Origin of the sequence: Sphingomonas sp. Leaf38 (assembly GCF_001421825.1) — a bacterium.
In the GTDB taxonomy this organism is placed as follows: Bacteria; Pseudomonadota; Alphaproteobacteria; order Sphingomonadales; family Sphingomonadaceae; genus Sphingomonas.
Genome location: NZ_LMLD01000009.1, coordinates 299,828 through 357,498 on the forward strand (window position 1 = coordinate 299,828; position 57,671 = coordinate 357,498).

Here is a 57,671-nt window from a genome sequence, read left to right on the forward strand (position 1 = left end):
TCGCCGCGACGATCTCGAAGTCGTTATAGGCGGTATGCGTGAACGCGCCGCGGCCGTTGCAGTCGCCGAGCGCCCAGACACCCGGCACGTCGGTCTGGAGCAGGTCGTCGACGAGGACGTACCCCTTTGCGTCGGTGGTGATGCCCGCGAGGTCGAGTCCGAGATCGTCGGTGTTCGGCCGCCGTCCGACCGCGAGCAGCACATGGCTTCCGACCACGACCGGATCGCCTGCCGCGCAATCGACCGATACCGCGACGCCGGCTTCGTGCGCGGCGAAAGCGATGCAGTTCGCCCCCGTCCGCACCACGACTCCTTCGTCCTCCAGGATCTTGCGCACCGCGTCGGACACGTCGGCGTCCTCGAGTGCGATCAGCCGCTCACCGCGCTCGACCACGGTGACGGCGGCGCCGAACCGGCGATACATCTGCGCGAATTCGAGCCCGACATAGCTCCCCCCGACGACGACGAGATGCTCGGGCACCGTATCCATCGCGACCATGTCGGTATTGTCGAGATGCGGTACGTCGCCGACGCCGGTCATGTCGGGGATGCTCGCGCGCCCACCGACGTTGAGGAAGATGCGCGGCGCGGTCAGAATCTCATCATCGACCGCGATCGTCCCGGGACCGGTAAACCGCGCGTGGCCACGCAGAAGAGTGAGCCCCGCCATCCCCTCCAGCCAGGTTTCGTTGCCAGTCCGCGCGTCCGTGACCACCTTGCGCGCACGCGCGGCGACGGCGGGCATGTCGACGACGACATCGCCGGTCCGTATGCCGAACTCAGTCGCACGCCGCGCGAGATGCGCCGCATAGGCGCTGGCGACGAGCGTCTTGGTCGGCATGCACCCGGTATTGACGCAGGTCCCCCCGATCAGCTTGCGCTCGATCAGCGCCACGCTCATGCCGGCGGCCGTCAGCCGCCCGGCCAGCGGTGGTCCCGCCTGCCCTGCCCCGACGATGATCGCATCAAACCGCCGCATCACAGCAGGGCCACGACCAGCGTGGCGAGCGCGATCGCCGACAGGTCCTCAATCACCGCGGCGGGTCGATCGCGACCGAACGTCGCCGCGAGCCTCGTCCGCAATCTTGCTCCCCCCAAAGTTCCGAGCACCGCTCCGATCCCACCGAGTGCCAACCCGACCAGCGGCGAACCCAGCGGATAGCGGACCGCGGCGCCGGAAATGCCGCCGGTCACGATCCGGACCCCGAACTGCGGTGGCACCAGGCGGCTCGGTGTCGATGGCAATTGGTCGGTGACGAGTTCGCCCGCCGCGAGCGCCGACAAGATCCAAGGTGTGAACCGCCACCCAAGAACAGCCAGCCACGTCCCCTGCAACGGCACGATGCCAATCGCGGCGGCCCAGGCGATCGCGGCAGGCGCCATCATCGCCCGCATCCCTGCGACGATGCCGATGACGAGCGCGAGAACAAGCATGGCCGTCTCCTGCATTCAGTGTCTGAAGGACGCTTTCACGCGCGCGCTACCCGGTCAATCCGCGATCGCGCCCACCTGACGGGGCCGGTCGACCATCAGAGGAGCCCGCCGCCGGGTTGCCGCCAGCGCAGCTACGGACAAGTCGTTGCGCGCGTGGCACATCTCGCACGCCCGCAAGCTCGTGAATCAGGGTTCGAAATCGTCGCAGTCCACTTCCGGCGCGTCACACGATCACCCAGGAGATCGATCCATTGCGGATCCGTAACGGTATCCGAAGAAGTTTGATGGTCGCTCCACGTCGGCGATTCGGTCCAGTTTACGCATCGAGCGCCAGCAACGCGAACGTCGCCAGCCAATGTTCGCCCATATAGTCGTCGGCGAGATGCGGCAGCGCTTCCGCCAGATGCGCATCGGCGATTGCGTGCGCCCGCGCCGGATCCGGCAGCGCTTCGGCGATCGACCGCCAACCCCACGCGCGAGACAGGTTTACCCCATCGAGATGCGCGAGCCGCCCGTCCGAACGATCGCTGACGATCGCCGGTGCATGCAGACACGCGGTCGCCGGCCCGAAAGGCTCGGGCAGGAACGCGCTCAGCCACCCGTCGAACGAAGCCCCCAGCACGTCGCGCATCAATACCGCCTCGCACAGGGTCGCCGACAGGAAATCCTCGCCGCTCGGCTCCCATGGCCGGCAATCGCGATCCGCCCCGAACCAGGCGCGCGCGCGCGCCTCGATCAGCATCGCCAGCGCGGTGTCGTGCGTGCGCGCCCAGCGCAGCGCATGAACCAGCGCGAACGCGGTACAGTCATGCTTGCCGCTCCGGACCGGATAGACGAGCTTCGGCAGATAGTCGGCGAACCGCGCCGCGAACGCGCGCGCGAGCGGCTCGATCGCCGCCGCCCAGCCGCGATCGGGTCGCAACGCCAGCTCGTCGTGCAGCGCCAGCAGCCAGCCCCACCCATAAGGGCGCTCGAAGCTCCCCGTCGTCGGCCGTGCCAGATAGGCGAGCTCGCCTGCCGCGCGGTCCGCCACCAGCATCCGGTCCGCCAACGCCTCGACCGCGGCCACCTCGGGCATCGCGGGGTACAGCCGGGCCAGCCGCATCACCTGCCACCAGCCATGCACGCAGCTATGCCAGTCATAGCTGCCATGAAAGATCGGATGCAGCGTCCTGGGCAGCGCAAGATCATCCGGCCCGCCCAACGTCTGGTCGAGCTTGTACGGCCACTCGCGCGTGAGATGCCCCAGCGTCAGCGCGGCGAACCGCCCCGCGGTCGCCTGATCCAGTGCGTGCGTCATTCGACTCCCCCAAACCCGCCGCCGCCGGGTGTCTCGATCACGAACACGTCGCCCGCGTGCATGTCGACGCGCGCGGTCGAGCCGAGCCGTTCGACGCTGCCATCGGCCCGCTCGACGCTCGCCGAGCCCAGCCCGCCGCGCTCGCCGCCGGCCATGCCGAACGGCGCGATGCGGCGGCGGTTGGCGAGGATACAGGCCGTCATGTCACCAAGGAAGCGGACGCGTCGCGTACCGCCGTCGCCGCCATGGTGCGCGCCTGCTCCACCCGAGCCGCTGCGGATCGAGAATTCCTCGAGCAGCACGGGGAAGCGCGTCTCGAAGATTTCGGGGTCGGTCAGCCGGCTGTTGGTCATGTGCGTCTGGATCACCGCCGCGCCGTCGAAGCCGGGGCCTGCGCCCGCGCCGCCGGCGATCGTCTCGTAATATTGGTGCACGGCGTTGCCGAAGGTGAAGTTGTTCATCGTCCCCTGGCTCGCCGCCATCGCGCCGAGCGCGCCGAACAGCGCGTCGCTGACGACCTGGCTCGTCTCGACATTCCCGGCGACGACCGCGGCCGGGTAGCGTGGGTTGAGCATCGAGCCCTCGGGCACGCGGATCGTGACGCCGCGCAGGCAGCCGTCGTTGAGCGGCACGGCCTCGTCGATCAGCGCGCGGACGACGTAGAGCACCGCGGCGCGGACGATCGAGACGGGCGCATTGAAGTTGGTCGGGCGCTGCTCGCTGGTGCCGGCGAAGTCGACCTCCATCGTCGCGGCGGCGCGATCAACGCGGACCGCAACGCGGACGACCGCGCCGTCGTCCATCTCGTACGCGAACGCGCCGTCGTCGAGCGTTGCGATCAGGCGGCGGACGGCGGCGTCGGCATTGGCCTGGACATGCTCCATATACGCCGCGACGACGTCGGCGCCGTATTCGTCGGCCAGCCGTGCGAGCCCGGTCGCGCCGCGGGTGCAGGCGGCGAGCTGCGCGGACAGGTCGGCGATGTTCTGGTCGATGTTGCGGGCGGGATACGCGCCCGACGCGAACACGGCGCGCAGTTCGCTTTCGAGGAAGCGCCCTTCGTCGACCACCAGCACGTCGTCGAGCAGAACGCCTTCTTCCTCGACCGAGCGGCTTTCGGGCGGCATCGATCCGGGGGTGATCCCGCCGACGTCGGCGTGATGGCCGCGCGCGGCGATGAAGAACGCGGGCACGTCGCCGTCCTCCGCGAACACCGGCATGATGACGGTGATGTCGGGCAGATGCGTGCCGCCGCGATAGGGCGCGTTGAGCGCATAGGCGTCGCCGCGACGGATCCCGCGACCGTCTGCGCCGCCGCCGCGCGCGTCGATGATCGTGCGGATACTTTCGCCCATCGAGCCCAGATGGACCGGGATATGCGGCGCGTTGGCGACGAGGTTGCCCTGCGCGTCGAACAGCGCGCAGCTGAAGTCGAGCCGTTCGCGGATGTTGACCGAGGCGGCGGAGCGCTGGAGGGCCGCACCCATTTCCTCGGCGATGCTCATGAACAAGCCGGCGAAGATCGCGAGCCGGACGGGATCGGACTCGGTGCCGATGCTCGCACCAACGCGCGGTGCGATACGGTCGAGGATGAGGTTGCCGATCGGATCGACGCGCGCGCGCCAGCCGGGCTCGACGATCGTGGTCGAGACGCTGTCGAGGATCAGCGCGGGGCCGTCGACGCCGTACCCGACGGGGAGGCCTTCGCGCGCGAGGACCGGCGTGTTGTGCCACGCGCCTGCCATGTAGACGGGCGGGGTCGCGAGGGGGGCCGCGGGTGCGTCCGGGAATGTGACCAGCGCGGCGTCGATAGGCGGGCTATCGGCGATCGCTTCCGCGACGATCCGGTCGGCGATCAGCGGCGCGTCGCTGGCGAACCCGAACTGCGCGACGTGCGCGGCATCGAACGCGGCGATCATCGCGGCGGGGTCGTCGAGATCGAGCTCGATCGTGTGATCGGTCTGGCCTCGCCGCAGATGCACGCGGCGCTCGATCCGCACCGTGTCCGCCGCAACGCCCTGCGCCACGAGGGCATCGCGTGCCGCCTCCGCCAAGCCATCGAGCGCCTGTGTGATCGCGGCATAGTCCGCAAACGCCGCGCCCGAGGTCGCCTCGCGCAGGACGCGGCGATCGGCGAGCCCCATGCCATAGGCCGACAGCACGCCGGCGAGCGGGTGGATCATCACCCGGTCCATCGCCAGCGCATCGGCGACCAGGCATGCATGCTGCCCCCCCGCCCCGCCGAAGCACGCCAGCGTGTAGCGCGTCACGTCATGCCCACGCGCGACAGAGATCGTGCGGATCGCATTCACCATGTTCGCGACCGCGACCGCGACGAACCCTTCCGCCGCCGCCTGCGGATCAAGCGGCAATTCCGCAAACCGCGCGGCGACCGCCTCGGCATCGAGCGGCGCATCGCCAGTCGGTCCGAACAGCGCGGGGAAGAATTCGGGGCGCACTTTCCCCAGCATCACGTTGCAGTCGGTCACCGTCAGCGGCCCGCCGCGGCGATAGCAGGCGGGCCCCGGCACCGCGCCCGCGCTCTCCGGGCCGACGATCAGCCTTTCCCCGTCATACCGGCAGATCGATCCGCCGCCTGCCGCCACCGTGTGGATCCGCAGCATCGGCGCGCGGATGCGGGCGCCCGCGATCAGCGTTTCAGTGTCGCGTTCATAGGTGCCGGCATAATGCGACACGTCGGTCGAGGTGCCGCCCATATCGAAGCCGATTACGTGCGCGAACCCGGCCTCGAGTGCGGTCGCAGCCATGCCGACGATGCCGCCCGCTGGCCCCGACAGGATCGCGTCCTTGCCGCGAAAGCCTGCGCCGTCGACCAGCCCGCCCGACGACTGCATGAACAGCGCCCCCTGTCCCAGCGCGTCGCTCAACCCCGCGACATAGCGATCGACGACCGGCGACAGATATGCGTCGACGACGGTAGTATCGCCGCGCCCGATCAGCTTGATCAGCGGCGTGACCCGGTGGCTGACCGAAATCTGCGTGAAGCCGATGTCGGCGGCGATCTCCGCCAGCGCCTCCTCGTGCGCAGTGAAGCGATAGCCGTGCATTAGGACAATCGCGACGGCGCGAAGCCCTCTATCGAATGCCCCCTGTAACCCTGCCCGGGCCGAGTCGACGTCGAGCGGACGGAGCAAATCGCCCGCCGCCCCGACCCGCTCGTCGATCTCGACGACCTGCGCGAACAGCGCCGGCGGGCGATTCACGTCGCGCGCGAAGATATCGGACCGTTCCTGGTGGCCGATCAGCAGCGCATCGCCGAACCCGCGCGTGATCGCGAGGGCGGTCGGCTCGCCCTTGCGCTCGAGCAGCGCGTTGGTCGCGACCGTCGTCCCGATCCGCAGTTCGAGGGGCACGTCCGCCCCGTCAGTCAGCCGCCGAATCGCCTCGACGGCCGCGTCACTATAGCGTTCGGGATCCTCCGACAGCAGCTTGGCCGTGACGATCCGCCCGTCCGGTTGCCGCGCCACGACGTCGGTGAACGTACCGCCGCGATCGATCCAGAACTGCCATGCGGTCATCGGTCAATCAGCCCAGAAAAGCGGTCATCCGTGCGGCGGCATCGGTCCACGCCACCTGGCGCTCGTCGAGCCACGCATCGTCGTAATAGGTACAGCCATAGCGCTCGCCGCCGTCGCACAGCAACGTGACGATGCTGCCGGTCTCGCCCGCCGCGGCCATTTCCGCGATCAGTTGCGCACACGCCCACAGGTTGGTGCCGGTAGACCCGCCGACGCGCCGCCCGAGCCGGTCCGACAGCGCGCGCATCGCGCCGATGCTGTCGGCATCCTCGACCGCGATCATCCGGTCGATCACCGACGGTACGAAGCTCGGCTCGACGCGCGGCCGCCCGATCCCCTCGATCCGCGACGCGCACCCCTCGGGCAAAGCGGTGACCGAACGATCCGCGAAATGGCGGTGGAACACCGAATGCACCGGGTCCGCGACGCACAACCGCGTGTCGTGCCGGCAATAGCGGATGAAGCGCCCGATCGTGGCCGACGTGCCCCCGGTCCCCGCGCCGCACACGATCCAGGACGGGCACGGATGCTCCTCCTCGCCCATCTGCGCGAAGATGCTCTCGGCGATGTTGTTGTTGCCCCGCCAGTCGGTTGCGCGCTCGGCATAGGTGAACTGGTCGAGATAATGCCCGCCGGTCTCCGCGGCGAGGCGGTGCGAGACCGCGTAGACGGTGCGCGGATCGTCGACCATGTGGATCTCGCCACCGTGGAAGCGGATCGTGTCGAGCTTCGGCGCTGCGGTCGTCGCGGGCACCACGGCGATGAAGCGCAGGCCCAGCATCTTGGCGAAATACGCATCCGACACCGCGGTCGACCCGGACGAGGATTCGATCACCGTCGTCTCAGGGCCGATCCATTCGTTGCACAGCGCGTACAGGAACAGCGAGCGCGCGAGCCGGTGCTTGAGGCTGCCGGTCGGGTGCGAACTCTCGTCCTTCAGGTACAGCACGATGCCGGGATAACGCGGCAGGTCGACGCGGATCAGATGCGTGTCGGCGGACCGGTTATAGTCCGCCTCGATCCGCCGCACCGCGTCCGACAACCAGCGCCGGTCGACGCGCTTCGGCATTACTGGAGCCCGTGCCGGATCAGCATCGCGGTCGGCTCGGGATCGCGCCCGCGGAAGGCGCGGAAGCTGTCCGCCGCGGGCCGCGTTGCGCCGCGCGCGAGCACTTCCGAACGGAACCGGTCGCCGGTCGCGCGGTCGACGAGCCCCGCCTCGGCAAACGCCTCGAACCCATCGGCCGCGAGCAGTTCGGCGTAGAGATAGCTGTAATAGCCCGAGGCATAGCCGCCGGCGAAGATATGGCTGAACGCGTGCGGGAAGCGGTGCCAGGCGGGCGGGCGGATCACCGCGACCTCGTCGCGCACCGCCTCGATCACCTCGATCGGATCGCTGCCCATCGTGCCGAGATGCAGCAACAGGTCGAACAGCGCGAATTCGACCTGGCGCAGGATGAACATCCCCGCCTGGAAATGCCGCGCCTTCACCATCCGCTCGAACAGGTCGGCGGGGAGCGTCTCACCCGTCTTGTAGTGCCCGGACATGCCGGTCAGCACGCCCTTGTCCCAGGCGAAATCCTCCATCAGCTGGCTCGGCAGCTCGATCGCATCCCATTCGAACCCGTTGGTGCCCGCGATGCTCGGCCGGTTCACCTTGGTGAACAGCAGGTGGATGCAGTGGCCGGTCTCGTGGAGCAGCGTCGTGACGTCGTTATGGCTCAGCAGCGACGGCGTCTCGCCGCCATCGGGTGCGAAGTTGCAGACGAGATACGCGACCGGCACCGCGATCGTGTTGCCGTCGTGCAACCGCGGCCGCGCCTGCGCCATCCACGCGCCGCCGCGCTTGCCCGTGCGCGCGTGGAGATCGAGATACAGCCCGGCGAACACCGCCCCGCTCTCGTCCACCACGTCGAAGAAGCGTGCGTCGTCGTGGTAGAGCGACACGTCGTCGCGCTCGACGAGCGTGATGCCGAACAGCCGCTGCATCAGCGTCTGCCAGCCCTCCATCACGCGTTCGACGGGGAAATACGCCTTCACCACCTGCGCATCGACCGCATAGCGATCCTGCCGCAACCGGTTCGAGACGAACCCCGCATCCCACGGCTCGAAATCGGCGATCCCGAGCTGCTCGGCCGCGAACGTCTTCAATTCGGCGAGATCGCGCTCTGCCGCGGGCTTGGCGCGCCGCGCGAGGTCGCGCAGGAACGCGATCACCTCGGCGCCGTTGGGGGCCATCTTGGTCTCGAGCGACCACGCGACCGGGTCCGCGAACCCGAGCAGCTTGGCGCCCTCATGCCGCAGTTCGAGAATGCGTGCGATCCGGGCGCTGTTGTCGAACTCGCCCGCGTTCGGCCCCTGGTCCGACGCGCGCGTCGCGAACGCGCGGTACATCCGCGCGCGCAGGTCGCGGTTCTCGGCAAAGGTCAGCACCGCGTTGACGCTGGGCTGCTGCAGCGTGACGAGCCAGCCGGCCTCCCCCTTCGCCTTGGCGGCATCCGCGAACATCGCCTTGTCCGCGTCCGAGATCCCGGCAAGATCCGCCTCGTCCGTCACCAGTTCGGACCAAGCATCGGTCGCATCCAGCACCGCGCTGCCGAACTCGTTCGACAACCCCGACAGCTCGACCGAAATCTCGCTGAACCGATCACGTGCCTCGGGTTCCAGCGCGACGCCCGACAGCGTGAAATCGCGGATCGCATGCTCCACCGCGACCCGGTCGGCGTCGGGCAAGTCCGCGAACGCGGGCGAGACGCTGAGCGCGACGAACACCTCGTACAGATCGCGGTTCTGCCCGACCTTCATGTCGTTCTCGACGAGCCGCTTCTGCCCTTCCGAATAGGCCGCGCGCAGTTCGGGCGTGTCCGCCACGCCGTGCAGATGCGACACCGCCGACCAGATCGCGCCGATCTCGGTATTGGCGCGTTCATAGGGCAGCCATGCGCCCGCGAAATCGGTCGGCCGCGCGGTCGTCAGCGCCTCTACCATCGCCTCGTGCCGCGCGATCGCCTCGTCGAGCGCGGGGGCGATCTGGTCGGGGGCGAGCGCGGCGAAGCGGGGCAGCGACAGCGTATCGAGAAGCGGGTTCGTCGGGGCAGTCATCGGATATCCTTCAGCATTCGACGACGTTGACGGCCAGGCCCCCAAGCGACGTCTCCTTATATTGCGAGCGCATGTCCTCACCGGTCTGGCGCATCGTCTCGATCACCGCATCGAGGCTGACGATATGGCGACCGTCCCCCCGCAGCGCCAGATACGCCGCGTTGATCGCCTTGATCGCCCCCATCGTGTTGCGCTCGATGCACGGGATCTGGACCAGCCCGCCGATCGGATCGCAGGTGAGGCCGAGATTATGCTCCATGCCGATCTCGGCGGCGTTCTCGATCTGCGCATTGGTGCCGCCGAGCGCGGCGACCAGCGCCCCCGCCGCCATCGAGCACGCCACGCCGACCTCGCCCTGGCAGCCCATCTCGGCGGCCGAGATCGACGCGCGCTTCTTGTAGAGAAAGCCGATCGCCGCGGCGGTCAGCAGGAAGTCGTGCGCGCCCTTCGGCGTCGGGTCCTTGGTGAACGTCTCGTAGAAGCGCAGCACCGCCGGCAGCACGCCCGCCGCGCCATTGGTCGGCGCGGTCACGACGCGGCCGCCTGCGGCATTCTCCTCGTTCACCGCCAGCGCGTACAGGCTCACCCATTCGAACACCGCGGACGGATCGGCCGCAGTATCGCGCGCCTGCAACCCCTCGAACAACGCCTTCGCCCGCCGTGGCACCTTGAGGCCGCCCGGGAGGATACCCCCCTGCCGACAGCCGCGATCGATCGACGCGAACATCGCGGCGCGCACCGCGTCGAGGAACGCATCGGTCTCGCTGTCGGGCCGCCACGCGATCTCGTTCTCGCGGACGATCTCGGCGATCGTCATGCCTGTCGCCTCGCCGGTCGCGAGCAGTTCCGCCCCCGACGAGAACGGCCGCGGCAACAGGATGTTCGCCTTGACCGGCCCCGACCCCGCCTCGACGATCGCACCGCCACCGATCGAGAAATAGGTTCGCTCGACGCTGCGTCCGTCGACGAACGTCGCGGTGAAGGTCACCGCGTTCGGATGCCCTGGCAAGAAGGTCTGCGCGTGGAACAGCAGATGCTGGCTTTCCTCAAAGCCGATCTCGACCCGCTCGGCGAGCATCAGCCGCCCGCTCGACCGGATCGCGGCCAAGCGCACCGGGATCAGGTCGGGATCGATCGTCTCGGGCTGCGCACCGCTGAGCCCCAGCATCACCGCGCTGTCGGTCGCATGCCCCCGCCCGGTCAGCGCCAGCGACCCGTACAGATCGACTCGCACCGCGACGGGCGTCTCGTCCGCGACCAGATCCGCGAACAGCCACGCCGCGCGCATCGGCCCGACCGTGTGCGAACTCGACGGCCCGATCCCGATCGTGAACAGATCGAGGATAGAGATAGCCTGGTGGCAATCCGGGCGTGCGCGGGTCTGCTCGTCTTGGCGATCGCGAATGAGTGGCTCCATCCACCGGCCCCTATCGCCTCGACCGAACGGAGGAAAGCGCGGACGTCGACCGCACCGGCCTGCAGCCCTGTCCGGCACCGTATCGCGCGGGTTTGCGCACGCGTTTCGCCGACAGCACCGATCCGATTGCACCCCCCGCACCCTTCGCCTATAGGCGCGGGCTATTCCGGCCTCGGCTTCGCGACGCATGTCACGTAGGCTGGGGCCGCTCGATTTTCACCGCTCGATTTCCAGGGGACCGCGCATGGCTCGCCGCCGCCAGATCTACGAAGGCAAGGCCAAGATCCTCTACGAGGGTCCGGAGCCCGGCACGCTGATCCAGTATTTCAAGGATGACGCGACCGCGTTCAATGCCCAGAAGAAGGGCACGATCAACGGCAAGGGCGTGCTCAACAACCGGATTTCCGAGCACATCTTCACGCTGCTCGATCATATCGGCGTGCCGACGCACTTCATCCGCCGGCTCAACATGCGCGAGCAGCTGATCCGCCAGGTCGAGATCGTCCCGATCGAAGTCGTCGTGCGCAACGTCGCCGCCGGCTCGATCTCGACGCGGCTCGGGATCGAGGAGGGCACCAAGCTGCCCCGCACGATCATCGAATATTACTATAAGGACGATGCGCTCGGCGATCCGATGATCTCCGACGAACACATCGCCGCGTTCGGCTGGGCGAGCCAGGAGGAGATGCACGACATCGCCGACCTCGCGATCCGCGTGAACGATTTCCTGTGCGGGCTGTTCGCCGGCGTCGGCATCCGCCTCGTCGACTTCAAGCTCGAATTCGGTCGCATCTTCGACAACGACTTTGGCCGCATCATCCTCGCGGACGAGATCAGCCCCGACGGCTGCCGTCTGTGGGACATGGAAACCAACGAGAAGATGGACAAGGACCGCTTCCGTCGCGATCTCGGCGGCGAAGTCGAGGCCTATCAGGAGGTTGCACGCCGTCTTGGCCTGCTGCCCGAAGGTGGCGACAATTCGGTCCTCGACCTCGAAAAGCATCGCAAGAACCGGGGCAAGTAAATGAAACTGAAGGTTTTCGTGACACTCAAGCCCGGCGTGCTCGATCCGCAGGGCCGCGCCATCCATCATGCACTCGGCAGCCTCGGCTTCGACGGCGTGCAGGACGTCCGCCAGGGCAAGCTGATCGAACTCGAGGTCGCCGACGATACCGACGACGCGACGATCGACGGCATGTGCCGCAAGCTCCTCGCCAACACGGTGATCGAGAACTACCGGGTCGAAAAGGCATGAAGGTGGTATTGTCATGAAGACTGCGGTCATCGTGTTCCCCGGCTCCAACTGCGACCGCGACATCGCCGTCGCGCTGGAGGCGGTGACCGGCGTCAAGCCGCGCATGGTCTGGCATGGCGATGCGGATCTGCCCGCGGATGTCGGGCTGGTCGCGGTGCCCGGTGGCTTCTCCTACGGCGATTACCTGCGCTCGGGCGCGATCGCCGCACGCTCGCCGATCATGCGCGCGGTCGTCGAGCAGGCGGGCAAGGGCCTGCCCGTGCTCGGCATCTGCAATGGCTTCCAGGTGTTGACCGAGGCGGGACTGCTCCCCGGCGCGCTGATGCGCAACGAGGGGCTCAACTTCGTCTGCCGCGACGTCGCGCTGACCGTCGAGACCGCACAGTCGACCTTCACCTCGGGTTACAAGGCCGGCGAGCGCGTGTCCTTCCCGGTCGCGCATCACGACGGCAATTATTTCGCCGACACCGAGACGCTCGACCGCCTCGAAGGCGAAGGCCGCGTCGCGTTCCGTTATGCGGAGAGCGTCAACGGCTCGGCACGCAACATCGCGGGCCTGCTCAACAACAAGGGCAACGTACTCGGCATGATGCCGCACCCCGAACGCCGCATCGAAGCTGCGCACGGCGGCACCGATGGTCGGCGCCTGTTCGAAGGCCTGATGGAAGCGGTCAGCGCCTAAATCGTAACCGTTTTCCCGCGAAAGCGGGGGCCCAGGATACCACCCCCAGCGCCCGGAACCCTGGACTCCCGCGTTCGCGGGAGAACGGACTGCGCGAGGCTCAAACCCGCGTTCGGAACGGCGAAAAGTCCGTCCCCTCGTCATACACGTCGACGCCCTCGGCGCGCTTGAGCCACCCCACGACCAGATAGGTCAGCGGCGTCAGCAGCACCTCCCACGACACCTTCAGCAGGAACTGGCTGACCATCACCATCAGCATCGCCTCGACCGGCCAGTCGGGCGCGCCGTAAAAGGCGAGCGGATAGAAGATCAGGCTGTCGAACGCCTGCCCCACCACGGTGCTGCCGATCGTGCGCGTCCACAGCATGCGGCCCCTGGTCCAGATCTTCATCCGCGCCAGCACGAAGCTGTTGGCGAACTCCCCCACCCAGAACGCGCAGATCGACGCGAGCACGATCCGCGGCACCTGCCCGAACACGGACTCGTATGCCGCCTGCCCGGTCCAGCCCTGGTCGGGCGGCAACGCGACGACGACCGCGGACATGAACACCATGAACAGCATCGCGCCGAACCCCGCCCAGATGCAGCGCCGCGCGCGCGCATAGCCATACACCTCGGTCAGGATGTCGCCGATCACATAGCTGACGGGGAAGAACAGGATCCCCGCGCCGAACGGCCATGCACCGATGAACGGCAGGTCGATCACCGCGCGCTTGCCCGCGCCGATCACGTTCGACAGCAACAGGATCGTGACGAACGCCGCCATCACGAAGTCGAAATAGCGAAACTGCTCTCCGCGCACCGCACTCGCGGTGACCGGTTCGAGGCCCTGCCACTGATCCGTTCCGAATTTCATCCGCGCGTTATGATCGAGGTTCCAAGCCCGCACAATCCGCGCTAGTCCTCGCCGCAGCGCGCGCCCGTAGCTCAGCTGGATAGAGCAAGGAGCTTCTACCTCCTCGGTCGGGGGTTCGAACCCCTCCGGGCGCGCCAACCGCCTTTCGCAGGCGAGACACCGCCTGCGCGCACTGTCCAAAACACCCTATGTCCTAGTCCTTCCCGATCATGCGCATCGCGTCCGATGACGTATAGATGCGCGAAAATCGAGATGGGTGCGAACCGTGACGCAAGACGAAACCAACTACACGCAGGCTACTGGCGAGGCGGACAGGCCCTATTTCATCAGCCGCGCGCAGTGGCATGAAAATCGTGCGCAGCACGCGACCGACGATAGCATGCGATCGCTCCATCTGCGTTTCGCCAAGCTGTATCACGCGCGCGCGCTGGCCTGAACTGGTACATTCCGCTCAGGAAATTCGTTAGAAATACCAGGAACCTAGTAGCTAAAGCGGGGTTTATCCGTCCACACCGGCCGTATCGCAACGCCGGTCCTGGCAAGGTTGACGAAGCTTTATCAGCAGTCCGTCATCGGCCCGCGGCGCATCGGTTGCGGCGGGACCGATGGTGTGTGTCGATACGAGCTCAAACAGAGGTAATGACCGTGAACAAGGACGAATTCCAAGGCGGCGCACGCTACGTTGGCGGCAAGGTCGAAAAGGGTGTGGGCGATGTCGTCGGCAGCCGCGATTGGCAGGTCGACGGCGTCGTCGATCAGGTCGCGGGCGGCGCGCAGAATCTGTACGGTCGTGCCAAGTCGGCGGTCGGTGACATCGTCGACGGCGCCCCCGAGCTTGCAGACAAGCTGAGCCATGAGGCACGGGACGTGGCGGATCGCGCTTCCGAGGCCGCACGCCGCGGGGCCCGGACCGCGCAGGATTCGGCAAAGGACACGCCAGTCCTCTGGGCGCTTGGCGCAGCAGCGGTCGGTTACGGCCTTGCGTGGTTCGTCCACGGTTCGCGCGACTGAGGCGTTGGCGACCCGGACCGCCTTGAAGTCGCTGCGCGACTCTGCCGATCTGATGCATCTGCGTCAGATCATTGCAGGGCTCGATGAGGGCGTCATCCTGATCGATCCCGATCAGAGCATCCTGTGGGCGAACACCGCCGCCCTGGAGATGCACGGCGTCGAATCGATGGCCGATCTTGGGGAAACCGTCGATGCGTACCGCGCGCGGTTCCAGCTACGCTACCGCAACAACCATCACCTCGACACCGCCGATTATCCGATCGAGCGGGTTGTCTCGGGAGAGGCTTTTTCGGAAGTCGTCGTCGAGGTGGCGGTTGCGGGCGAGGCTGAACCGCGTTGGGTTCATCAGGTTCGCAGTCTGGTCCTGACCGACGACAATGACGAGCCCGAATGTCTGGTGATGATCATCCAGGATGTCTCGGCACGGTTCGAAGCCGAAGATCGTTTCGAGCAATCGTTCAATGCCAACCCCGCACCCGCCGTAATCTGCCGGCTATGCGATCTTCGGTTCGTGAAGGTGAACCAGGGGTTCGTCGACATGACCGGTCACGCGCGCGACGTGGTTCTTGCGCGGACGGTCTATGACATCGACGTGCTCGAACGCGCGGAGCGACGCGATCTGGCGAAGGAGCGCCTCGCAGAAGGGCGTACGATTCCCCAGATGGAGGCGGAGCTGGCGCTGCCGGACGGGACCTCGAAGCTGGTCATCGTCGCCGGTCAGCCCATCGATATGGGCAACCAGCCCTGCATGCTGTTCACCTTCGCCGATCTCGAGCCGCGCCGAAAAGCCGAGACCGCGTTACGCCAAAGCGAAGAACGCTTCATGCGGACCTTTTCGCTGGCTCCGGTCGCGCTGGCGATCGGCACGCTCGACGGCCATCGCCTGTGCGACGTCAATGCGGCGTTTGCCGAGCTGACCGGCTATGCCGCATCGGACATCACCGACAGGCCGCTCGGCGAGGTCGAGCTGTGGGAAACCGCGGCGCAGCGCCATGAACTCGAGGACGAGATCGCTACGGGTCGCCCGATCCGCGACCGCGAGGTGCGGATCAAGCTGAAGGACGGCACGGTCATCGACGGCATCGTCTCGACCGAGCCGATCATGCTTGAGAACGAGAAATGCGTGCTTTGGGCGATGCGCGATATCACCACGCGGAAAACGTCCGAACGCGAGCTCGTCAACGCGATCGAGGCGGTGATGCAGGATACCAGCTGGCTCAGCCGCTCGATCATGGAGAAGCTTGCACGTATTCGCGCGCCACAGGTCGAGACGACGGGGGTCGGCCTAAGTGAGCTGACGCAGCGGGAGCGCGAGGTTCTGGCGCTGATCTGTCGCGGGTTGGACGACAAGTCGATCGCACGGACCCTGGATGTCTCGGCCAACACGGTCCGAAATCATGTTGCGCGGATTTATTCCAAGATCGGCGTGAACCGCCGCAACGCCGCCGCCGCCTGGGCTCGCGCACGCGGGTTCGATGGGGATTCGGTCGTCATTTCCAGTATGAAGGAGGCTGCGGCGTGACCGGCGACACCGACAAAAGCCGCGTCCGTCAAGCCAGGGGCTCGGTGCAGGAGGCGATCGGCAAACTGATCGGCGACGCCCATGTCGAGCAGTGCGGCGCTGATGAAAGCGAGGCCGGTGCGCGCGAAGCCGACGCGGCGGATACAAAGGCGAAACCCCCGCGCAGCACATCATCCGCTCAGTCGAGACCCGGTTCCGGTCCGAGGTTAGGCGGCGCGCGCGGCGGTCGAAAGAACCGTGAACGCTGACGCCGATTGAGAGATTTCCGTTCAACAGGAGTGTTTATGATCAACAATACCAATAGCGGCTACGTGCCGGCGGACGACGTTCGCTATCCGAAGACCGTCACGCGCGTATCGTGGGGCGCGATCTTCGCAGGCGTCGTCATCGCGATCGCCGTGCAACTCGTGCTCGGCATCCTCGGCACCGGCATCGGCCTCAGCATGGTCGATCCGGTCGAGGGCACGACGCCGGGGGCGGCCGGGTTCGGTATTGGCGCGGGCATCTACTGGCTGATTACCACGGTTATCGCGCTCGGCGCGGGCGGCTACGCCGCAGCGCGTGTCGCCGGTGTCCATGATCGGTTCGATGGCCTGGTCCATGGCTTGGTCGTCTGGGGCGTGACGCTGATCCTGACGCTGTACCTGCTCACCTCGGCAGTCGGCGGTATCGTCGGTGGCGCCTTCCGCACTGTCGGTTCGGTCGCATCGGCAGCCGGTACCGGCATCGGTGCAGCCGCTCCCAAGGTCGCGGACGTAGCCGGTGTCGACGTCAGCGACGTGCGCAACGAAGCCGCGCAGTATTTCTCGACGGCGCCGTCTGATCCCGCGCAGATGACGTCGGAGCAGGCGCAGAAGGAAATCGCCCAGGAACTGCCAGCGCTCGCCGCCGGTGGACAGGACGGTGCACGTGCCGAGAACCGGATCGTCGACATCATCGCCGCCCAGCGCAAGATCAGCCGTCCTGAAGCCCAGGCCCAGGTGAGCCGCGCCAAGGCGCAGTTCATCCAGAGCAAGAACAAGGCGATCGAAACCGCCAAGTCGGCAACCGACACGGCCGCCGGTGCCGCTGCAGGGACGTCCTTCACGGTCGTGATTGCACTCCTGATCGGTGCAGCCGCTGCCGCATTCGGCGCAACCGCGGCAACCCGTCGCCGCGTGTGAGCTCGCTCGGACGCGGCTGAACATCAGCCGCGTCCGACATGAGAAAGGGCGCTGCCGGGTGGACCCGGCAGCGCCCTTTTTTTTGTGCGGTTCAGCAAACCGCCAGCATGGTCGATCGGTCGAACGCCGAGCCCCGCTGCCAATCGGCGGACGCTGTCCAGTCCTCCCCCGCGACGGGGGGGCGGACATTTGCCGGACGGAAGCCGCGGAATGGACACTTGCCTGGTCCGCGTGCTTCGCTTTCGTCAGCTTCGGCGACACCTCCCGATGCCGAGAGAGGATCGTCAGATCGCGACCGTCATCGCGATCACGGCTTTACAGCGCCAGGTCGGGGCTCCGGTCCACCTTCACGCGCGTCGCTGCCGGCTTCGGTTGGGTCGTGACGAAGACCGCGGGCGACGCCACCGTCAGTTGCAGCGTCTCGGCGGTTGACGCCCAAGTCTGCGCGATCGCCTCGGGGTTGTCGTTCAGCGTGGTACCATAGCTCGGCACGATCTCGCGAATCTTGCCCTGCCATGCCGCCGTCGCGAGATGGTTCGGAAACACCTTCTTCAACAGGTCGAGCATGATCGACGGCGCGGTCGACGCACCCGGCGACGCGCCCAGCAGTGCCGCGATCGAGCCGTCCTTAGATGCGACGATCTCGGTCCCCAGCTTCAGCACACCACCCTTCTCGGGATCGCGCTTGATGATCTGGACACGCTGGCCTGCCTGCCACAAGCGCCAGTCGCCGTCCTTCGCGCCGGGGAAATATTCGCGCAGCGCGGTCATCCGGTCGGCATCCGACATGATGAGCTGACCTGCGAGATACTCGACCAGATCGAAATCATCCCAGCCGACTGCGATCATCGGCCGGAAATTGTCGAGCGTCACTGACGCCGGCAGATCGAAGTACGACCCTTCCTTGAGGAATTTGGTCGAGAAGGTCGCGAACGGGCCGAACAGCAGCGCCTGCTTGCCGTCGAGGTAGCGCGTGTCGAGATGGGGCACCGACATTGGCGGCGAACCGACGGCAGCCTTGCCGTAGACCTTGGCGAGGTGCGCCTGCGCGACTGCGGGCTTCTCGGAGACCAGGAACGAGCCGCCGACCGGGAAACCGGCATAATCGTCGGCCTCGGGGATCCCCGACTTCTGCAGGATCGGCAACGCGCCGCCACCCGCGCCCGCAAACACGAAGCGCGCGTTGATGATCTGCTTCTCGTCGCTCTTCATGTCGCGGGCGGTCACCCGCCAGCGTTTGTCGGCACTGCGTTCGAGCGACCGCACCTCGTGCCCGGTCGTCAGCGTGAAGCCGGGCTGCGCGGTCATCGTCGTGATATACTGGCGCGTCACTTCGCCCCAGTTGCAATCGGTGCCGAGCGGCGAGCGCGTCGCGGCGAGCTTCATCGCCGGGTCGCGGCCCTGCATCATCAGCGGCACCCACTGTGCGATCTGCTTGGGATCGGTCGAGAATTCCATCCCCGAGAACAGCGGACTCGCCTGCAGCGCGGCATGACGCTTGCGCAGGAACTCGACGTTGGCGTCGCCCCACACCAAGTTCATGTGCGGCGTCGAGTTGATGAACGAGCGCGGATTGGCGAGCATACCGGCGTTGACCTGATGGCTCAGGAACTGGCGCGTCACCTGGAACTGCTCGTTAATCTCGATCGCCTTCTTGATCTCGACCAGACCGTCCGCCGCGTTGACCGGCGTGTAGTTCAGCTCGCATAGCGCCGAATGGCCGGTGCCGGCGTTGTTCCAGCCGTTCGAGCTCTCCTCGGCGACCTTGTCGAGGCGTTCCACCAGTTCGATCGTCCAGGTCGGTTCGAGCTGGTGAAGCAGCACCGCGAGCGTCGCGCTCATGATGCCGCCGCCCACGAGCAGCACGTCGACGTTGCGCTCGGCGGGGGCGGCATCGGCTTGCGCCATCGGCAGCATCGAGGCGCCGCCGACGACGCCCGCGCCGATCGCGGAGCCGAGCACGCCACGCCGGGTCACGCCCGTGCGTGTTTCGGAAAGGATATTGTCGTTCGAATCGCGGGGCACCGTCATACCTTCTCGTTGCGGTCTGGCGTCGCGCGCGTCCGACCATCGCAGATGGTTGGAGGGCGACGATCCATCACCGGATTATCGTTGCGAGTGCGCGCTGCATTCGGACCGACGCGGCGCGCCCACGACCGAGCGCAACCGCTGCTCAAAGTCCTCGCCTAATCCGTTGGGATTTTTGGGACGTCGCCATGCCATTGATAAACTGCGACTGTCCAACCTCTACATGACAGTCTTGCCAAGCTAACGCAAGGTTACGCCGGGCTCGCGCTCCAGTCGAAGCGCTGGTGCCGGATTTCGTTGCCACTAAAATGCTGCCGCAAAAAGCCGGAAGGCGCAATGTTTTTGTGGCCGATCCGCGAGGAGTATGATTTTATTAGTCGGACATGAAACGTCTCGCGGGAGTGCAGGACATGAACTGGGCTGCAATAGTCGCATCGACACTTGCCATGACGGTTGCCGGGCGTAGCGCGCCTACGCAGACCGCGGCGATGAGCGATCCCTATGCCGCGGATCGCGTTGGAATCGTCGCCGATCCCTGCCCGATCCACCCCAAGCCGGCGACCGGATTGGCCTGGGAAACATGGCGGCTGCACATGCTCACGCGGGATTTCGGCCAGCTTTGTCGGTACGCCGCGCAGAATGCCGAACTGGCCGCGACAGGCGCGCGTGTGCGCGTCGTGTTCATGGGCGATTCGATCACCGACAACTGGATCGATGCGGACGCCGCGCTGTTCACCAACGGGCTCGTCGATCGCGGGATCGGCGGACAGACCACGCCGCAGATGCTGGTCCGCTTCCGCGCCGACGTGCTCGCACTGCACCCGCAGGCGGTGCACATCATGGCCGGAACCAACGACATCGCCGGCAATACCGGCGCCGCGACGATGGCAACCGTGCAGGGCAACATCGCGACGATGACCGATCTCGCCCGCGCGCACGGCATCAAGGTGATCCTCGCCTCGATTCCGCCCGCCGCCGCGTTCCCGTGGAGCCCAAAGATGAAGCCGGCGCCGCAGATCATCGCGCTCAACGCGTGGCTGCGTGGCTATGCCGCGAGGAACGGCTTCACCTATGTCGACTATCACGCCACGCTCGCCGGCCCGGATGGCGGGATGAAGCCGGGCTATGCCAGTGACGGCGTCCACCCGACGCCGCAGGGCTATGCGGCGATGAAACCGCTCGCGCTGGCCGCGATCACGAACACTCTAGGCCGGTAAGGACAGATCATGGATTTCAACAGACGGTCGGTTTTGGCCGGCATGGCGGCGCTCGGCACGGCCCGCGGAGCGGTGGCGCAAAGCCCAATGGGGCTTAGCGCAGGCCCGGTGCAGCCGACCTGGCCATCGCTGGTCGCGAACTACCGCTATCCCGACTGGTTTCGCGACGCGAAGCTCGGGCTGTGGTCGCATTGGGGGCCGCAGGCGGTGCCCGAGCAGGGCGACTGGTACGGCCGGCTGATGTATATCCAGGGCCATTCGGTCTATGATCATCACGTCAAGACCTACGGCCACCCGACCAAGACCGGGATGATCGACATCCAGAACCGCTGGACCGCGGACCGCTGGGATCCCGACGCGCTGATCGCCCGCTACAAGAAGGCTGGCGCCAAATACTTCGTGTCGCTCGCCTGCCATCACGACAATCTGGACTGCTACGACAGCCGCTACCACGCATGGAACTCGCTGCGCGTCGGCCCGAAGCGCGACGTCGTCGGCACATGGGCGAAGGCGGCGCGGAAGGCCGGGCTCAAGTTCGGCGTCTCGAACCATGCCGCGCATGCCTGGCACTGGTTTCAGACCGCCTATGGCTATGACGCCGAGGGTCCGCTGAAGGGGATCCGCTACGACGCGGCAACGCTGCGCAAGGCGGACGGCAAGGGCAAATGGTGGGATGGCCTCGATCCACAGGAGCTCTATACCGGCGCGCACATCGTCGCGCCGGAGGGTATCGAGACGATGGCCGCGCTGCACAAGTGGCACGACGTCCATGACGGCGAATGGGTCGAGAACGGCCCGCCCAACGATCCGGCCTATGTCACGAAATGGCTGTTGCGCCAGACCGACCTGATCGACAAGTACAAGCCCGACCTGCTGTATTTCGACGATACCGAGCTGCCGTTCGGTCCGGTCGGGCTGGAGGCCGCGGCGGATTACTATAATCGCTCGATCGCGTGGCACGGCAAGATCGACGTCGTCCTGAACGCGAAGAAGATCGAGCCGGGGCATCGCCTCGGGCTGGTCGAGGACGTCGAGCGCGGTTTCACCGACCATCTCTGGGCCGAACCATGGCAGACCGACACGTGCCTCGGCGACTGGTTCTACAACATCGCCCGCCTCCGCGACAAAAGCTACAAGAGCGCGCCCGAGGTGATCCAGCGGTTGGCAGACGTGGTGTCGAAGAACGGCAACCTGCTGCTGTCGGTACCGCAACCGGGCGACGGCTCGATCGACAGCGAGGTCGAGCATATCCTCGACGGGATGACCGACTGGGTCGCGATCAACGGCGAGGCAATCTTCGGTTCGCGCCCATGGCGACGCTATGGCGAGGGGCCGACGATCGTGCCGACGGGGATGATGAACGAAGCGATGAAGCCGTTCACCGCGCGGGATGTTCGGTTCACGACGAACCGGGGGGCACTGTATGCGCTGTTCCTGGGCTGGCCCGAGGCGGCGGCAACGATCGGATCGCTGGCGCGGACGGTCAATGGCGGCGTGGTCGAGCGCGTGACGCTGCTGGGTGGCGGGATGATCGATCACCGGCAGGATGCGAAGGGACTGCACGTGACGATGCCCGCGAACACGCACGGCAGGTTCGTGCCTGTACTGAAGCTCGAAGGGCGTGGGTTGGTATAAGTTTGTCTTGGGACACGAGCCGGCGCTAGCAGCAATCCACCGTACGCTTGCCCGGCACCGCTCCCACCATCAGCCAAAGCGCATTGCGAGCGCGTATCCCGTTCTGCGCCACGCGCCTCCCTTACCACCCCGGCAAAGGCCGGGGCCAAACGGGTGACGTTGCTGGGGAGCGCGGCCGTGCATCATTGCCGCCTCTCCATTTGGGCGCCGGTCCGCACCGGGGTAGAAACCGGATCGCGCTGGGGGAATATGCGATCTGATTCCCAACCGCCAAAACGCGTATTCATTGACAGCTAGGCACCGCATACCCACTAGTCCGGCATGACCACCGCAGTTCCGTCGCCAGTGTCGTCGGCCACCTCGTCGCGCACCATTTCCCTGCCATCCGACTTGGCCGGCTATATCGACGATCTCGCGACCGCCGGACACGGCGACGCCACCGCGATCCTGCGCACTGCGCTTGAACGGATGCGTGACGGCGCCGCGACGGCGACGAACGCCCCCACGAGCGGGGCCCTGATCGGGGGCGGCGAATGCGGCATGCTGGTCCGCCAGCGCGACTGGAGCACGACGTCGCTCGGGCCAATTGACTCATGGCCTGCCGAACTCCGCGTCACGCTTGCCAACATCCTCAACTCGCCGGTGGCGAAGGTCGTGATGTGGGGGCCCGAGCACATCATGCTCTACAACGACAGCTATCGCGCCGTCGCCGGCGACCGCCACCCCGCCGCGCTCGGCAGCCCGGTCGCGACCGCATTCCCCGAAGTGTGGGACTGGAACCGCACCGTCCTTGAGGCGGGCTTCCGCGGCGAGACCATCGCCTATCGCGACCAGCCAATCCTGTTCGAGCGCCCGACCGGTCCAGAGACGCTGACGCTCGACCTATTCTACACGCCCGTCTACCGGTCGCACGCCGGCGTCGGCGGCGTCCTTTGCACGATGGTCGACAATAGCGGTCGGGTCGAAGCCGAGCACCGCCTCGCCGCCAGCGAAGCCGAACTGCGCCGCGTTACCGACGCCGTGCCGATGCTGATTGCGTATGTCGACCGCGATCACGTCTATCGCCTCGCCAACGCGCAATATGAGGAATGGCTCGGCGCCGACCCAGCGGCGATGATTGGCAAACCCGTCCGCGAGGTGCTCGGCGACTCGGCCTATGCGGATCGCCGCCCGTCGTTCGATCGCGCCTTTGCCGGCGAGAGCTTCACGTCGCAGGCGATCTTTCCCCATCACGACGGTCGCTACCGCCGGTCCGAGTTCCGCTACGTTCCACATGTCGCGGCCGACGGATCGATCCCCGGCATCTATATCCTCGGCATCGATGTCGAGGAGCGCGCCGAGCGCGAGGCGGCGCTCGGCATCAGCAATGGCCGCTTCCGCACGGCGATGGACGCCGTCCACGGCGTGCTCTGGACCAACAGTCCGGATGGCCGGATGATCGGCGAGCAACCTGGCTGGGCGGCACTGACCGGCCAGTCGATCGACGAATATCAGAATTTCGGCTGGGCCGACGCGATCCACCCCGACGACGTCGCGTCAACGATCAAGGCTTGGACCGCCGCTGTCCTCAGCAAGTCTATGTTCGTCTTCGAACACCGCGTCCGCCGTTATTGCGGCACGTGGCGCACGTTCGCGGTGCGCGGCCTGCCGATGTTCGACGACGCCGGCGAAGTGATCGAATGGGTCGGCGTCCACACCGACATCACGCATCAGCGCGCCGCCGAAGCCGCCTTGCGCGAACAGGCCGAGGCACTCGCGCGGCAAGTCCGTCACCGCGAGCGCGCCGAAGACCAGCTTCGCCAACTCAACGAGACGCTCGAAGCTCGCGTCATCCGCGAGATCGACGAACGTCGTCAGGCCGAAGCCAAGCTCGCCCAGTCGCAGAAGATGGAGACCGTCGGCAAGCTCACCGGCGGCGTCGCGCATGACTTTAACAACCTGCTGCAGGTCGTGTCGGGCAATCTCCAGTTGCTCGGCAAGAACCTCGCCGGCAACGCACGCGCCGAACGCTGGGTCGAGAATGCGATGGCGGGCGTCTCGCGCGGATCGAAGCTCGCCGCACAGCTGCTCGCGTTCGGGCGTCGCCAGGCGCTCGAGCCAAAGGTCGTCAACGTCACGCGGTTCGTGCGCGGGATGGACGACATGCTGCGCCGCGCGATCGGCGAAGGCATCGAGATCGAGACCGTGGTCGGCGGTGGCCTCTGGAACACCTTCATCGACCCCGCGCAGATCGAGAACGCGCTCCTGAATCTCGCGATCAACGCACGCGACGCGATGGAGGGCCAGGGCAAGCTGACGATCGAACTCGGCAACGCGCATCTCGACGACGCCTATGCACAGGGCCATGACGAGGTCGAGGCCGGGCAATATGTGATGCTCGCCGTGTCCGACACCGGCACCGGCATGACCCCGGAGATCATCGAAAAGGTCTTCGAACCGTTCTTCTCGACCAAGAGCGAAGGCAAGGGCTCGGGGCTGGGCCTGTCGATGGTCTATGGCTTCGTCAAACAATCCGGCGGCCATGTGAAGATCTATTCCGAGGTCGGCGAAGGCACCACGATCAAGCTCTATCTGCCACGCGCGATGGAGAGCGAGGACGTCGAGGTCGTCGCCGATGCCAGCCCGATCTGCGGCGGCACCGAGACCGTGCTGGTCGTCGAGGACGACGACGAGGTGCGCGGCACTGTCGTCGAGCTGCTTACCGATCTTGGCTATAGCGTGCTGAAAGCTGTCGACGCGGCGAGCGCACTGAACGTCGTCGAGAGCGGCGTGCCGATCGATATCTTGTTCACCGACGTCGTGATGCCCGGCACGCTGAAAAGCCCCGAACTTGCGCGAAAAGCCAAGGAGCGCCTCCCCGATCTCGCGGTGCTGTTCACCTCTGGCTATACCGAGAATTCGATCGTCCATGGCGGCAAGCTCGATGCGGGGCTCGATCTGCTGTCGAAGCCATACACGCGCGAAGCTCTCGCGCGGAAATTCCGCCAGGTCCTCGCCAATCGCCAGCGTTCGGGCGGCCCCGCCGCCAAGGCCGCGCGAGATGCGCGGATCGAGGCCGATCGCCGGCTCGACACGCCTGCCCGCCGCACCGTGCTTCTGGTCGAGGACGACGCGCTGATCCGCGCCAATACCGCCGAGATGCTGCAGGGCAGCGGCTTCGTCGTGGTCGACGCGGCGAGTGCGGAGGATGCGATGACCGCGCTCCAGACCGTCCCGATCGACGCGCTGGTGACCGATGTGAACCTGCCGGGCATATCCGGCCCCGACTTCGCGCGGACGGCGCGCACGTTGCGGCCTGGCGTCGGCATCGTCTTCGCGACCGGGGATGCCGCATCGGTGGCGGATCAGACCGACGCGATCATGGTGGAGAAGCCGTACGGGCTCGACGCGCTGGCCGCCGCGGTACTGGCGTCGCTCGGCGAAACCGCGCTTGCCGATCCGCTTCAGGCGACGATCCCCGCGAACCGCCTGACGGACGTCGAGTAGCGCATCCACGCGATATCCCCGACTGGGATAAGGTCAAGAACACAGCCTGGAGAAGGCATGGGCCGATAAAACCGCCTTCGCGTGTCGGCGCTGTCTTGCCTGGCGGAGCGGGATCGAGACTGCACGTCGGCGGGCCGATTGATCGCCAGCGCGTCCGCCCCATATCCGAGCCGAAGGTTGCGCTCCCGCGACCAGAGGATCTGATTTGACCGATGATCGCGGCCCCAAGGCCAGCGCAGGACGCGCGATCCCCAGCGGCAGGCTTGCCCGACTTGGCGTCTTCGGACGTCTCGCCGGCGGTGTAGCGGGTGGCGTCGTTGCCGAAGGTGCGCGGCGTCTTGCCAGCGGTGAACGCCCCAGCATGGGCGACCTGCTCATGACGCCCGCCAATGCCACGCGGGTCGCGGATCAGCTCTCTCACCTGCGTGGCGCGGCGATGAAGCTCGGCCAGATGATCTCGATGGATGCAGGCGACATGCTCCCGCCCGAGCTCGCGACGATCCTCGCCAAGTTGCGTAACAACGCCCACCACATGCCACCGCAGCAGCTCGACCGGCTGCTTGGCACCGAATGGGGCAAGGACTGGCGGCGACGGTTCGCACATTTCCAGGCACACCCCGTCGCCGCCGCGTCGATCGGCCAGGTCCACCGTGCACGCCTCCCCGATGGGTCGGAGCTGGCGATCAAGGTCCAATATCCTGGCGTGAAGGACAGTATCGACGCTGATGTCGACAACGTCGCAACGCTGTTGCGTGTTTCGGGTTTGTTGCCCAAGTCGCTCGACGTCACACCGCTGCTCAACGAGGCAAAGCGCCAACTGCACGAGGAAGCCGACTATCTGCGTGAGGCGACGATGCTCGTCCGCTACGGCGCACTGCTGGCCGGTGAGAGCGCGTTCGTCGTGCCGTCGCTGGTCGCCGATCTGACGACGCCGCGCGTGCTGGCGATGAGCTTCGTTACCGGCGTTCCCGTCGAGACGCTTGAAACCGCGCCGCAAGAGATTTGCGACCATGTGATGCACGACCTGATATCGTTGGTCCTGCGCGAGCTGTTCGACTGGCGGTTGATGCAGACCGATCCGAATTTCGCCAATTACCGCTGGCAGCCCGACACAAAGAAACTCGTCCTGCTCGATTTTGGCGCGGCGCGCCCCCTACCCGCCGCAACCGGCGAAGGCTATCGTCGCCTGCTCACCGCGGCGCTCGCGGGCGACCGAGATGCAGTTCGCGAGGCGGCCATCGCCGCGGGCTTCCTTGGCGAGGCCGCGGTTGTCCGACACCGCGCGCTGATCGACCGGATGATCGACGTCATCCTAGGCGAGCTTGCCAAACCCGGCCCGTTCGACTTCGGCGACCGTGCGTTCGTCGGCGTTCTTCGCGAACAGGGGACCGAAATCGCACGCGATCGCGAGACGTGGCATCTCCCACCGATCGACACGCTGTTCGTGCAGCGCAAGATCAGCGGGACCGCCCTGCTCGCCGCCCGGCTGAAGGCACGCGTCGATATCCGAACGATGATCGCCACCTATTGCGCCGCGCCGGCAGCACGCTGACTCCGTCGGCCTGTGATGCCGAACCCGTGATGGCCGCGAGCATATGTGGCCATCAGCCCGGATAAAGAGCTGGCAAGTTCGGGCCGAATGCCTCTCAGCGGCGTTGGGGGGGGCTTCTGCACTGCAGCGGTTGATCGCCTGGTAGCCAAATGCTTGCTATTGCGGTCACCCCACGTCAGGCCATTATCTCCGGGGGGCTTGGTCGGTCACCGACGACGATATGACGGTAACCATCGACCAATATCTGCGGGCTGATCGCACGGCCGTTATAGGTCGAGGCCATCGCAGCGCCATATGCGCCGATCGTATGGATACCGCGAGGTCGCCGCGGACGACCGCGTCGATGTCGCGGCCAAGACCGGACGTGTCGCCGGTTTCGCACACCGGTCCGGCGATGTCTGCACGGATGCGCTCTCCCCGCGGCACGACCGGCTCGCAGCGGTGATAGGCATCGTACATCTCCGGTCGAGCGAGATCGTCCATCGCCGCGTCGACGATCGCGAACGGATGCGTTGTGCCCGGCTTGACCCAAATTACGCGGGTTAGCAGCACGACTGCGGCGCTAACGATCACCCGCCCCCGGTTCGAACGTCAGGCCGACGTCCCAATCGACAGTTACGCGCGCGACCATGGTCGCATACGCGGCAACCGATGGCGCGATCTCACCAGGTGCATAGCCGATACCCAGTCCGCCGCCGGGGTCGACCCGCGAGACCGTGTGACCACGTGCACGCAGCGTAGCGATCAGAGCGCCGATCCGGCAATACGCCTGTTCCAGCGGGGCAAGATCGCGCAGCTGGCTGCCAATGTGGACCGCAAGCCCGTACAATTCCAGACCGTCAAGCACCGACAGACGATCGTAGATGTCAGGCACGTCGGCGATCGCGACGCCGAATTTGTTTTCCTGCTTGCCGGTCGAGATTTTGGCATGCGTGCCGACATCGATATCGGGTTCACCCGCAATACGGCCGGTGCGGCCATCTCGGCATCGGTCTTGCCGACACCCGAAAACACGATGTCCTCGGACCGCATCCCGGCGAGCAGTGCGCGGCGTAACTCGCCGCCCGACACGATATCGGCGCCTAACCGCGATTAACGAGCAGAGTCAGGACGGCGGTGTTGGCATTGGCTTTCACCGCGAAGGCGATTCTCGCCCCATGGAAACCAGATACGGCTGTGCGAAGGTGTCTGCAGCATGCCGCAAAGCCTCTGCCGAATAGACATGGACCGGGGTGCCGACGTCGTCGGCGATATCGACAAGCGATTAACTGATTCGGCGGCGGTGACGACGGAGGCGCTCGGCATGGATCACCTCTGCCGTATGCCAGTGACCGCGACGTTCGGCCTGGAAGGCGATCGCGACGCGTTTGCCGTTGATCATCAGCGTCAGCCCGATGAGAACAAGGGGCAGCAGCAAGACGACCAATGAAGAATCCTCGACCGTTATCGCGGTGACGCCCGCGGCTAGCCCGAGCATGACCCCGGCGCTGCGCCATACAAAATCGCGCTTCGTCATGAGAGGCCCGTTTCGCCGCGCTTCGATCGCGGGGGCGCTGTACACGGGCTTGGGATGACGCGATCGCCCGCGCGCGACAACGCCGCAGCGACGTCTCCGTGCCACCGGCCGTTCCAGATGATCAGATCCGCGGGCAGATCATGTTCGTCACGCAGCGCGTCCGTAACGTCCGCGCTGTCGAAAATCACCCCGATCGCCGGATCACGCAGCGCTTTGGCAGCTGCTCTGGCCCGGACAATTAATGCCGGTGAACGATCGATCCCGCGCCCTTCGATCGCCGTGAAGCCCAATCTCCGCGCATGCTGCACCGCATGGAGTAACAACGATCCCGCGCCGCAATCGGCCTCGACGATGCGGACGGCGAAGCGCCCCCGTTCACGCAGATCCGCCAAAGCCGCTGCTATGGCGGGCCATCGTGCATCGTGACGCGCTGCGCGGCTCCCGGGCTGCGTGGTTGGCAAGGCTCGGATCATCGATCGCGAGCCTGGCGATCGAAGCGTTGCAACTGTAACGGAAGCGCGCGCGCGCTGGATATGGTGTCTCATCGCGACCCCCTCAAGCAGCACGCGCCATTGCCGTTTCGTACCCTGCAGCTGGGACGAACGACACGAGCGGGATCAGGGGTGCAATGGCGACCTCAACGGCCGCGTGGTAGAGATCCCGCTGGGCCCACGCATTGCTCATCGCCGCGGCAAACGAGACAAACCGTCCTTCGAGACGGCTGGCATTATCCTGAACGAGCCAATGCCCGGCCTTGTCCTGGCCGACATAGATGATGATGGCCGGTTGATCGCATTCCGGATCGGTGCCGACGGCATGTCTAGTGTATCCTCGCAATCGATACGAGCGGTGTTGCCCGTAGCGACGATCTATGCCGCACCGAATAGCGTTTCGAGATCCATCCCGGCATTCCGCATAGTGATACCATAGCTCGCGCAGCGCCCCGATCGGGTCACTCTCGCCCGCGCGGCTGCCGTCATCCGGTTCGCAACCATTGACGGAGGACCGCCGTGACCTCGCCGGGACGTTCCATCGGTGCAAGGTGGCCACAGCCGCGGACCAAGTGGAAGCGCGCGCCTGGGATACGCAGGCTCAATGACAGCGCATCGTCGGGCGTGCAGATCCGGTCGCGATCGCCGACTGCAACCAGTGTGGGCACGTGGATCGCGGCGATCGCCTCGCTGATGTCGGGACGGGCGAGCAGCGCGCGCTGCTGGCGTTCGAACACGACCGGCCCGACGCGGTCCGCCATCGCCTGCGCGGGGCCGCTGACGTTCGCGGACAGATGCGGGTCGGCGTGCGGCGCGGTGGCGAGCATCCCCTGCCCCGCGACGGTGCGCGGGCGGACGTCCATCGATCCGCGCGTACCGAACAACGCGATGCGCTCGATCCGTTCGGGCGCCTGGCGGACCATCTCCATCGCGACGTAGCCGCCCAGGCTGACGCCTGCGACCGCGAACCGCGGCGGTGCGTCGGCGAGCACACGCGCCGCCATGGCCGACAGCGTATCGTCCTGCGACAGGTCGCCGAACTCGACCTGCGCGAGACCGCCGAGATCGACGATCTGCCGCGCCCAGAGCTGCCCGTCGCAGCCCATCGCGGGGAGAAGCATCAGCGGCGTACGCGATCGAACCATGCGAAATCTCCGGGAACGGCGGGTTGCGGGGATGCTCACCTCAGGCGACGAACGGGAAGGCGAGTGCGATCATGCCGACCAGCGTCATGACGACGCAGACGGCAATCGCGGGGACGAGCGTGAAGCGCTGGTGATCGGCCAGATCGATCCCGACCAGGCTGACCAGCAGGTAGGTGGACGGCACCAGCGGGCTGAGCAGATGGACCGGCTGGCCCATCAGCGACGCGCGCGCGATCGCCTCGGGTGCGACGCCGTAATGCGCGCCGGCCTCGGCGAGGATCGGCAGCATCCCGAAATAGAACGCGTCGTTCGAGATGAAGAAGGTGAACGGCATGCTGAGCAGCGCGGTGATCGGCGCCATATAGGGCCCCAGCACAGGCGGGATCACGCCGACGACGGCCTTGCTCATCGCCTCGACCATGCCGGTGCCCCCCAAAATGCCGGTGAAGATGCCCGCCGCGAAGATCAGCGAGACGACCGCCAGCACGTTGCCGGCATGCGCGGAGATACGCTCCTTCTGGTCGGCGACGCCGGGATAGTTGACGATCATCGCGATCGCGAACGCCAGCATCATCAGCACCGACAGCGGCAGGATGCCCCAGACGAGCAAGGTCAGCAGCGTGACGACGAGCGCCGCATTGAACCAGATCAGCTTGGGGCGGCGAGCCTCGGGATATTGCGAGACCGCCATGCCGGTGAACTCGGTGTCCGCAGTGATCCCCGCGTCACCCATCCGCACGCGCTCCTTGCGACCGAAATACACGGCAAGCCCGATCAGGAACGCAAGGCCGGCGATCATGCCAGGGATAAGCGGCAGGAACAACGTCGCCGGATCGATCTTCAGCGCACTCGCGGCGCGCGCCGTCGGCCCGCCCCACGGCGTCAGGTTCATGATCCCGCTCGTCGTCATCAACAGGCAGACGAGGTAAAGCCGGTTCATGTTGAAGCGCTTGTAGAGCGGCAACAGCGCGGCGATCGTGATGATGTAGGTGGTCGACCCGTCGCCATCGAGGCTGACGAGCGCGCACAGCACGACCGTCCCGATCAGGATCCGCATCGGATCGCCGTGGACCATCCGGATCAATCGCCCGACCAGCGGATCAAACAGCCCTGTGTCGGTCATCGTCGAGAAGAACAGGATCGCGAACAGCAGCATGACGCCGGTCGGCGCGAGATTCTTGATGCCGTCGATCATCATCGGGCCGAGACCGGCGGCCTCGCCCGCGAACACGCCGAAGATCGACGGAATCACGATGAGCGCGACTAGCGGCGTCATCTTCTTGGTCATGATCAAGGTCATGAACGTGGCCACCATCAGGAAGCCGAGCAGGGCAAGGTTCATCGCATCGTCCTAGGAAAGGGCGTGAAAGAGAAGGTTGGAGTGTCCGCAACGGAACGGTGGAATGAGCCACCTCGCACTCCAGCCAGCATCAGAACGTAACACCGACGCGGGCACTGAGCGTTTGGCCGCTGTCGTTGCCGACATAGTCGCCGGCGCGGTTGTCGGTATTCCACTGGATCGCGTTCACCTGGAAGCGGGTGAAGGAATTGAGGTACCAGTTGACGCCGACGGTTGCCGCCCAGCCGTCGCCGCCGGTCAGCAGATTGTCGAAGTCGAGGCTTTCGTAGCGCGCGGTGAGCTCGATCGCGCCGACGCCGCCGTCGAACGTCGGCTTCAACACCTTGGGCTGGCCGAAGCTGCCGAGCCGCGGGTTGTACGGCGGCAGATCGCCGGTCAGGAACAGCCCGCCCGAGACGCTCCATGCCTTGCTGACGAAATCGGGACGCCCGCCGTCGAGCCTTGCGTTGCGGCGGCCCGCTTCGCCCATCACCCACAAGGGCCCACGATAGCCGCCGAGCTCGACGCCATAGCCGGTCGTACCCGTGCCGCCGATCAGCGGTCCGGTCGACACGCGCAGCGCGCCGTTGAAGCGGCCGCCGATCACCGTGTTGCGCGTCAGCGTGCCCGCGACCGACGACAGCGACTCGTCGAAGCCCCAGGCGCCGAGATGGAGCACGCCGGTATCCGACTTGATTGGGTTCCAGTGCGCGCGGCCGAGCACGGTGCGGCTGTCGCCGACGGTCTGCGTCCCGTCGATCCGGTCGCCGGTGACGGTGAGCGACGCGTGGCCGGTCTTCCAGAACACGCGCGGCATCACGCCGATCCCGTAGAACCCGCGCTGCGGGATGATCGCGGTCGAAACCGTGCTTCTCTCCAGGAACGGCGTCGAATCCGAGCCCGTCGAGCCCTCGAAGCTGCGGTCGTTGAACAGATGGCCGGCGCGGACATCGTAATCGAGGCCCGGTTTGATCTTGTTGCGCCAGCCGACGAACGCGGTGACGACGTCGACCTCGTTCTCCGAGAAGTCGCTCTCGAACTGGTAGAAGAAATGCGGGCCGACGCCGCCTTCGAGGCCAAGGCGGAGCGCGCGCATGCCCGTCGTCGTGATATTGCGACCATCATATTTAGAGCCGAAGCTGGAACTCACATCGGTCAGGATGCGCCCGCGCGGCTTGAACGTGTACACGCCGTCCGCCGAGTGGAAGACGGGCAGCCCGGCGCCCCATTCGGTCGTGACGCCCGAGGGATTGTCGCGAGCGGCCAACGCCTGGGCGACGCTGCGATCGGCCGGCCCCGGGGGCGCAAGCTGCGGCGCGAATGGAACGGTTCGACGTGGCTCGTTATTTTGCGCGACGGCCTGCGGCGCCACCTGCACGGGCGCGACCGGCGCGGTCGCCTGCGCGACGGCAGTGACATTCTCAAGCCGATCGAGCCGCGATTTCAACGCCGCGATCTCGGCCGCCTGCGCGCGGACCAGCGCGGCAAGGTCGGCGTCGCTCGGAGTCTGCGCTAGCGCGGGCGTCGCCGCGATCAGCGCGAGTGCGGCGCACCCGGTACGGAAGAGGGTCATTGGGCTTGGGCTCCGGTGGCGAGAATCGCGGTCCAGTCGCGCAGGAAACGCTGGCGCTTGACGCGGTCGAGGTTGACGAGAAGTTGCGGTCCGACGCGGATCGGTCGGGCCTGCGCGGTGGGAAGACGGCGTGCCGCGACATCGGTACGGACCGGCCACAGGCTGCGCCTGGCGAGCAGCGACTGCCCCTCGCGCGAGAGCAGGAAATCGAGGAAGAGTTTCGCCGCCGCCGGGTGCGCGGCCTCGCGCGCGATGAACGCGATCCGCGACGTGACCAGCGTATAGTCCTGCGGAAACACCACGCCGATGCGGCGGTCGGTGCGCGCGCGTTCAAGCGCGTAGGAGCCGATGACGTTGTACGCGATCGCCTGCCGCCCCTCGGCGACACCGCGCAGCATCGGCTCGGTGGTCAGCGACAGGACGGGCTTCGTGGCGGCGATCGCCTCCAGCAGCGACCGCGTGTCGCGCGTCGTCGCCATGTCCTGCGTCAGATACAGATAGCCGGTGTTCGACCGCGCGGGGTCGAACGTGGTCACCTTGCCCGCGAACGCGCGCGCGTTCTGCCGCAGCATCGCCTCGAGCGCGGCATGCGTGCGGGGTACGCGCGCGGCGGGGATCAGCCGCGTGTTGTAGACGATGCCGATCGGCTCGGCGGTGACGCCGAAACCCATGTTCTTCCACACCGACTGCGGCGGCAGCGCCGGCTTTTCCGGGCTGGCATAGCCTTGCGCGAAGCCGTCGTTGATCAGCTTGATCTGCAAGTCCATCGCCGACGACCAGACGATGTCCGCGGACAGCCGCCTGGCGCGGGTCTCGGTGACGAAGCGGCGATACATCTCGGTCGAGCCGAGATCGGCGTACAGCACGGTGATCCCCGGATACCGCTTCCGGAACGCAGCGACCACCGGCAGCAACTCGGCGCGATCGGCATTGCCGTAGATCCGCACCTGCCGCTCGGCGCGCGCGTCGGCGATGATCTGATCGTAGGAACGCGGATAGCCGGCCGGGCGCTGCGCCACGACAGCCGTCGCGGTGACACTCGTAGCCAGCATTGCGATCGTCAGAAAAATTCGGGCCATCATCACTCTCCTCGCCTTCCGTCTCTGTGTTCGGATAGACTGCATCGGTGGAGTACGAAGCGAACCTGTCACCAACCTTTCACGCCGATCAGGCGAAGGACGAGCCGTTGTGCGCATCCTGCTGATCGAAGACGACGCGGCGCTCGCGCGCAGTATCGCCGCGCTGTTGCGTGCCGGCGGCAACGCGGTCGATCACGTCGCGACCGGCGAGGAGGCGCTGTCGGTGGTCGCGGGCGAGCCCTATGCGCTCGTCATTCTCGACGTCGGGCTGCCGGGTATCGACGGGTTCTCGGTGCTCGAAACGCTCAGGCGGCGCGGCGAGCGCGTGCCGGTGCTGATGCTCACTGCGCGCGATGCGCTCGACGACCGCGTGCGCGGGCTCGATCTCGGCGCCGACGATTATCTGCGCAAGCCGTTCGAGCCCGAAGAGCTGGAGGCGCGCGTGCGGGCGCTCGGCCGGCGGCGTGGCGGCGATCCGCTGCCAGTGCTCGTGGTCGGGACGCTGACGATCAACCGGTCGTCCGGCGACGCTGATATCGCCGGCCGCGCGCTCGACCTGCGTCGCCGCGAACGCGCGGTGCTGGAGGCGCTGGCGACGCGTGCCGGCCGCGTGGTGCCGCGCGAGCTGCTGATCGGCGAGGTGTTCGGGTTCGACGAGCCGGTCGGCGACAACGCGATCGAGGTCCATGTCACGCGGCTGCGGACGAAGCTCGCGCCCGACGGCCCCGGTATCCGCACGGTGCGCGGCGTCGGCTATATGCTCGATGCCGGCTGAGCGCGCGCCGGCGCTGCGGACGCGGCTGCTGGCGGCGGTGCTCGGCCCGCTGTTGGCCGCCGCGATCCTGATCGGCGTGGTCGGCGCGACGCTGATCGCCGACGTCGTCCGCCGTACCAACGACCGCGTGCTCGGCGGCGCACTCGGCGCTATCGCGGAGACGGTGCAGGTGGAGCGCGGCGAGGTGACGCTAGACCTTCCCGCCGCGGCGTTCGGAATGCTGGAGAACACCGAGCGCGACAACGTCTACTACCGCGTCGCCGTAGGGAACGATCTGCTGACAGGCTATGCCGACCTGCCCTCGCCAGACCCCGCGACGCTCGCGGTCGACGTGCCGCGCTATCGGTTCGCGCGCTACCGCGACCAGCAGATCCGCATCGCCGAGGTCCGCCGCTCGCTCCCCCGGATCGACCAGCCGGTCATCGTCCAGATCGCCGAAACGCTCGACAATCGGGGCGCGCTCACCCGGCGTCTAATGCTCGCGCTGCTGATCGGCGAATGCGTCCTGGTCGGCGCCGCCGCGCTGTTGTTGCGTCCCGCGCTCGGCTGGTCGCTGCGCCCGCTCGCGCGCCTGCGCGGCGCGGTCGAGGCGCGCGACGAGCGTGCGCGCCCCGATTTCTCACCGCTCGACACGGGGCCGCTCCCGAGCGAATTGCGGCCGCTCTCCGGCGCGTTCGATCGGCTCCTGGCTCAGCTCGACACCGCCACCGTCGGCGTCCGTCGCTTCACCGCCGATGCTTCGCATCAGATGCGCACGCCGCTGTCGGTACTGAAAGTGCAAGTCGCGCTCGCCCGCCGCGGATCGGATGCCCAGCGCATCGAGGCCCTCGACGAGATCGCCGACGCGATTGTCCGCCTCGAACGGCTGGTGACCCAGCTCCTCGCGCTCGCGCGTGCCGAAGAAGCCGGCGTGTCCGCTCCGCTGGAGGCGGTAAACCTGCGCGAGGTGGCCGCGGCGGTCATCACCCGACACTTCAGTCAGGCGATCGAGGCCGGTATCGACCTGACGCTCGAGGGCGACGCGCAGGTTGTCCCGATGGTACCCGGCCACCGCACGCTGATTTTCGAAATACTCGCCAACCTGATCGACAATGCGATCCGCTACAACCGACCGGGCGGCACGGTGACGGTTACGATCACGGTCGAGCCTTCCGGGACGTCGGTCACCATCGCCGACGATGGTCCCGGCATCGCCGCTGCGCACCGCGACACGGCGTTCGACCGTTTCGTCCGGTTCGGCGACATCAACGGCCCGGAAGGCAGTGGCCTGGGTCTCGCAATCGTCCGCTCGGCCGCGGCACGGCTGGACGCCACCGTCGGGTTTGGCGACGCGGGCGTTGGCACAACCGTCATCCTGCGCTTCCCGCAGCCGCTGACTAGCCCCGACGACACCGCATAAAACCACGTCATGTGGATCGCGATCATCGACGGGCGCGCGAAGCGGGCACGACACGAGCACGACGCGGGCGGCGATCATCCCGGACGGGCTGCACGAAGCGCAGCGCGCCGATATCGTCGTGATCGACGGTACGTTCAGGATGGCGTTCCTGGTCGCGACTATCGGCGACTACGATCCTTCGTTGTCGCCGATCGACGAGAGCGCCCCGCTGCGTGAACGCGACATGCGTGCGGGGCGGGCGTCGGCGCATACCGCAAACGCCCGACCGGCCTAGGCCTTCTTCATCTGCTTGACCGCATGGTCGGCCGCGCGGGCAGTGAGCGCCATGAAGGTCAGCGACGGGTTCACACAGGAGATCGATGCCATCTGCGCGCCGTCGGTGACGTACAGGTTCGACGCCGCATGCGCCTGGCTCCACTCGTTGAGCACCGACGTGCGCGGGTCGCGACCCATCCGGGCGCCGCCCATCTCGTGGATCGCATCGCCGGGGACATGCTCGCGTTCCGTGCTCTTGACGTTGGTCAGGCCCGCGGCCTTGAGCATCGCCTCGCCCTGCGTCCGCGCGTCGGACATCATCTTCAGCTCATTGTCGCGGAAGGTCACGTCGAAGCGGACCAGCGGCACGCCGAACCGGTCGACCTTATTCTGATGGAGCGACACGCGGTTGTCGGCATAGGGAAGGCACTCGCCGAACGCGCCCATGCTGAACCGCCACGGCGCATATTTGCGCATGCCCTGCTTCATCGATGCGCCGAATCCGACCGGGGCGGCGGGGCTACGGAAAGCGCTGCCCTGATAGCCATAGCCGCGCTTGAAGCCGACACCCTCGTCGCTACCGACGTTGCGAAAGCGCGGGATATAGACACCGCCTGGACGGCGACCGAACTCGATGAATTCATCCATGCCGGGAATGTCGCCTTCGACCCCGACGCGGAAGATGTGATCCATCACGTAGCGCCCAAGCGTGCCGCTGGCGTCGAAATAGCTGCGATCGCTGCCCGGTGCGCGCGAGTTGAGCAGGATCTGCGTCGAGGCGATCGCGGAAGCGCAGAGGAAGACGAGATCGGCCTGCACCGTTTCCACCTGCCCTGTCTTCGCATCGATATAGCGGACGCCGGTAACCTTCTTGCGCGCCGCGTCATAGGCGAGATTGGTGACGACCGCGTCGGACTTCAGCGTCAGGCGACCGGTCGCGCGCGCGGCGGGCAACGTCACCGCCTGGGTCGAGAAATAGGCACCGAACGAACAGCCGTTGCTGCATTGATTGCGAAACTGGCACTTGGTGCGGTTCTGATCAGGCTTGTCCTCGGTCATATTCGACAGCCGCGTATTGATCAGCTTCCGGCCGGGGAACTTCGTTTCGAGCCCCTGCTTCAACCACTTCTCGGCGATGTTCATCGGCATCGGCGGTTGAAACTCGCTATCCGGAAGATGTGCGAGGTTCTCGCGCGAGCCGGATACGCCGATATATTTCTCGACATAGCTGTACCACGGCGCGACGTCGTCATAGCGGATCGGCCAGTCGCCATCGATGCCGTCCCGCTTGTTCGCCTCGAAATCCTCCGGGCTCCAACGGAAGCACCAGCGCCCCCAGATGATCGACTTGCCGCCCACCGCAGCGGGGCGGATCCAATAGAATTTTTCGCCCTCGTCATAGGCATAGGGGTTCAACCGGTCGTCATTGTAGAATTCCCGGTTGCTCGGCGAGACATAGCCATGCTTGGCAATGAAATAATCGCTGTCCATCAATGCCTTGGGCATGATGTTGCGCGCGGGCACCTCGTAAGCCGGCTTGCCGTCGTAGGTGTAGCCCTCGCCGTGCTCAACCATCTTGCCGCGGTCCAGCATCAGGACGCGTAATCCCTTTTCGGTCAGTTCCTTTGCGGCGAAACCGCCGCTTACGCCCGAACCAATGACGATCGCGTCGAACCTGTTGGTCTCAGCCATGATCTTCCTCTCCTAATTCTCAGTCAGAAACACACGCTTCAAGATCACCCCCGTTTAAAAGCGGAGGGCGCGCAGTGTCCGGAAGCTCGTTGTGATGTCGGGCAGATACGGCGCGGGGGCCTGATCATTCTCGACGTAGAAATGCCGGACGCCGGCGCTGGCCTTCAGTTTGAAGAGCGCGGCGAAATCGACCGTGCCTGCACCGACCGCGGCCATGCTGCGATCGGGCCGCATGTCCTTGACGTGATAGGCGTAGAGCCGCTGCGACAGGCGTTCGATCAGCGTCGTCAGGTTTTCACCCGCATGCAACGCCCAGTACAGGTCGAGTTCGAGCTTCACGAGCGTCGGATCGGTCTCCTTCAGCAGCCGCTCGTACAGGCTGACGCCGCCCGGTTTGATCGTGAATTCAAAATCGTGGTTGTGATACGCGAAGCCGAGCCCGGCCCTTTTCAGGTCTTTGGCGAACCGGTTGAAGTTCGGCAGTGCTGCGCTCCAACCCTGCTCGTTGCGATGCTCGTCGGTCATGTACGGCAGCACGACGGTGGTCGCGCCGAGCGTCTTGGCCATCGCGACCGACTGGTCGAACCGCTGAAGCAGCGCGTCATAACCGATATGCACCGACGGCGCTGTCAAACCGAGCGTGTCCATCGTCCGGCGCAGCTTCGCATGGTCCATGCCCTCATAGCCGCCACCGCCGAACTCGACTTCGCGATAGCCGATCTGCGCGACCTGCTTGAGCGTCCCGAACGGGTCCTTCGAGAAGATGTCGCGGATCGTGTAGAGCTGCAGGCCGATCGCCTTCAGCTGCGCGGCGGAGGCGGTGGGCACGAACGCGAGCGCCGCGGCGGCGCCCGAGCCGGCGAGCAGGTTGCGACGGCTGAGGATCATGCGGAATATACCTTATTGACCTGAGAATAGGGGAATGCGCCGTTATACTCGCCCGGCACCGGCAGATATTCGCGCTCCTGCGTCATGCCGATTTCCGACGTGTAATAGCCGGTAATCACGAGCTGCCGGAACGCTTCGAAGAACACGCCGCCCGACGGGATCTGGTCGTTCATCGCCAGCGTCAGGAGCGCGTCGTGCTGCGCCGCGGTCGCGCCTGCGCCGGGCACCTTATAGTCCTTCAGACAGCGCGCCTCGATCGCGTCGAGCCCGGCGAGGATCGGCACCCGATCGGCGGGTGCAGCCCAGTCGGCGAGCAGCTTTTCGATGTAAGCCGGAACGCCGGCGGCAATCGCTCCCGGCGTATCAGTAGTCGGAACGACGCGTTCGCTGAGCGCAGTCATGAGCGCACGCTGGGAGGCCGTGAACACCGCGACGCTCGGCGGACCTTCGCTGATCGCCGGGATGCCGGCGGCCGAGCCTGGCGCTTGCCCGACGCCGGCGGCGCGCGCGATCGGGGCGAAAAGGGCACTGCCGAACATGCCGACGACGCCGGCGAGCGCAGTTCTGCGATCGATCATTTACCGTCCTTCTTCAGATCTTGCGCGATCGCCGCCTCGGTCAGCGGACGGACCCAGATATTGCGAAACGACACTGGTGAATCGTGATCCTGCAACTGGATCGGCGCGGCGTCCGCGTGTGCAGCGTAGCTCGCGACCTTGCGCCAGATCGTCGTGCCGAGCATCGCCTGGTGATTCTGCACGAGCACGCCGTTCAGTAGCGCGGTGACATACGCGGGGCGAACCAGACTGCCGTTCGCGGCAAAGCGCGGCCGTTCGAACACGATGTCGTAGGTCTGCCACTCGCCCGGCTTGCGCGCGGCGTTCACGAGCGGCGGCTTCCAGCCATAGACCGCGCCGACGGTGCCATCGGCATAGGTCGGGTTCTGTGACCCATCGAGGATCTGCAATTCGTAGCGTTGCATGAACCAGATCCCGCTGTTGCCGCGATCCTGCGAGTTTTTGGTCGGCGGATACGGCGAGCGGAATTCGAGATGCATCTGAACGTCGCCGAAGCTCTGTTTGGAGACGAGGTTGTTCTCGCCGCCGCTTGCCGCGCGCGACGGGATCGTCAGCGCGCCGTTTGCGATCGGCCATGCGATGCGATCGGCCCTCCAGGCATCGAGCGAACGGCCGTCGAACAGCACGATCGCATCCGCAGGCGCGCCGCCGGGCATGGCGGCCGGTGCGACGACGATCGGCGCGGGCCGGTCGGCATCATGGACGCGCCATTGTCCGCCGGGCAGCATCGGCGTGTCCTTGAACCCCGGCTTCTCCTGCGCCGCGACCGGCCCTGCCGTCGTCAGCCCCATCGCCGCGATGACTCCCGCCATCACACCCGTCTTCATCCTCATCCCCCTCATGCCGCGTCGATCTCGCGATAGGCGGCGATCAGGCGATCCTCACCCGCGCGGCCAGCGATCGAATTGCCGTGTTCCATCCCGATCACGCCGGTATAGCGTTTCGCCTTCAGCCACTTCACGATCGAGGCGAAGTTGATCTCGCCGGTCGACGGTTCGTTGCGCCCTGGATTGTCGCCGAACTGGATATAGCCGATCTCGTTCCAGCAGGTGTCGAGCGTCGGGATCAGGTTCCCCGACTGGATCTGCTCGTGATACAGGTCGGCGAGGACCTTGACCGCGGGGCTGTTGGCGCCGCGCGCGACCGCGTAGCCCTGCGATACCGTCTGCATATAGACGCCGGGATGGTTGGTCCGCGTGTTGAGCGGCTCCATCACCATCGCCGCGCCTGACGGCGCAACGATATCGCCCGCGCGCCGCATCACGTCGATCACGCGCGCGGTCTGGATATCGACCGGCACCTTTGGATCCATGAAGCCGGTGACGACGGTCATCCGCCTGGCGTTCAACCGCTTGGCAACGTCAAGCGAAGCGCGGATGTCGGCAAGAAATGCCTCGCGCTCGGCGCCGTCGGTCGCGCCGAGCAACGGTCGCGACTTCGACCATTTGGGCATGCTGGCGACGAACACGCCCATCGTCATGCCGCGCTGCGCGAGCGCCTTCGCCATCTCCTCCTGCTCGGCCACCGATCGCGTCGCCGCCTCGTTGTCCTCCCAGGCGGTGAAGCCCTGATCGGCGGCATAGGCGATCTGCTCGATCCGTCCCCCGCGACTGGCGAAGCTGCCCTCGTGCGGCGCATAGGCGAGCGAGAAGCGTGCCGCATTGCTGCTGCGGCGTTGCCCCGCGGCCATCCCCGGCACCAGCGACGCCGCGGCGGCCGCGCCAAGTAGCGTTCTGCGCGAGAGCGTCATGCGGTGCGCCCCATCATTTCGACCCCTCGGACTTGAGATACGCGATGATCGCCGCGCGCTTGGCCGGATCGGGTGTCGCGATCGGCATGCGCGTGCCGGGCACCTTCTTCTGCGGAGCCGCAAGATACTCGTTCAGCGTCTGCTCGTCCCAACGCAGCTTCGAGGCCTTCATCGCGGCCGAATAGTTGAAGCCGGGCATCGCCGCAGCAGCACGACCGACCACGCGGTAAAGATTGGGGCCGATGCCGTTGCGGCCGCCCTTCACGACGGTGTGACAGGCGCGGCACGCGGCGAACGCCGGTGGTGAGGCCGGGGTCGACTGTGCAGTGGTCGGCGCGGAGGCCGTGACCGCCGCAACCGCCGCGATACTTCCCGCAACTATAGCCATGAGCAGCTTCATTCATTCTCTCCCGACGTCACTAAAGTCCATTTCTGGTCAGATCCTGCGTTGGCGATCACCGCCTCGATGAAGCGCATCGTGCGCAGGCCATCGATCACGCCCGGACACCAGCGATTGCCAGCGTCACCGCGAATCGCCGAGGCGAAGGCGCGGTACAAGTTGGCGAATGCTTCAATATAGCCCTCGGGATGTCCCGCGGGTGTACGCATCAACGCGGCCACGCCGTCGTGCAGTCCGGGGCCACCGGTCCGAACGATCTCGGCGGGACGATCGAGCCAGCGTAACGTCAGCGTATTGGGCTCCATCTGCGCCCAGTCGAGCCCGCCGCGCTCGCCGTGGATGCGCAACCGCAGCCCGTTCTCCTCGCCCGCCGCGACCTGGCTCGCCTTGAGCACGCCGCGCGCGCCGCCCTCGAACCGCAGCAACGCGCTGACGTCGTCGTCGAGCCGTCGACCCTCGACATGTGTCGTCAGATCGGCGGATACCGATTGCACGGCCAGCCCCGATACATGCTCGGCGAGCTGGAACGCGTGTGTGCCGATGTCGCCAAGACACCCGCCAAGCCCGGCGCGCGCGGGATCGGTCCGCCATTCGGCCTGCTTGTTGCCGTCGGTATCGATCGGTTGGCTGAGCCAGCCCTGTAGATATTCGACCTGGACGAGCCGGATCGCGCCGAAATCGCCGCGGGCGGTACGCGCGCGCGCCTCTTCGATCATCGGGTAGCCGCTATAGGTGAATGCCAGCGCGAACCGTCGGCGGCTGGCCTTGGCGGCGGCCGCGATCGCCTCGGCCTCGACGACACTCATCGCCATCGGCTTTTCGCAGAAGACGTGGAACCCCGCGTCTAGCGCGGCGATCGCCATCGGCGCGTGCAGATGGTTCGGCGTCACGATCGCGAGCGCATCGATTTTCTCGCTCTCCGGCAAGGCGCGTTCGCGCTCGATCAGCGCGTCGAGCGAAGGATAAACGCGCTGCGGATCGAGCCCAAGCAGGTCGCCGGTCCGCACGTTGCGCCCTCCATCGGTGCTGAACGCGCCCGCCACCACGTCCCAATCGCCGTCGAGCGCGGCCGCCATGCGATGGACCGCGCCGATGAACGCCCCCTCCCCGCCGCCGACCATGCCGAGCCGCAGCCGGCTCACGACCGGTCCTCCGACAGACCGAGCAGCGCGCGGATCGCGGTGCGGTCGACGCCGCTGGCGGCGAAGTCGTCGAACGCGCGGTCACCCCGGCGGATGATGTGATCGCGGATGAATGGCGCGCCTTCACGGGCGCCGTCTTCCGACCGTTTCAGCGCACACTCCCATTCGAGCACCGCCCAGCCGTCATACCCATAGTGCGCCATTTTGCTGAAGATCGCGGAGAAATCGACCTGCCCGTCGCCGAGCGAGCGGAACCGGCCCGCGCGGTCGACCCAATTCTCGTAGCCGCCATAAACGCCGGTTCGCCCGGTCGGGTTGAACTCGGCATCCTTGACGTGGAAACACGAGATCCGGTCGTGATAGCGATCGATGAAGTCGAGATAATCGAGCTGCTGCAACACGAAGTGCGACGGATCGAACAACAGGCGCGCGCGCGCATGATTGTCGACTGCGGCGAGGAACCGCTCCCAGGTCGCACCGTCATGGACGTCCTCGCCCGGATGGACTTCGAACGCACAATCGACGCCAGTGTCCTCGAACACGTCGAGGATCGGGGTCCAGCGGCGTGCGAGTTCGGCGAATGCCTCCTCGATCAGCCCGGCGGGGCGTTGCGGCCAGGGATAGACATAGGGCCATGCCAGCGCGCCCGAGAAGGTCGCATGCGCAGACAACCCAAGATTGGCACTCGCGCGTGCGGCGAGCTTGACCTGTTCGACCGCCCATACCTGCCGCTCGGCCGGCTTGCCGTGGACCTCGGGCGGGGCGAATCCGTCGAAGAGCGTATCGTAGGCGGGGTGGACCGCGACCAGCTGGCCTTGCAGATGGGTCGACAATTCGGTGATTTCGATGCCGTATCTGGCCAACCCGCCGCGGATCTCGTCGCAATAGGTCACGCTCTCGGCGGCAAGCTTGAGGTCGATCAACTGCGCGTTGCATGGGATCTGCACCCCGACATAGCCGAGCCCGCCCGCCCATTTCGCCAGCCCGTCGAGCGTGTCGAACGGAGCCTCATTCCCGAGGAACTGGGCGAGGAATATTCCAGGTCCCTTCATGCCGGTCATGCTCCGCGCGCCCTGGTGTCGTCGCGGAACGTGACCTGGAACAACAGCGCGATCACCGCCGCGGCAATCGCGGGATACCACCACATATGCTGCCAGTCGACGATGCTCGGCGACGCGGGGAGCTGCGCGTAGAGCAGCGCGCCGATCTGCGAGCCGAGCAGCATCCCGACGCCGTAGGTGAACAGCGTCAGCATGCCCTGGGCTTGCGCGTTGACACCCTTGGGGGTCGCGATCGTACCGGTATAGATCGCGCCGGCGACGAAGAAGAAGTCGTAGCACACGCCGTGCAGCGCGACGCCGAGATACACCGCCCACAAGGACGAACCGCCGTCGCCGATCGCGAACAGCGCGTATCGCAACGCCCAGGCTGCCATGCCGACCAGCAGCAGCGGCTTCACACCGAACCGCCGATACAACCATGGCATCGAGAACATGAAAACCAGTTCGGACATCTGCCCGATCGCCAGCGTGCCCCCCACATTGCTGATCCCCGTCGCGCCGATATAGGGCGAGGCATAGGCGTAATACATCGCCAGCGGGATCGAGATGAGCGTCGCGCACGTGATGAAGATCAGGAACGAGCGCTGCTTGAGCAGCCCGAACGCCTCGACGCAGAACACCTGGCGAAGGACGCTCTCGTCGCGCGGCGCGTCCGACGCGACGTTGGGCAACGTGATGCTATAGAGCCCCAGTGCAATCGACACGACCGCCGCGACGCGGAAGATCTGCGGGCTTGCGGACAGGCCGGCCCAGCCAATGATGAGGCCGGCGGCGATCCAGCCGAGCGTCCCGAACGCGCGGACGAACGGGAACTTGTCGGTGCGCTCGCCAAAGCTCTTCAGCGCGATCGTGTTGGCGAGGCCGACCGTCGGCATATAGAGGATCATGTAGCAGAGCAGCAGCCAGACGAAGGTCTGCCCGCCCTCCGGCGTCACCAACGACGGCAGCACAAACAGCAGCACGCCGCCGACTAGGTGCAGGATCACCATCAGCATCCGCGGGCTTACATAGCGCGCCGCCGCCATCCCGAGCAGGAACGACCCGACGATCGAGGCGATCGGCCCGACAGAAAAGGCGTTACCGATCAGAGTACCGATCCCGACCGTCTGCATCACGAGACCAAGGGTGACGGTCCAGGCGCCCCAGACGAAAAACTGCATGAACATCATCGCGCTCAGGCGGCCGGTCAGAAGACCGCTCGTCGTGACTTGGGATCCCTCGCTTGCAAGCGCCATTCGCTACCTCTCCGATCGCAGTTTGCCTGCTTGTCGACGCCAAGGCTACGGAGCCTGGCAACGAATGTAAAGGATTACATCGGATATATATCGACAGTGCCGACGACCGGATCCATGACGCCCCTATGCCGACGATCATCGAAGTGGCCGCGCTTGCGGGGGTTTCCACCGCCACCGTGTCGCGAGTGCTCAGCCGCCCCGAACAGGTGTCCGAAGACACGCGCACGCGCGTGCTCGCGGTCGTCCGCGAGTCCGGGTACGCGCCCAACGTCGCCGCGCGGAGCCTGCGGACATTGCGCGCCGCCAAGATCCTGCTCACCGTGCCTGACATCTCGAACGCCTTCTTCGCCAGCGTCATCCGCGGCGCCGAAGAGGCTGCACGCGACGCGGGCTATTCGGTCGTCGTCGGCGACACGCGGCACGATCCCGAGGTCGAGGATCAATATGCCGACATGCTCTCGCGCCGCGAAGTCGATGGACTGATCTTCCTAGGCCACCGCTTGCCCGCCCGCCTCGCGTCTTTGTTGGCGCGCAAAGGGGCGGCCGCGCCGATCGTCAACGGTTGTGAATACAGCCCCGATCTCGGCGTCCCGAGCGTCCATATCGACAACGCCGCAGCGAGCGCCGACGCGATCAAGCATCTGATCGGACTTGGCCATCGCAGGATAGGCGTGGTCACCGGGCCCGAGGTCAGCCCGATCAGCCGCGATCGCCTGGCGGGCGCGATCGACGCCGCGACCCGCGCTGGCCTGCGCGACAGCCTGCACATCCGAATCGGCGATTATTCCGCGCGCTCGGCCGTCGACCACGCCCGCGACCTGCTTGCGCAGGCGATGACGGCGATCTTCTGCTTCAGCGACGAAATGGCGATGGGCGCCCTTAGCGCGATCGGCGACGCGGGGCTGTCCTGCCCGGCTGATATCTCGGTGATCGGCTTCGACGATCTGCCGCTCGCGCGCTATTTCCAGCCGCCGCTGACCACGATCGCGCAGCCCAAGAGCATGATTGGCCGCCGCACCGTCGATCTGCTCGTCGATATCCTGCGCGGCGTCGACAGTGCTTCACGGCAGGTCACGCTGCGGCACGAATTGATCATTCGAAGCAGTACCGCACGACCTCATTCGAGGGATCGATGACCGGTCTTGCCCTCGCCGTTGCGTGTAAATCGGCACCGAGCGCCTTGGCGGCGTCAGCTTGGCAGCCGACGACGAGGTGATCGCAACGATCGCTCCCATCACCGTGACGATCTACAATGCCCGGATCGACACGCCGCCGGTGCTGAGCAGCAACCCGGGGTCGCCCGCGTTCGATCCGACATGGACCACCTGCGCGTGCCAGCCGGTCAGCCCCGCAGTCGTGATCGTTGCTGCCCCGACCACCAAGTCATAGCCCGGTGGCGCGTGCATGAACGTGGTCGCGGGGTGCACGGCATGGCGCTGCGCAAAGCCGTCGATCCCGTCGCCCGGCTGTCGCCGATCGTCGGCGGCCCGTCCTATCGGCCGGGAAGGAAGTACGGCAAGACGTCATCCCCGATCGCTAGTCGGTAACGCCCTGCCGACGCCCTCGACGATGCCGGCACCGTTGGACTGCGGCCCGCGCCGTGCCGCGCTAGGCACCCTGCCGGAGACGACGCCAAGATCGTTGAAAATCGAGCAAGCTGCCGTGGATCGCCACGCGGATCATGTCACGACAGGGTGCGCCATAGCCTAAGGTCGGGCACGGATCGATCGTCGACACGATGCCGCCACGCGCCGCACGACGATTCCCGTATGCGTCGGCGACGCGGACTCGACACCGGCGAGACGATGACGAGCAGCGCCGCCATGCGCATTCACCGCATTACTCGGCAGTCGCCTTCAGGCCGCGATCCTCGAGCATCGGGCCGATATCGGGATCCTTGCCGTAGAACGCTTTGAACATCGGGGCGTATTCCTGCGTGTGGCCCTTCGACAGAATCATGTCGCGGAAGCGCTGCCCGTTCGCGCGCGTCAGGCCGCCATGCGCCGTGAACCACGCATAGGCATCGTTATCGAGCATCTGCGTCCATAGATACGCGTAATATCCCGCGGCATAGCCACCCGCCCAGATGTGCGCGAAATAGCTGGTGCGATAGCGCGGCGGGACATCCTTCGTGTCGAGCCCCATCGTGTTGAGCGCCTTCGTCTCGAACGCATCGACGTCCTGCGGCCCCGCCGAGGCCGGCAACGAATGCCAGTCCTGATCGAGCGTGGCTGCGGCGACCAGCTCGCCGAGCTCATAGCCCTGGTTGAACTTCGCCGCGTTCTTGATCTTCGTGACCAGCGCCTGCGGCATCACCGCGCCGGTGCGGTAATCCTTGGCATAGTTGGCGAACACCTTGGGATCGAGCGCCCAATGCTCGTTGAACTGCGACGGGAACTCGACCCAGTCGCGCGCGGTGTTGGTGCCCGACACCAGCGGATAGGTCTGGTTCGCGAACAGCCCGTGCAGCGCATGCCCGAACTCGTGGAACATCGTCGTCACGTCGTCGAACGTGATCAAAGCGGGCTGGCCCGGCGCCGGCTTGGTGAAATTGCCGACGTTGTAGACGACCGGCTTGGTTTTCAGCAGCTTCGACTGGCCGACGAAGTTCGACATCCACGCGCCGCCCGCCTTGTTGTCGCGCTTCCAGTAATCGAAATACATCAGCCCGAGCTCGGAGCGGTCCTTGTCGTAGACAGTGAACACCCGGATGTCCGGCTGATAGGTCGGGATGTCGCGGCGTTCCTTGAAGCTGACGCCGTAGAGCTCATTGGCGGCGAAGAACACGCCGTCCTGCAACACGCGACCGATCTCGAAATACGGCTTCAGCTCGTTCTGGTCGAGGTCGTACTTAGCCTTGCGCACCTTGTCCGAATAGAAATCCCAGTCCGACGGCGCGAGCGGGAACGAAGCGCCGGTCGCGTCGATCGTCTTCTGCAACTCGGCGGCCTCACGCCGCTGCTCCGCGGCTGTCGCGGGCACGAGCTGCGTCATGAAGCCCTTGGCCGCCGCCGGGGTCTTGGCCATCTGGTCGTACAGCGAATAGGCGGCATAGTTCGGATAGCCGAGCAGCCTGGCCTTCTGCGCCCGCAACTGCGCGATCTTCGAAATCAGCGCACGCGTATCGGTCGCGTCGCCGCGCTGCGACCGGTTCCAGCTCTTCTCGAACAGCGCGGCGCGGGTCGCACGATCGCTCAGCGACGCGAGCGCCGGCTGCTGCGTCGTGTTCTGCAGCGACAGGACATATTTGCCCGGCATCCCCCGCTCCTTGGCGCCTTCCGCCGCGGCGGCGATCTCGGCGTCGCTCAGCCCGGCGAGCTTGGCCTTGTCGTCGATCACCAGCGCGCCCGCCTTCGTGCCCGCGAGCAGCTTCTGCTGGAAGTCGGTCGTCGCGGTCGAGATCTGCGTGTTCAGCAGCCGCAGCTTCGCCTTATCGGCGTCGTTCAATTGCGCGCCGGCATGGAGGAAATCGCTGTGATAGATCTCCAGCACCTGGCGCTGCTCGGCGTCGAGACCGAGCGTATTCTTCTTCGCATACAGCGCCTGCACGCGCGCGAAGAGCTTGGGATCGAGATAGATCGCATCGCTATGCTGCGCGAGCTTGGGCGCCTCGATGCTGCGGACCTTGTCGAGCACGTCGTTGGTGTTCGCCTGCGACACCCCGAAGAACGCCTGGCTGGCGCGGTCGAGCGTCCGGCCGGAGCGCTCCATCGCCTCGATCGTGTTGGCAAAGGTCGGTGCCGCGGGATTGTTGGCGATCGCCTTCATCTCGGCGATCTGCTCGGCCATCCCCTGCTCGAGCGCGGGCTGGTAATCGGCGTCGGTAATCTGGTCGAACCGCGGCGCCTGGAACGGCAGCGTGCTGGGCACGGTCAGCGGGTTGACGCGCGCCGCCTGGACCGTGGTGGCACCGGCAAGGCAGCACAGAATCGCGGCGGAACGAAGCAGGGTGGAACGCAGCATCGATGGTTCTCTACGGCAGGAGTGATGACGCTCTTCTTGCATGGACCGTCAACCCGCCACAACGTCTGATTATCGCGTCCACCCGGCCGTTGCGGACCAGGCTAGACGCGCTTCGACCGCAGCGTGATCCGCGTCATTTCCGCCCATCGGCCAAGCCGCATCGCGAAGCCTGGCCACAGCCCGGTGCCGTTGCTCACATACAGCGTCATCCCGTCGACGTCGTAGCGCCCCGAAACGAAGCCGCCATTGGCGAGCGCAAAGATCCGGTCGAAGCCCAGGATCATGCCCCCATGCGTATGCCCGGACAGCTGCAGCGCGACCCCGCGCGCCGCCGACTGCCGCGCCGCCTTGGGCTGGTGGTCGAGCAGCAGGACCGGCACCCCAGCCGGCGCACCGGCCAGCGCCGCGGCAAGATCCGGCCCCGCCTGCCCGACCGCGGGCGCGGAGAGATCGGTCACGCCCGCGAGAACCAGCCGCGCATCGCCGCGCGTGAGCAGCGTATGCGCGTTGGGCAACATGCGGATGCCCAGCCCCTGAAGATGCCGCATCCATGCCGCATAATCGAAGAAATACTCATGGTTGCCGGGGATCGCATAGACGCCGTCCGGCGCGCGCAGGTCGCGCAGCGGGGCGACGTCCGCCTGCCGCATCGCCACCGACCCGTCGATAAAGTCTCCGGTCACCACGATCAGGTCCGCGCCCGACGCATTGGCGCGCGTCACGACCGCCCGCGCCCAGTTCGCGGGAAACAGCCGGCTGATATGCAGGTCGGTCAGCTGCAGCACGCGGTATCCGTCGAACTGCGGCGGCAGGTCACGGATCGTGACCTCGACGTCCTTGATGACCGGTACGCGGATCGCGTTGGCGACGCCGATCGCCGCCAGCACCGCGGCAAGTCCCGCAGTCGCATAGCGCACCGCGTCGGGCACCACCGCACCACGTCGCACCAGCATCGTCGCCAGCGTCGCGAGATCGACCAGCATCTGCAGGATGGCGAGCAACAGGATCGCGCCGAACGCCCAGTTGAACGCGATCACGACGGCGCGGGGAAATTCGGGCGCGAACACCGACCCAGACGAGAGCCGGCTCCACGAATGATACTGCGACGCCAGCAGCAGCAGCACCGCGACGACCAGCTTGACCGGCACCGTCAACGACAGCGGCCACAGCCAGCGCAGGATCACGTACAGGCACGGCAGCGAAAAAATCAGCTGGAAGATCGTCTCTATCCTTTGGCGATGCCCCCGGGAACGATGACGGCCAGCCCCGATACCGCCGCGCCTGCCCGCGTGGCGCAATTTATTTCCGACGCACCCCAATCTTCAGCGCGAATAGACGCCGATCAGCGCACGCCGCAGCATCCGGTCCTCGAGCGAATAATAGAGCGCGATCCTGTCGCCCTCGATCACGGTCGATGCGGCGAACGCGATATCGGTCGCCTCGCGGCTCACCGCGGGCGGCGGCACCAGCATCGGCTCGATCCCCCGGCCGGTCACCGCCGTGAAATCGGCATCGAAGCTGATCCAGCCGATCCGCCACCGCGCGTCATGCGTCGCGCCATTGTAGAACATCACCGGATCCTGCCCCGCGATCCGGATGATCGGCCCGGTCGATAGGTGCCAATTGTCCCAGCTGTCCTCGCGGATTCCGAACGGATCGGGCATCACGGCCCACGGCCCCTTGGCGGTCGGTCCGCGCGCCATGCCGATCCGCGATGCCCCGTGCGCGGCATATTCGTAGAACAGCCGCCAATCCCCCGCCGCGGTCTGCGCGAGCGTCGCCTCCTTGATGTTGCCCTCGCTCGGTGGCGCCTTAAGCACTAGGTCCTGCTTCACCAGCGCGCTCAGCACGCGCCCCGCCGCCAGGATCATCGATCCTTGCGCGCGCGCCGCGTCGACGCCGGTATAATAGACCAGATACTCGCGATCGATCACCAGCACGGTCGGATCCTCGCACCCGCCAAGATCGGCAGGCCCCGGCCCCGGCACGATCGCCAGCCCCGGATCCATTCGGAAGTGCAGCCCGTCCGTACTTGCCCCGCCGGCGATGATGCCGGTCGGATCATGCGGCCCGAGCGGATGCGGCACGCCGCGGATCATCACGCGGTACAGATCGCCTTCCTTCCAGACGAACGGGCTCATCAGGTCCATTCCGTCGATCGGCGACGCGGCCGAGATCGTCACGGTGTCGAGGTCCTCGACGACATAGCTCAGCATCGGATCACGCCCCTTGCGCAACGGTCAGCGACAGCGCGCCGTCGATCGTCACCGTCGTGCCGGTGATGTACTCCGCCGCCGGCGACAGCAGAAATAGGACAAGCGCGGCGACCTCGTCGGGCCGCCCCGCACGCTTCCAAGGGATCGCCGCTTCCTTCGCCGCCAGTTCGGTGGGATGATCGAGCGCAGACTGGTTCATCGGCGTCAGGATCATTCCCGGCGCGACGCCGTTGACCGCGATCCCCTTCGGCGCAAGTTCGAGCGCGAGCGTCGCGGTCAGCTGCGCCAGGCCGCCCTTGGCCGAATCGTAATCGACCCCGCCGGGCCGCGGCGCGCGCTCGTGGATCGACGAGATGTTGACGATCCGCCCCTTCGCCGCCTTCGCCTCCAGCGCCCGCACCATCCGCCGGCATGTCAGGAACGGTCCGTAAAGATCCGAGCGGATGACCCGGTCGAATTGCGAGAGTTTCATGTCGACCAGATCGACCCCGGTCATGTTGAGCCCTGCCGAATTGACGAGCAGGTCGACCGTGCCGAACGTCTTTTCGGCCACTGCAAACAGCTGTTCGACCGCGGACTCGTCACCGACATCGGTCTCGACGGCGATCGCGCGGTCATCCCCGCCGATCGACGCGCAGACCGCATTCGCCGCCGCGACGTCCGTATAATAGGTGATGACGACGCGCGCGCCGGCATCGCCCAGCGCCTTGGCACAGGCGGCGCCGATGCCCGATTCCCCGCCCGTGACGATCGCGACCCGATATTCAAGCATGCCAATCCCCGACGGCTGTTTTCTCGATCCGCGGCAAGCGCTTAACCGCGCCGCGGTGCAAATGAATTTGCTGTCAGGTCGACCGGTGGCTTACAAACGCCAGATGTAATGCAATCTGACCCTTACCAGGGACCGTCCCTGATGCGGATCAGTTCGGCGAAGCGACCAAGACCCGCTTTCAGGACGCAACGGTCCGTTCGCAAACACGATCTCGACGCTGGCTTTGTGCGGTGCCACGGCTGCGACAACGCTGTATCGGAACGGCAGCCCGGACTGGCCGGTGCAGGTTCGCCCGTCGCCCGGCGAGACCGTCCAACAGCATGTCTGGACGCGGCCAGTGGTCGCAGGCGCGCTTCTCCGCATCGCTCGCCCGGTCGCACATGCCGATCTTCAAAGGGGCGATCTGCGACTGACGCCCCGCCCCATGATGGGTTTTCAGGACTTGATGAGGATAGCATCGGAGGGAAGCATTCGATCGAGAAACGGCAGGATCGCCGCGCCGACTGCGGGCGCATCGCGCGAGAGCGTGGCGCGGCGGATCGGCGCCGACGCGGGGATATTGGACATCGTGGCGGACAATTTGCGCAGCGTCTCGGCCGCCAGCCGATCGAGGATCACATCGGGCAGACGGCCGCCGAGCAGGATCGCCGCCGGGTTGATCAGGCAGTTGATCGCGGTCAGCGCGGGCACCAGCGCGCTCGACGCCTCGTCGAGCCAGGCGACGAGATGCGGTGCATGCGCCTCGGGAAACGCCAGCGTGGGATCGAGCCCGTCGATCGACTGCCCCGCGGCTTCGAGCCGTTCGGCCAGCGCCGACAACGACACGATGTCCTGCAACACCCGCGACGGATCGCCGGTCAGCGGCAGGAAACCGATTTCCCCGCTGCGCGCATCGGCCCCGCGATAATAGGTGCCGTCGATCACGATTCCGCCGCCGAGCCCGGCACTGATCAAGATGTAGAAGAAGCTGGCATGGTCGAGCCCGCTGCCGAACTGCGCCTCGCCGATCGCGGCGGCGGCGGCGTCGTTATCGATATGGATCGACCAGGGAACGACGTCGGCGAGCAGCGCCTGGAGATCGACCTCGCCCCACCGCTCATAGCCCTCGGGCCGGTGCGGCAGGACGACGCGACCGAGATCGTCGGGCAGGGCGACGCGGACGCCGAGTACGCGGTCGGTGCGGATCACGCCGCTCTGGTGGATCTCGGCGATACCGGTCCGGACGATCGCGACGACGTCTTCGGGCATCGCGAACGCGATCTGCCGCGTGAACCGCGACCTGACTGTGCCCGCCAGATCGAGCGATACCAGCGTCACATGATCACGGTCGATGTTCAGGCCGATCGCGAAACAGCCGTCGGGATTGATCCGCAACCGTACCGCGGGCTGGCCGCGGACGCCGGTGCGACGACCGGCGTCGACGATCAACTCGGCATCGAACAGCCGCGCGGTGATGTTGGCGATGGTCGGTGACGTCAGATTGGTCATCGTCGCGATTTCGCTGCGGGTGATGTCCGGATGACGCCGGATCACCTGCAGGACGACGCGCTGGTTATAGTCGCCTGCGCGCTCGAGGTTGGTCCCCGACAGGCTGGGCCCCAATCGCACCGCACGCTCGTCCGCAGTGACACCGCTGTGGACCGACGGCTCGAAATCCGAAAAATTCAACCTTATCCCTCCAGCAATCTTGAGAGATCATATTTTGGTATTGCTCATTGTCCCCCCAGCGATACCCGCGGGTCAACATTCACAGATTTATTTTGGCACTCACCGCGCGCGTCGTCATCCCGCGCGTCCACCTGCCGCGATCCAGCGATCGATCTTCGTCTCGAGCACGGGCATCGGCAGCGCGCCGGTGTCGAGAACCTGCGCATGGAAACCGCGCGGATCGAAGCGCGTACCCAGCGCCGCCTTCGCCTTTGCCTTGGTCCGCGCGATCGTCAGCTGGCCGATCTTGTACGCCAGCGCCTGCCCCGGAATCGCGATGTAGCGCTCGACCTCGGCGGTCGCATCGGTGCGCGCCATCGGCGAATTGGCGAGCATATACGCAATCGCCTGGTCGCGCGTCCAATTCTTGGCGTGGATCCCGCTGTCGACCACCAGCCGCATCGCGCGCAGCATCTCGTCGTTCAGCCCGCCCATCCGCTGATACGGATCGGTCTCGACGCCAAGCTCTTTCCACAGGCTTTCCGCATACAGCGCCCAGCCTTCGACATAGGCGGTGTTCCCGCCGAATCGCATGAACGCGGGCAGCGCCTCGTTCTCCTGCGCGAGGCTGATCTGGAAATGATGCCCCGGCACGCCCTCGTGAAGGAACAGCGTCTCCATCTCCCAGGTGTAACGCGACGGCAGGTCATAGGTGTTATAATAGAAGACGCCCGGACGCGTCCCGTCGGGCGTGCCCCCCTGGTACGAGCCGCCCGCCTCGGTCTTCTCCTTGAACGCGGGCACCGCGCGGATCTCGAGCTTGGTCCTGGGCAGCAGCGAGAACTGCTCCGGGATCCGGCGATAGATCTTCGTCTCGATCGCCTTATACCCCTCGCGCAGCGCCTCGGCGGAGACCGGCGCGAACTTGGGATCGGTCCGCAGATAGGTGAAGAACTCGGGCAGCGTCCCCTTGAAGCCGACCGCCTGCTTCTGCACGCCCATGTCCTTCAGCAGCCGCGCGACCTCTGCCAGACCGAGAGTGTGGACGTCGTCGGCGGACAGCGGCAACGTCGTGTTCTGCTCGATCAGGTACGTGTACAGCTTGGCCCCGCCCGGAATGGCGGACAGCCCGACGCTGTCGCGCGCTTTGGCGCGATAGGTGTTGGCAAGAAAATCGCGCATCCGCTGTTCCGCAGGCAGGATCACGTCGCGAATCTGCGTGGCATAGGCGATGCGCAGCCGTACCTGATCCGCCGCCGAAACGGTCGCCGGAAACGTTTTGAGCGGGCCTGCAAAGGTCGAACGCTCGACGCCTTCCTTGATCAGATTGTCGAACTGGCCGATCATGTTGTCGACCACCAGCCGTGGCTGGACGATGCCGTCCGCCATGCCCTCGCGGAACAACCCGATCGCGCGGTCGAGGACAGCCGCATATTCGGCGTTGCGCTTTAGGTTGTTCTCGTAATCGGCGAGCGTCTTGAACGGCGCCGCCCCCTCCCCCGATGCGAAATCGGGATAGAAGGTCTGGAAACCCGACATATGATCGATCGGGAGGTCGCGCTGGATTTTGAGCAGATCGGGGGCATAGCCACGCAGCGTGATCCGCGTGCTTGTCCCGAACACGTCATACGCGATCTGGTCGACCGCGGAGAGTTTCGCGCGATCGATCCGGGCAAGCGCGGCGAGATCGGCCTCCGCGGCCGCGCGCTCGGCTGCGGTATAGGCGTCTGTCAGATACGCACCGAGACGATCCGCATATCGCAGGTCGCCGCGAAAGATCGCCGATACCGGGTTGCGCTTCAGGCTCGCCTCGTCGCTGGCGTAGAACAGCGCCTTGAGCTTGGTATCCTCGGCGCTATCGCCCGGCTGGGCGGTTGGCGGCGGCAAGGCCTGGCCGACCGCCGCCGTCGCGCCGGCAGTTGCGCCGGCAGTTGCAAGAAACGCAGCGAGCAGCAGCTTGATCGACACCGGCAAATTCCCCCTCCGCAAAGACGCGGCTATCGAGAGGGAGTAGGCCGGAGACCCACCTGCTGCAAGCGACGCCTTACTTCGGTTTGACGAACTTCAGCGTCATCCGGTCACTCTCCCCGATCGCCGCGTATTTGGCGCGATCGACGTCCTTCAGCGCATAGCTCGGCGGCAGCGTCCAGACGCCACCCTGCCAGTCCGCCGTGTCCTTCGGGTTCGCGTTGACCTCGGACGTGCCCGCCAGCTTGAACCCGGCCGCGGTCGCGAAGCCGATCACCGAGCTCGGCTTCATATAGCCGCTCTTTTCCTCGGCTGCGACATCGCGTGCTTCGGGCAGGCGATGCTCGACGACACCAAGCGTGCCGCCCGGCTTCAGCATCTTGAACATCGCCGCAAACATCGCGCGTGCGCGATCCGCGCCGCCAAACCGCCAGTTGTGGACGTTGCGGAACGTCAGAACGACGTCGGCGCTGCCATCGGGGACGCTTGGCTGGCCGGCCTCGGCGGGGAACGCCGCAAGCCGGACCTTGCCATAGGTCGTGGCATTCTTCGCCTGCATCCCACGCACGCCGTTCAGGCCCTTCTCCCACGGTCCTGCCGCGTAGTACGCACCATTCCGCGCGGTCAGCGGCGCGAGGATCTCGGTATACCAGCCGCCCGACGGCCAGATCTCGACCACCGTATCGGTCGGCTTGACACCGAAAAAGGCGAGCGTCTGCGCCGGGTGGCGATAGCGGTCGCGCGCGACGTTGGATGGCGTGCGCGTCGCCCCTGCGACAGCGGCAGCGATCGGCGCAGGCACGCGTTGCGCGCTCGCGGCAATCGGTGCGCTCACAGCGAGCAAAGCGGGGGCAGCGCAGAGCAAGAAACGGACAGAGCGGTTCATCGTCGACCTTTCGGAATGGGCTGACGCCAGCGTGGCCCGGATGTGATCGATCCACAAGCCCGCAGGCGCGATGCGCGCTCGTCCGTCTCTGGAAAAGGACAGCATGATTACCCATATTGTCGAAGAGGTTGACCAAAGGAACGAGCAATGGCTGGCGGCTGGACCCGCGATGGCGCGGTGCAGGATCAGATCGACGACACGGTGATGGATGCCGTGTTGGCGGCGCGTGCAAGGATGCCGACGGGCGAGAGCGAGACATATTGCGCACAATGCGGCGACGACATCCCGGAAGGACGACGCGTGGCAATCCCCGGTGTGCGCACCTGTGTCGCGTGCCAGAGCAGCCGCGATCGCCCCGCCTCCGCACTGTTCAACCGCCGCGGGAGCAAGGACAGCCAGCTTCGGTGACCCAAGGGCGGTGACGGCATCCTGTGATTTCCGGCTCGGAAAGGCTGGATTGCAGGGCGAGATGACGGACGCGCGGGCAACCCCGGATACCGCATGCTTCCACTGCGTGACGCGGGAGCCTACCGTATCTCCTTGAGGACGAAGGATCGTGGTCGCTTCGCGAGCTTTACTTGGCTTCGCTTGATCGTCAGGGCAGACCCATGAGCGACGTGACGCACACCCCTGCCCCGCCCGACGACGCCCCCGATTTCGTCGTCATCGACGTCGAGACGGCGTGCTCGCGCGTCAGCAGCA

At 66.3% G+C, this 57,671-nt stretch carries 51 protein-coding genes, 1 tRNA gene and 1 pseudogene (1 of these 53 cut by a window edge); 19 read left to right on the top strand and 34 right to left on the bottom strand.

The genetic code is table 11. From position 1 onward, the window contains the following. From ASE88_RS03700 to ASE88_RS03730, 7 genes are all read right to left on the bottom strand, one after another. Positions 1-979 (bottom strand): mercuric reductase (locus tag ASE88_RS03700; RefSeq protein ID WP_414893346.1); only part of this gene is annotated, 979 nt, incomplete at its 3' end. After that, entirely contained in the window at positions 979-1,434 is a 456-nt protein-coding gene (locus tag ASE88_RS03705) for a hypothetical protein (protein ID WP_056476358.1), read from the bottom strand. The genes ASE88_RS03700 and ASE88_RS03705, both read right to left, overlap by 1 nt. A gap of 316 nt (positions 1,435-1,750) precedes the next feature. Beyond that, positions 1,751-2,734: a DUF2891 domain-containing protein gene (locus tag ASE88_RS03710; protein WP_056475536.1), complete on the bottom strand. Its 984-nt coding sequence runs from the start codon at positions 2,732-2,734 to the stop codon at positions 1,751-1,753. After that, positions 2,731-6,273, bottom strand: coding sequence for a hydantoinase B/oxoprolinase family protein (locus tag ASE88_RS03715; protein ID WP_056475539.1), 3,543 nt, complete (start codon positions 6,271-6,273; stop codon positions 2,731-2,733). Before ASE88_RS03715 ends, ASE88_RS03710 begins: the two co-directional genes overlap by 4 nt. Positions 6,274-6,280: 7 nt before the next feature. After that, positions 6,281-7,342, bottom strand: a complete 1,062-nt coding sequence (locus ASE88_RS03720; protein ID WP_056475541.1) for a PLP-dependent cysteine synthase family protein — start codon at positions 7,340-7,342, stop codon at positions 6,281-6,283. Further along, positions 7,342-9,375, bottom strand: coding sequence for a M3 family metallopeptidase (locus tag ASE88_RS03725; RefSeq protein WP_056475544.1), 2,034 nt, complete (start codon positions 9,373-9,375; stop codon positions 7,342-7,344). The genes ASE88_RS03720 and ASE88_RS03725 overlap by 1 nt, the downstream gene beginning before the upstream one ends. Before the next feature lie 10 nt (positions 9,376-9,385). Next, complete coding sequence (locus ASE88_RS03730) at positions 9,386-10,792, bottom strand: L-serine ammonia-lyase (protein WP_056475546.1); 1,407 nt, start codon at positions 10,790-10,792, stop codon at positions 9,386-9,388. A 244-nt stretch (positions 10,793-11,036) separates the two neighbouring features. Here ASE88_RS03730 and purC point away from each other — a divergent pair, with 244 nt between their 5' ends. From purC to purQ, 3 genes are read left to right on the top strand one after another with little or no spacing between them, the layout of a single operon-like run. Continuing rightward, positions 11,037-11,816 carry a phosphoribosylaminoimidazolesuccinocarboxamide synthase gene (purC, locus tag ASE88_RS03735; RefSeq protein ID WP_055876188.1) on the top strand — a complete coding sequence of 260 codons (780 nt, stop codon included), beginning with the start codon at positions 11,037-11,039 and terminating at the stop codon, positions 11,814-11,816. Then, positions 11,817-12,047 carry a phosphoribosylformylglycinamidine synthase subunit PurS gene (gene purS, locus ASE88_RS03740; RefSeq protein WP_031439802.1) on the top strand — a complete coding sequence of 77 codons (231 nt, stop codon included), beginning with the start codon at positions 11,817-11,819 and terminating at the stop codon, positions 12,045-12,047. It abuts the gene before it with no gap. Between the two features lie 13 nt (positions 12,048-12,060). Further along, positions 12,061-12,729 (top strand): phosphoribosylformylglycinamidine synthase subunit PurQ, encoded by a 669-nt coding sequence (gene purQ, locus ASE88_RS03745; RefSeq protein WP_056475547.1) that lies wholly within the window; start codon positions 12,061-12,063, stop codon positions 12,727-12,729. 100 nt (positions 12,730-12,829) lie between these two features. Here the strand turns inward: purQ and ASE88_RS03750 are convergent, their stop codons facing one another. Beyond that, on the bottom strand, positions 12,830-13,585 hold the full coding sequence (locus tag ASE88_RS03750) for a queuosine precursor transporter (RefSeq protein ID WP_056475551.1): 756 nt from the start codon (positions 13,583-13,585) through the stop codon (positions 12,830-12,832). Positions 13,586-13,645: 60 nt separating this feature from the next. Between ASE88_RS03750 and ASE88_RS03755 the strand changes: the two genes are divergently transcribed. The 6 genes from ASE88_RS03755 to ASE88_RS03770 all read left to right on the top strand — a co-directional run bounded on the left by ASE88_RS03755 (position 13,646) and on the right by ASE88_RS03770 (position 17,281). Further along, positions 13,646-13,722, top strand: a tRNA-Arg gene (locus ASE88_RS03755). 128 nt (positions 13,723-13,850) lie between these two features. After that, entirely contained in the window at positions 13,851-14,021 is a 171-nt protein-coding gene (locus tag ASE88_RS18695) for a hypothetical protein (protein ID WP_156356892.1), read from the top strand. A 203-nt stretch (positions 14,022-14,224) separates the two neighbouring features. Next, entirely contained in the window at positions 14,225-14,596 is a 372-nt protein-coding gene (locus tag ASE88_RS03760; protein WP_235527804.1) for a CsbD family protein, read from the top strand. A 22-nt stretch (positions 14,597-14,618) separates the two neighbouring features. After that, positions 14,619-16,118: a PAS domain S-box protein gene (locus ASE88_RS03765; RefSeq protein WP_414893349.1), complete on the top strand. Its 1,500-nt coding sequence runs from the start codon at positions 14,619-14,621 to the stop codon at positions 16,116-16,118. Further along, the gene (locus ASE88_RS18700; RefSeq protein WP_156356893.1) at positions 16,115-16,366 is read left to right on the top strand and encodes a hypothetical protein; all 252 of its coding nucleotides are present in this window, start codon (positions 16,115-16,117) and stop codon (positions 16,364-16,366) included. The genes ASE88_RS03765 and ASE88_RS18700 overlap by 4 nt, the downstream gene beginning before the upstream one ends. A 36-nt stretch (positions 16,367-16,402) precedes the next feature. Then, positions 16,403-17,281 (top strand): hypothetical protein, encoded by an 879-nt coding sequence (locus ASE88_RS03770; RefSeq protein ID WP_056475554.1) that lies wholly within the window; start codon positions 16,403-16,405, stop codon positions 17,279-17,281. A 315-nt stretch (positions 17,282-17,596) separates the two neighbouring features. On the opposite strand, the gene mqo is transcribed toward ASE88_RS03770, so the two are convergent. Beyond that, positions 17,597-19,312, bottom strand: a complete 1,716-nt coding sequence (gene mqo / locus ASE88_RS03775; protein WP_056475556.1) for a malate dehydrogenase (quinone) — start codon at positions 19,310-19,312, stop codon at positions 17,597-17,599. 443 nt (positions 19,313-19,755) lie between these two features. On the opposite strand from mqo, the gene ASE88_RS03780 reads away from it, so the two are divergent. The 4 genes from ASE88_RS03780 to ASE88_RS03795 all read left to right on the top strand — a co-directional run bounded on the left by ASE88_RS03780 (position 19,756) and on the right by ASE88_RS03795 (position 27,199). Then, positions 19,756-20,526: an SGNH/GDSL hydrolase family protein gene (locus tag ASE88_RS03780; RefSeq protein WP_200910163.1), complete on the top strand. Its 771-nt coding sequence runs from the start codon at positions 19,756-19,758 to the stop codon at positions 20,524-20,526. Positions 20,527-20,535: 9 nt separating this feature from the next. Further along, positions 20,536-22,161: an alpha-L-fucosidase gene (locus tag ASE88_RS03785; protein WP_056475559.1), complete on the top strand. Its 1,626-nt coding sequence runs from the start codon at positions 20,536-20,538 to the stop codon at positions 22,159-22,161. 321 nt (positions 22,162-22,482) lie between these two features. Then, complete coding sequence (locus tag ASE88_RS03790) at positions 22,483-25,647, top strand: PAS domain-containing protein (protein WP_082466173.1); 3,165 nt, start codon at positions 22,483-22,485, stop codon at positions 25,645-25,647. Between the two features lie 205 nt (positions 25,648-25,852). Beyond that, positions 25,853-27,199: an ABC1 kinase family protein gene (locus tag ASE88_RS03795; RefSeq protein WP_056475561.1), complete on the top strand. Its 1,347-nt coding sequence runs from the start codon at positions 25,853-25,855 to the stop codon at positions 27,197-27,199. Between the two features lie 175 nt (positions 27,200-27,374). Here the strand turns inward: ASE88_RS03795 and ASE88_RS03800 are convergent. The 8 genes and pseudogenes from ASE88_RS03800 to ASE88_RS03835 all read right to left on the bottom strand — a co-directional run bounded on the left by ASE88_RS03800 (position 27,375) and on the right by ASE88_RS03835 (position 34,342). After that, positions 27,375-28,451: pseudogene (locus ASE88_RS03800) on the bottom strand (diaminopimelate decarboxylase). A 12-nt stretch (positions 28,452-28,463) separates the two neighbouring features. Further along, the gene (locus tag ASE88_RS03805; protein ID WP_056475565.1) at positions 28,464-28,715 is read right to left on the bottom strand and encodes a hypothetical protein; all 252 of its coding nucleotides are present in this window, start codon (positions 28,713-28,715) and stop codon (positions 28,464-28,466) included. Continuing rightward, positions 28,712-29,107, bottom strand: a complete 396-nt coding sequence (locus ASE88_RS03810; RefSeq protein ID WP_235525659.1) for an SAM-dependent methyltransferase — start codon at positions 29,105-29,107, stop codon at positions 28,712-28,714. The genes ASE88_RS03805 and ASE88_RS03810 overlap by 4 nt, the downstream gene beginning before the upstream one ends. Before the next feature lie 163 nt (positions 29,108-29,270). After that, positions 29,271-29,552 (bottom strand): hypothetical protein, encoded by a 282-nt coding sequence (locus ASE88_RS03815; protein ID WP_056475568.1) that lies wholly within the window; start codon positions 29,550-29,552, stop codon positions 29,271-29,273. Positions 29,553-29,691: 139 nt separating this feature from the next. Then, on the bottom strand, positions 29,692-30,351 hold the full coding sequence (locus ASE88_RS03820) for an alpha/beta fold hydrolase (protein WP_055876219.1): 660 nt from the start codon (positions 30,349-30,351) through the stop codon (positions 29,692-29,694). Positions 30,352-30,391: 40 nt separating this feature from the next. After that, complete coding sequence (locus ASE88_RS03825) at positions 30,392-31,693, bottom strand: CitMHS family transporter (RefSeq protein ID WP_055876222.1); 1,302 nt, start codon at positions 31,691-31,693, stop codon at positions 30,392-30,394. 88 nt (positions 31,694-31,781) lie between these two features. Continuing rightward, on the bottom strand, positions 31,782-33,263 hold the full coding sequence (locus ASE88_RS03830) for an OprO/OprP family phosphate-selective porin (RefSeq protein WP_055876226.1): 1,482 nt from the start codon (positions 33,261-33,263) through the stop codon (positions 31,782-31,784). Further along, the gene (locus ASE88_RS03835) at positions 33,260-34,342 is read right to left on the bottom strand and encodes an ABC transporter substrate-binding protein (RefSeq protein WP_056476373.1); all 1,083 of its coding nucleotides are present in this window, start codon (positions 34,340-34,342) and stop codon (positions 33,260-33,262) included. The genes ASE88_RS03830 and ASE88_RS03835 overlap by 4 nt, the downstream gene beginning before the upstream one ends. Before the next feature lie 109 nt (positions 34,343-34,451). On the opposite strand from ASE88_RS03835, the gene ASE88_RS03840 reads away from it, so the two are divergent. The 3 genes from ASE88_RS03840 (at position 34,452) to ASE88_RS18705 (ending at position 36,790) form a co-directional block, all read left to right on the top strand. Further along, entirely contained in the window at positions 34,452-35,117 is a 666-nt protein-coding gene (locus ASE88_RS03840) for a response regulator transcription factor (protein ID WP_200910139.1), read from the top strand. Further along, positions 35,107-36,516, top strand: a complete 1,410-nt coding sequence (locus ASE88_RS03845) for a sensor histidine kinase (protein WP_056475571.1) — start codon at positions 35,107-35,109, stop codon at positions 36,514-36,516. The genes ASE88_RS03840 and ASE88_RS03845 overlap by 11 nt, the downstream gene beginning before the upstream one ends. 118 nt (positions 36,517-36,634) lie before the next feature. Beyond that, entirely contained in the window at positions 36,635-36,790 is a 156-nt protein-coding gene (locus ASE88_RS18705; protein WP_156356894.1) for a hypothetical protein, read from the top strand. Here the strand turns inward: ASE88_RS18705 and ASE88_RS03850 are convergent. Genes ASE88_RS03850 through ASE88_RS03890 form a run of 9 tightly spaced genes read right to left on the bottom strand, consistent with a single transcriptional unit; the run spans position 36,787 to position 45,517 of the window. Further along, a complete protein-coding gene (locus tag ASE88_RS03850) occupies positions 36,787-38,463 on the bottom strand; it encodes a GMC family oxidoreductase (protein WP_056475574.1) in 1,677 nt (558 codons plus the stop codon). The genes ASE88_RS18705 and ASE88_RS03850 overlap by 4 nt on opposite strands. Before the next feature lie 54 nt (positions 38,464-38,517). Further along, positions 38,518-39,351, bottom strand: a complete 834-nt coding sequence (locus ASE88_RS03855; RefSeq protein ID WP_055876236.1) for a sugar phosphate isomerase/epimerase family protein — start codon at positions 39,349-39,351, stop codon at positions 38,518-38,520. Beyond that, positions 39,348-39,929, bottom strand: a complete 582-nt coding sequence (locus ASE88_RS03860) for a gluconate 2-dehydrogenase subunit 3 family protein (RefSeq protein ID WP_056475579.1) — start codon at positions 39,927-39,929, stop codon at positions 39,348-39,350. Before ASE88_RS03860 ends, ASE88_RS03855 begins: the two co-directional genes overlap by 4 nt. After that, positions 39,926-40,741, bottom strand: a complete 816-nt coding sequence (locus ASE88_RS03865; RefSeq protein ID WP_056476382.1) for a DUF1080 domain-containing protein — start codon at positions 40,739-40,741, stop codon at positions 39,926-39,928. Before ASE88_RS03865 ends, ASE88_RS03860 begins: the two co-directional genes overlap by 4 nt. A 26-nt stretch (positions 40,742-40,767) precedes the next feature. Beyond that, positions 40,768-41,679 carry a hydroxypyruvate isomerase family protein gene (locus ASE88_RS03870; RefSeq protein ID WP_056475582.1) on the bottom strand — a complete coding sequence of 304 codons (912 nt, stop codon included), beginning with the start codon at positions 41,677-41,679 and terminating at the stop codon, positions 40,768-40,770. 13 nt (positions 41,680-41,692) lie between these two features. Beyond that, positions 41,693-42,079, bottom strand: coding sequence for a c-type cytochrome (locus ASE88_RS03875; RefSeq protein WP_156356895.1), 387 nt, complete (start codon positions 42,077-42,079; stop codon positions 41,693-41,695). Continuing rightward, positions 42,076-43,200: a Gfo/Idh/MocA family protein gene (locus tag ASE88_RS03880; protein ID WP_056476388.1), complete on the bottom strand. Its 1,125-nt coding sequence runs from the start codon at positions 43,198-43,200 to the stop codon at positions 42,076-42,078. The genes ASE88_RS03875 and ASE88_RS03880 overlap by 4 nt, the downstream gene beginning before the upstream one ends. A 17-nt stretch (positions 43,201-43,217) precedes the next feature. Further along, positions 43,218-44,282, bottom strand: a complete 1,065-nt coding sequence (locus ASE88_RS03885) for a sugar phosphate isomerase/epimerase family protein (protein ID WP_056475585.1) — start codon at positions 44,280-44,282, stop codon at positions 43,218-43,220. Continuing rightward, positions 44,279-45,517: an MFS transporter gene (locus ASE88_RS03890; RefSeq protein ID WP_055876247.1), complete on the bottom strand. Its 1,239-nt coding sequence runs from the start codon at positions 45,515-45,517 to the stop codon at positions 44,279-44,281. Before ASE88_RS03890 ends, ASE88_RS03885 begins: the two co-directional genes overlap by 4 nt. Positions 45,518-45,642: 125 nt before the next feature. On the opposite strand from ASE88_RS03890, the gene ASE88_RS03895 reads away from it, so the two are divergent. After that, a complete protein-coding gene (locus tag ASE88_RS03895) occupies positions 45,643-46,653 on the top strand; it encodes a LacI family DNA-binding transcriptional regulator (RefSeq protein ID WP_055876250.1) in 1,011 nt (336 codons plus the stop codon). Positions 46,654-46,764: 111 nt separating this feature from the next. Here ASE88_RS03895 and ASE88_RS18710 read toward each other — a convergent pair whose 3' ends face one another. The 8 genes from ASE88_RS18710 to ASE88_RS03935 all read right to left on the bottom strand — a co-directional run bounded on the left by ASE88_RS18710 (position 46,765) and on the right by ASE88_RS03935 (position 56,969). Next, entirely contained in the window at positions 46,765-46,923 is a 159-nt protein-coding gene (locus tag ASE88_RS18710) for a hypothetical protein (RefSeq protein ID WP_156356896.1), read from the bottom strand. Positions 46,924-47,356: 433 nt separating this feature from the next. Next, complete coding sequence (locus tag ASE88_RS03905) at positions 47,357-49,480, bottom strand: M3 family metallopeptidase (protein WP_082466177.1); 2,124 nt, start codon at positions 49,478-49,480, stop codon at positions 47,357-47,359. Between the two features lie 101 nt (positions 49,481-49,581). After that, entirely contained in the window at positions 49,582-50,664 is a 1,083-nt protein-coding gene (locus ASE88_RS03910; RefSeq protein WP_235527806.1) for a metallophosphoesterase, read from the bottom strand. A gap of 138 nt (positions 50,665-50,802) precedes the next feature. Then, complete coding sequence (locus tag ASE88_RS03915) at positions 50,803-51,696, bottom strand: glycosidase (RefSeq protein ID WP_056476394.1); 894 nt, start codon at positions 51,694-51,696, stop codon at positions 50,803-50,805. 4 nt (positions 51,697-51,700) lie between these two features. Next, complete coding sequence (locus ASE88_RS03920) at positions 51,701-52,468, bottom strand: SDR family NAD(P)-dependent oxidoreductase (protein WP_056475594.1); 768 nt, start codon at positions 52,466-52,468, stop codon at positions 51,701-51,703. 435 nt (positions 52,469-52,903) lie between these two features. Next, on the bottom strand, positions 52,904-54,136 hold the full coding sequence (locus ASE88_RS03925; protein WP_235527807.1) for an ROK family transcriptional regulator: 1,233 nt from the start codon (positions 54,134-54,136) through the stop codon (positions 52,904-52,906). A gap of 114 nt (positions 54,137-54,250) precedes the next feature. After that, positions 54,251-56,077: a DUF885 domain-containing protein gene (locus ASE88_RS03930; protein WP_055877182.1), complete on the bottom strand. Its 1,827-nt coding sequence runs from the start codon at positions 56,075-56,077 to the stop codon at positions 54,251-54,253. Between the two features lie 82 nt (positions 56,078-56,159). Further along, positions 56,160-56,969: a class I SAM-dependent methyltransferase gene (locus tag ASE88_RS03935; protein WP_056476397.1), complete on the bottom strand. Its 810-nt coding sequence runs from the start codon at positions 56,967-56,969 to the stop codon at positions 56,160-56,162. Positions 56,970-57,116: 147 nt separating this feature from the next. Here ASE88_RS03935 and ASE88_RS03940 point away from each other — a divergent pair, with 147 nt between their 5' ends. Both ASE88_RS03940 and ASE88_RS03945 read left to right on the top strand, forming a co-directional pair. Next, a complete protein-coding gene (locus tag ASE88_RS03940) occupies positions 57,117-57,377 on the top strand; it encodes a DksA/TraR family C4-type zinc finger protein (protein WP_055876266.1) in 261 nt (86 codons plus the stop codon). A 200-nt stretch (positions 57,378-57,577) separates the two neighbouring features. Next, positions 57,578-57,671, top strand: partial view of an exonuclease domain-containing protein gene (locus ASE88_RS03945; RefSeq protein WP_055876269.1) — the 5' end (the start) only. It continues 773 nt past the right edge of the window; the window shows 94 of its 867 coding nt (coding positions 1-94); its start codon is at positions 57,578-57,580; the stop codon falls past the right edge of the window.

What these genes read in the sequence shown, in the direction of transcription:
- ASE88_RS03825 (WP_055876222.1), bottom strand. Translation starts at nt 31,693, where the DNA reads ATGAACCTTGCCCTGCTCGGCTTCCTGATGGTGGCCACGTTCATGACC.
- ASE88_RS03915 (WP_056476394.1), bottom strand. Translation starts at nt 51,696, where the DNA reads ATGCTGAGCTATGTCGTCGAGGACCTCGACACCGTGACGATCTCGGCC.
- ASE88_RS03905 (WP_082466177.1), bottom strand. Translation starts at nt 49,480, where the DNA reads ATGCTGCGTTCCACCCTGCTTCGTTCCGCCGCGATTCTGTGCTGCCTT.
- ASE88_RS03860 (WP_056475579.1), bottom strand. Translation starts at nt 39,929, where the DNA reads ATGATCGATCGCAGAACTGCGCTCGCCGGCGTCGTCGGCATGTTCGGC.
- ASE88_RS03820 (WP_055876219.1), bottom strand. Translation starts at nt 30,351, where the DNA reads ATGGTTCGATCGCGTACGCCGCTGATGCTTCTCCCCGCGATGGGCTGC.
- ASE88_RS03770 (WP_056475554.1), top strand. Translation starts at nt 16,403, where the DNA reads ATGATCAACAATACCAATAGCGGCTACGTGCCGGCGGACGACGTTCGC.
- ASE88_RS18710 (WP_156356896.1), bottom strand. Translation starts at nt 46,923, where the DNA reads ATGCACGCGCCACCGGGCTATGACTTGGTGGTCGGGGCAGCAACGATC.
- ASE88_RS03935 (WP_056476397.1), bottom strand. Translation starts at nt 56,969, where the DNA reads ATGAACCGCTCTGTCCGTTTCTTGCTCTGCGCTGCCCCCGCTTTGCTC.
- purS (WP_031439802.1), top strand. Translation starts at nt 11,817, where the DNA reads ATGAAACTGAAGGTTTTCGTGACACTCAAGCCCGGCGTGCTCGATCCG.
- ASE88_RS03830 (WP_055876226.1), bottom strand. Translation starts at nt 33,263, where the DNA reads ATGACCCTCTTCCGTACCGGGTGCGCCGCACTCGCGCTGATCGCGGCG.
- ASE88_RS03780 (WP_200910163.1), top strand. Translation starts at nt 19,756, where the DNA reads ATGACGGTTGCCGGGCGTAGCGCGCCTACGCAGACCGCGGCGATGAGC.
- ASE88_RS03850 (WP_056475574.1), bottom strand. Translation starts at nt 38,463, where the DNA reads ATGGCTGAGACCAACAGGTTCGACGCGATCGTCATTGGTTCGGGCGTA.
- ASE88_RS03890 (WP_055876247.1), bottom strand. Translation starts at nt 45,517, where the DNA reads ATGGCGCTTGCAAGCGAGGGATCCCAAGTCACGACGAGCGGTCTTCTG.
- ASE88_RS03865 (WP_056476382.1), bottom strand. Translation starts at nt 40,741, where the DNA reads ATGGCGGGAGTCATCGCGGCGATGGGGCTGACGACGGCAGGGCCGGTC.
- ASE88_RS03835 (WP_056476373.1), bottom strand. Translation starts at nt 34,342, where the DNA reads ATGGCCCGAATTTTTCTGACGATCGCAATGCTGGCTACGAGTGTCACC.
- ASE88_RS03870 (WP_056475582.1), bottom strand. Translation starts at nt 41,679, where the DNA reads ATGACGCTCTCGCGCAGAACGCTACTTGGCGCGGCCGCCGCGGCGTCG.
- ASE88_RS03715 (WP_056475539.1), bottom strand. Translation starts at nt 6,273, where the DNA reads ATGACCGCATGGCAGTTCTGGATCGATCGCGGCGGTACGTTCACCGAC.
- ASE88_RS03845 (WP_056475571.1), top strand. Translation starts at nt 35,107, where the DNA reads ATGCCGGCTGAGCGCGCGCCGGCGCTGCGGACGCGGCTGCTGGCGGCG.
- ASE88_RS03710 (WP_056475536.1), bottom strand. Translation starts at nt 2,734, where the DNA reads ATGACGCACGCACTGGATCAGGCGACCGCGGGGCGGTTCGCCGCGCTG.
- ASE88_RS03885 (WP_056475585.1), bottom strand. Translation starts at nt 44,282, where the DNA reads ATGACCGGCATGAAGGGACCTGGAATATTCCTCGCCCAGTTCCTCGGG.
- ASE88_RS03790 (WP_082466173.1), top strand. Translation starts at nt 22,483, where the DNA reads ATGACCACCGCAGTTCCGTCGCCAGTGTCGTCGGCCACCTCGTCGCGC.
- ASE88_RS03705 (WP_056476358.1), bottom strand. Translation starts at nt 1,434, where the DNA reads ATGCTTGTTCTCGCGCTCGTCATCGGCATCGTCGCAGGGATGCGGGCG.
- ASE88_RS03940 (WP_055876266.1), top strand. Translation starts at nt 57,117, where the DNA reads ATGGCTGGCGGCTGGACCCGCGATGGCGCGGTGCAGGATCAGATCGAC.
- purQ (WP_056475547.1), top strand. Translation starts at nt 12,061, where the DNA reads ATGAAGACTGCGGTCATCGTGTTCCCCGGCTCCAACTGCGACCGCGAC.
- ASE88_RS03880 (WP_056476388.1), bottom strand. Translation starts at nt 43,200, where the DNA reads ATGGTCGGCGGCGGGGAGGGGGCGTTCATCGGCGCGGTCCATCGCATG.
- ASE88_RS03785 (WP_056475559.1), top strand. Translation starts at nt 20,536, where the DNA reads ATGGATTTCAACAGACGGTCGGTTTTGGCCGGCATGGCGGCGCTCGGC.
- ASE88_RS03730 (WP_056475546.1), bottom strand. Translation starts at nt 10,792, where the DNA reads ATGGAGCCACTCATTCGCGATCGCCAAGACGAGCAGACCCGCGCACGC.
- ASE88_RS03875 (WP_156356895.1), bottom strand. Translation starts at nt 42,079, where the DNA reads ATGAAGCTGCTCATGGCTATAGTTGCGGGAAGTATCGCGGCGGTTGCG.
- ASE88_RS03895 (WP_055876250.1), top strand. Translation starts at nt 45,643, where the DNA reads ATGCCGACGATCATCGAAGTGGCCGCGCTTGCGGGGGTTTCCACCGCC.
- ASE88_RS03805 (WP_056475565.1), bottom strand. Translation starts at nt 28,715, where the DNA reads ATGACGAAGCGCGATTTTGTATGGCGCAGCGCCGGGGTCATGCTCGGG.
- ASE88_RS03725 (WP_056475544.1), bottom strand. Translation starts at nt 9,375, where the DNA reads ATGACTGCCCCGACGAACCCGCTTCTCGATACGCTGTCGCTGCCCCGC.
- ASE88_RS03760 (WP_235527804.1), top strand. Translation starts at nt 14,225, where the DNA reads ATGACCGTGAACAAGGACGAATTCCAAGGCGGCGCACGCTACGTTGGC.
- ASE88_RS03855 (WP_055876236.1), bottom strand. Translation starts at nt 39,351, where the DNA reads ATGATCCTCAGCCGTCGCAACCTGCTCGCCGGCTCGGGCGCCGCCGCG.
- purC (WP_055876188.1), top strand. Translation starts at nt 11,037, where the DNA reads ATGGCTCGCCGCCGCCAGATCTACGAAGGCAAGGCCAAGATCCTCTAC.
- ASE88_RS03920 (WP_056475594.1), bottom strand. Translation starts at nt 52,468, where the DNA reads ATGCTTGAATATCGGGTCGCGATCGTCACGGGCGGGGAATCGGGCATC.
- mqo (WP_056475556.1), bottom strand. Translation starts at nt 19,312, where the DNA reads ATGACGGTGCCCCGCGATTCGAACGACAATATCCTTTCCGAAACACGC.
- ASE88_RS03720 (WP_056475541.1), bottom strand. Translation starts at nt 7,342, where the DNA reads ATGCCGAAGCGCGTCGACCGGCGCTGGTTGTCGGACGCGGTGCGGCGG.
- ASE88_RS03750 (WP_056475551.1), bottom strand. Translation starts at nt 13,585, where the DNA reads ATGAAATTCGGAACGGATCAGTGGCAGGGCCTCGAACCGGTCACCGCG.